The sequence below is a fragment of the Streptomyces sp. NRRL F-525 genome (assembly GCF_000716605.1).
GTDB lineage: Bacteria > Actinomycetota > Actinomycetes > Streptomycetales > Streptomycetaceae > Streptomyces.
The window spans coordinates 57,672-108,224 of sequence record NZ_JNXE01000050.1 but is presented as its reverse complement, the minus strand read 5'-3'; the positions used below and the strand labels follow the sequence as shown (position 1 = coordinate 108,224).

Below are 50,553 nucleotides of genomic sequence, written 5' to 3'. Positions count from 1 at the left end.
GGTGGAGCGCAGCGGAATCGCCGAAGGCGACGCGTAGCGCAGCGGAGCGCCCTTTACTCGGCTCCCGCAATCCCGACACTGACAAGAAGCGGGCGGCCCAACGGCCACACCACAACTCCGGCCCACAGCACCCCCTCGCCCCAACCCACCCCATCCAGCCCACCCGCACTTAAATAATGCAAGCACGCTTGATTGTTTCTAACACCCCTGCCATGCTCCCCCCATGTCCGATCCGACGCGCGTGTTCGACGACCTGCGTGAGGAGAGCGAGGAACTCGACCGGCTCGTGGCCGAGTTGAGGCCGGAGGGCTGGGCGTTCGAGACCCCCGCTGCCCGCTGGACCGTCGCCCACCAGATCGCCCACCTGGCCTGGACCGACCACTCCGCCCTGCTCGCCGTGACGGACGAGGAAGCGTTCCGGGTGCTGGTCGAGAAGGCCCTCGCCACTCCCGAGACATTCGTGGACGAGGGTGCGCAGGAGGGGGCCGCGAAAACCCCCGCTCAGCTCCTCGCCGACTGGCGGGCCGGGCGGACGGCCCTGCTGGCAGCCCTGTACGCCGCACCCACAGGAACCCGCTTCCCCTGGTATGGCCCACCCATGTCGGCCGCCTCCATGGCCACCGGCCGGCTTATGGAGACCTGGGCCCACGGGCAGGATGTCGCTGACGCGGTCGGTGTGGTCCGGCCACCTACCGATCGGCTCAGGCACGTGGTGCGCATCGGTGTGCGCGCACGTGACTTCGCCTTCGGTGCGCATGGACTCACCCCGCCGAGCGAGGAGTTCCGTATCGAACTCCACGCCCCCTCCGGCGAGGGCGAGTTGTGGGTCTACGGCCCCGAAGACGCCCCGCAACGCGTCACCGGCCCCGCCCTCGACTTCTGTCTCCTCGTCACCCAGCGCGCCCACCGTTCCGACCTCGCGGTGGAGGCGGTAGGACCCGAGGCCGATCGATGGCTCGACATCGCCCAGGCCTTCGCGGGACCACCCGGCGCCGGACGCCCGCCGAAGCCGAAGGAAGGAGGCGGACAGTGACCTCCACCGTCGCCCCCCTCCGCATAGGCAACGCCTCCGGCTTCTACGGCGACCGGTTCGACGCCCTCCGAGAGATGCTCACCGGCGGCCAACTCGACGTCCTCACCGGTGACTACCTCGCCGAGCTGACCATGCTCATCCTGGGACGGGACCGGCTGAAGGACCCCGGCGCCGGGTACGCCCGTACCTTCCTCAAGCAGTTGGAGGAGTGTCTCGGGCTCGCCCAGGAGCGCGGGGTGCGGATCGTCACCAACGCCGGGGGGCTGAATCCCGCCGGACTCGCCGATGCCGTAAGGAAGTTGGCCGATCGGCTCGGGATCGTCGTACGGGTCGCGCATGTCGAGGGGGACGATCTCGCCGGGCGGTATCCGGACGCCCTTGCCGCGAACGCGTATCTCGGTGGCTTCGGGATCGCCGCCTGTCTTGATGCGGGGGCCGATGTCGTGGTCACCGGGCGGGTTACCGATGCCGCACTAGTTACTGGGCCCGCGGTCGCTCACTTCGGGTGGGGGGCCGACGACCACGACCGGCTCGCGGGGGCCGTGGTCGCCGGGCATGTGTTGGAGTGCGGGACCCAGGCGACCGGTGGCAACTACGCCTTCTTCACCGAGCACGCGCCCGAGAAGCTCCGCAGGCCCGGGTTTCCGCTCGCCGAGATTCATGAGGACGGGTCCTGCGTCATCACCAAACACCCCGGCACGGGGGGAGTGGTGGACCTCGGTACCGTCACCGCGCAGCTCCTCTACGAGACACACGGCGCCCGGTACGCCGGTCCCGATGTCACCGCCCGCCTCGACACCATCCGGATCGGGGATGAAGGAGAGGACCGGGTTCGGATCGAGGGGGTGCGGGGGGAGGCCCCGCCGCCGAGTCTCAAGGTCGGGCTCAACCGGCTGGGAGGCTTCCGCAACGAGGTCACCTTCGTGCTCACCGGACTCGACATCGAGCGCAAGGCCACCCTCGTCCGGGAGCAGATGGAGGCCGCGTTCGACGAGGGGAACGCCAAGTCCCGGCCGAGTGAACTCCGTTGGGATCTCGCCCGTACCGACCACGCGGACGCCTCCACCGAGGAGACCGCCAGCGCACTGCTGCGACTCGTCGTGCGGGATCCCGACCAGGAGACCGTCGGGCGGGCGTTGAGCGCTGCCGCCGTCGAGCTCGCACTGGCCAGTTACCCCGGCTTCCATGTGCTGACCCCACCTGGAAAAGGAGCGCCCTATGGCGTCTTCGATGATGTGTATGTCCCCCATGGTGACGTCGACCATGTGGCCGTCCTCCACGACGGGCGCCGGGTTGCTGTGGCCCCGGCCCACGACACCCGCGTACTGGAAGACCTTCCGCAGCCGGCCCTCCCCGAGTCTCCGCCGGACGGTCCCACGACGCGGGCGCCCCTTGGTCTGGTCGCCGGGGCCCGTAGCGGTGACAAAGGAGGGAACGCCAACGTGGGGGTGTGGGCGCGTACGGATGAGGCGTGGCGCTGGCTCGCCCATGCGCTGACCGTCGAGCAGTTCAGGCAACTCCTGCCGGAGACCGCCGAGTTGGGCGTCACCCGGCACGTCCTGCCCAACCTCCGCGCCCTCAACTTCGTCGTCGAGGGGATTCTCGGCGAGGGCGTCGCCGCCCAGCATCGTTTCGATCCGCAGGCCAAGGCCCTGGGCGAATGGCTGCGTTCCCGTCGTCTGGACATACCGGAGGTCCTCCTGTGACCGTCCTCCCGACCGCCCTGGACACCAACGGTCCCGACTACACCGCCAACCGCGAGGCCATGCTCGCCAAGCTCGGCGAACTCGACGCCGAGCACGCGAAGGCGCTCGCCGGTGGCGGGCCGAAGTACGTCGAACGACACCGCAAACGCGGCAAGTTGCTCGCCCGTGAGCGCATCGAGCTGCTTCTCGACCCCGACACCCCCTTCCTCGAACTCTCCCCGCTCGCCGCCTGGGGCAGCGACTACGCGGTCGGCGCCTCACTCGTCACCGGCATCGGGGTCGTGGAAGGCGTGGAGTGCCTGATCACCGCCAACGACCCGACCGTGCGCGGCGGAGCCAGCAACCCGTGGAGCGTGAAGAAGGCCCTGCGCGCCAACGACATCGCCCTCGCCAACCGCCTCCCCTGCATCAGCCTCGTCGAGTCCGGAGGCGCCGATCTCCCCTCCCAAAAGGAGATCTTCATCCCCGGCGGCGCCATCTTCCGCGACCTCACCCGCCTCTCGGCCGCCGGCATCCCGACGATCGCCGTCGTCTTCGGCAACTCGACCGCCGGCGGCGCGTACATCCCCGGCATGTCCGACCACGTGATCATGGTCAAGGAGCGCGCGAAAGTGTTCCTCGGCGGGCCGCCTCTCGTGAAGATGGCCACCGGCGAGGAGAGCGACGACGAGTCCCTCGGCGGCGCCGAGATGCACGCCCGTGTCTCGGGCCTCGCGGACCACTTCGCCGTAGACGAGCAGGACGCGTTGCGGCAGGCCCGCCGCGTCGTCGCCCGCCTCAACCACCGCAAGGCGTACGGCGATCCGGCCCCGGCCGCACCCCCCAAATACGACGAGGACGAGCTGCTGGGCATCGTCCCCGGGGACCTCAAAACCCCCTTCGACCCGCGCGAGGTCGTCGCCCGCCTCGTCGACGCCTCCGACTTCGACGAGTTCAAGCCCCTCTACGGCACAAGCCTGGTGACGGGTTGGGCGGCCCTCCACGGCTATCCCGTCGGCATCCTGGCGAACGCCCAAGGCGTCCTCTTCAGCCAGGAGTCCCAAAAGGCAGCCCAGTTCATCCAGTTGGCCAACCAGCGCGACATCCCGCTGCTCTTCCTGCACAACACCACCGGCTACATGGTCGGCAAGGAGTACGAACAGGGCGGCATCATCAAACACGGCGCGATGATGATCAACGCCGTCAGCAACAGCCGCGTACCGCACCTCTCCGTCCTCATGGGCGCCTCGTACGGCGCCGGCCACTACGGCATGTGCGGCCGCGCCTACGACCCCCGCTTCCTCTTCGCCTGGCCCAGCGCCAAGTCCGCCGTCATGGGCCCCCAGCAACTCGCCGGCGTGCTCTCGATCGTCGCCCGGCAGTCGGCCGTAGCGAAGGGGCAGCCCTACGACGAGGACGCGGACGCGGCGCTGCGCGCCATGGTGGAGCAGCAGATCGAGTCCGAGTCCCTGCCGATGTTCCTGTCGGGGCGGCTGTACGACGACGGGGTCATCGACCCGCGCGACACCCGCACCGTCCTCGGCCTGTGCCTGTCCGCCATCCACACCGCGCCCTACGAGGGCGCGCGCGGCGGCTTCGGCGTCTTCCGGATGTGACGGCGATGACTGATGTGAGGGATCACGTGATTTCGACAGTACTGGTCGCCAACCGGGGCGAGATCGCCTGCCGCGTCTTCCGCACGTGCCGCGAACTGGGCATCCGGACGGTCGCCGTCCACTCGGACGCCGACGAGCACGCGCTCCACGTCCGCCTGGCCGACACGACGGTACGGCTGCCGGGGGCGACACCCCAGGAGACCTATCTGCGCGGGGAGTTGATCGTGAAGGCGGCCGTCGCGGCGGGCGCGGACGCCGTCCACCCCGGCTACGGCTTCCTCTCCGAGAACGCCGACTTCGCCCGCGCCGTCCAGGCCGCCGGCCTGCTCTGGATCGGCCCCCCACCCGAGGCGATCGAGGCCATGGCTTCCAAGACCCGCGCCAAGCACCTGATGGGCATCGCCCCCCTGGAACACGTCACCGAGAACGACCTCCCGGTCCTGGTGAAGGCGGCAGCGGGCGGCGGCGGACGCGGCATGCGCGTCGTACGCCAACTCGCGGACCTGGAAGCCGAGTTGACGGCCGCCCGAGCCGAGGCGACGAGCGCCTTCGGCGACGGCGAGGTCTTCGTCGAGCCCTACGTCGAGGGCGGCCGACATGTAGAGGTCCAGATCCTCGCCGACACCCACGGCACGGTCTGGTCCCTCGGCACCCGCGACTGCTCCCTCCAACGCCGCCACCAGAAGGTGATGGAGGAGTCCCCGGCACCGGGCCTGCCTGATCAACTGGCGGAGGAACTAGGCGAGTTGGCCGTACGGGCAGCCCGCGCGGTGAATTACGAGGGCGCCGGAACCGTCGAGTTCCTCATCTCCCCCGACAACAAGGCCCACTTCCTGGAGATGAACACCCGCCTCCAGGTCGAACACCCGCTGACGGAGGCCGTGTTCGGCATCGACCTGGTGGCCCTCCAGCTGAGGATCGCGGAGGGCGAGCCCCTCGAAACCGCCCCCCCGACCGCGCGCGGCCACGCGATAGAGGCCCGCCTCTACGCCGAAGACCCGTCCCGGGACTGGACCCCCCAGGCCGGCACCCTGCACCGCCTGGCCGTCCCGAACGGCGTCCGCCTGGACACGGGTTACACCGACGGCGACGAGATCGGCGTCCACTACGACCCGATGCTCGCCAAGGTCGTGGCCCACGCCCCCACCCGCGCCGAGGCCCTCCGCAAACTGGCGGGCGCCCTGGAACGGACAACGCTCCACGGCCCGATCACCAACCGCGCCCTCCTCGTCAACTCCCTACGCCACAAGGAGTTCACGACGGCCCACATGGACACGGGCTTCTACGACCGCCACCTCCCGGAACTCACCCAACAGGCCCCCGACCCGCACGCCCCCCTCGCGGCGGCCCTGGCGGACACCCACGGCCGCTCCCGCTTCGCACCCGGCTGGCGCAACGTACCGTCCCAGCCCCAGCTGAAGCGCTACACCATGGCGGGCGAGGAGCACGAGGTCCACTACCGCCACACCCGGGACGGCCTGACGGCGGACGGGGTGCGCGTCATCCACGCGGACGCCGGTCTGGTCGTACTCGAAGTGGACGGAGTACGGCGGAAGTTCGAGGTGGCGCGCTACGGCGACGGCGGCCAGCTGTACGTGAACGCGACCACCCTGACAGCCCTACCCCGCTTCCCCGACCCCGCCGCCCAACTGGCCCCCGGCTCCCTCCTCGCCCCCATGCCGGGCACGGTGGTGAGGGTGGCGGAGGGCCTGACCGTAGGAGCCCAAGTAACAGCGGGCGAGCCCCTGTTGTGGCTAGAGGCAATGAAGATGGAACACAAGATCACAGCCCCGGCAACGGGCCAACTCACGGTCCTCCATGCCGGTTTGGGCCACCAGGTACAGGTCGGCGCCCTATTGGCGGTAGTTGAGCCCACCTAAAGGGGCGCGGGGAACTGCGCGACCAGCCACGACGAAGGAGCCACATGCCCATGACCGAAACCGAGGAACACAGGTCCCTACGTTCAGCCGTCTCCGCCCTGGGCAAACGCCACGGCCGCACCTACGACAGGGAGCAACTCTGGTCCGAGGCAGCCAAACTCGGCTACTTGGGCGTCAACCTCCCCGAAGAATACGGAGGCGGAGGCGGCGGCATCTCCGAGCTCTCCATCGTCCTGGAGGAGTTGGGAGCAGCAGGATGCCCCCTCCTGATGATGGTCGTGTCACCAGCAATCTGCGGCACAGTAATCGCCCGCTTCGGCACAGAACCCCAAAAACAAACCTGGCTCCCCGCACTGTCAGACGGCACCCGAACCATGGCCTTCGGCATCACAGAACCAGACGCGGGTTCCAACAGCCACCGCATCACCACCACAGCCCGCAGAGACGGCACGGACTGGCTCCTAACCGGCCGCAAGGTCTTCATCTCCGGCGTGGACCTGGCAGACGCGACCCTCATAGTCGGCCGCACAGAAGACTCCCGAACCGGCCGCCTGAAGCCCTGCCTGTTCATAGTCCCGCGAGACGCACAGGGCTTCACCCGCCGCCAGATAGACATGGAACTCCAGGCGTCGGAGAAGCAGTTCGAGCTGACCCTGGACGACGTACGACTCCCGGCGGACGCCCTGGTCGGAGACGAAGACGCAGGCCTGCTCCAACTCTTCGCCGGCCTCAACCCCGAACGCATCATGACCGCGGCCTTCGCGATCGGCATGGGCCGCTACGCCCTCGCAAGGGCCATCGAGTACGCCCGCGACCGCACCGTATGGGACGCCCCCATCGGCGCCCACCAGGCGATCGCCCACCCCCTCGCCCAGGCCCACATCGACCTCGAACTGGCCCGCCTGATGATGCAGAAGGCGGCGCACCTGTACGACACCGGTGACGACGCAGGTGCGGGCGAGGCCGCCAACATGGCCAAGTACGCGGCCGGCGAGGCCTGCGTACGGGCCGTGGACCAGTCCGTGCACACCCTCGGCGGCAACGGCCTCACGCGGGAATTCGGGCTCGCCTCGTTGATAACTGCCGCGCGCGTGGCTCGTATTGCTCCGGTGAGCCGGGAGATGATTCTCAACTACGTCTCCCACCAGACCCTGGGCCTGCCCAAGTCGTACTGAACAGAAGCCCGCGCCAGTCCGGGCCAGGAGGAACCATGTTCCGCAGCGAGTACGCAGACGTCCCGGCCGTAGAACTCCCCATCCACGACGCGGTGTTGGCCCGGGCGGCCGAGTTCGGTGACGAACCCGCGCTGGTCGACGGCACGGACGGCACCACCCTCACGTACACCCAACTCGACGCGTTCCACCGGCGGATCGCGGCCGGCCTCCCGGACGCGGGCGTGCGCAAGGGGGACGTCCTCGCCCTGCACAGCCCCAACACGGTCGCGTTTCCCCTGGCGTTCTACGCCGCCACGCGCGCGGGCGCCTCCGTCACGACGGTGCACCCGCTCGCCACGCCCGAGGAGTTCGCCAAACAGCTCCGCGACTCCGAGGCCCGCTGGATCGTCACCCTGTCCCCCCTCGTCGACACGGCACGCCGTGCCGCCGAACTCGCGGGCGGCGTAGAGGAGATATTCGTCTGCGACAGCGCGCCCGGCCACCGCTCCCTCGCCGACATGCTCGGCTCCACGGCCCCCGAGCCGACGGTCGACATCGACCCGGTGACGGACGTAGCAGCGCTCCCGTACTCCTCGGGCACGACGGGCACCCCCAAGGGCGTCATGCTCACACACCGTCAAATAGCAACAAACCTGGCCCAGTTGGAGCCCGCGGTCCCCACCGGCCCCGGCGACCGCATCCTCGCCGTCCTCCCCTTCTTCCACATCTACGGCCTCACGGCCCTGATGAACGCCCCGTTGAGGAAGGGCGCGGCGGTCGTGGTCCTGCCCCGCTTCGACCTGGAGACCTTCCTCGCGGCCATCGAGAACCACCGCATAACCGGCCTGTACGTGGCCCCGCCCATAGTCCTGGCCCTCGCCAAGCACCCCGCGGTCGCCCAGTACGACCTCTCGTCCCTCAAATACATCATCAGCGCGGCCGCCCCCCTCGACGCGAACCTCGCCGCCGCCTGCTCCCACCGCCTGGGCCTCCCGCCCGTGGGCCAGGCGTACGGCATGACGGAACTCTCCCCGGGCACCCACGTGGTCCCCGTAAGGGACATGCCCACCGCACCCCCCGGAACCGTCGGCAAACTCATCGCCGGCACCGAGATGCGGGTCGTCTCCCTCGACGACCCGGACAAAGACCTCGGCATCGGCGAGGCGGGCGAACTCCTCATCCGCGGCCCCCAGGTGATGAAGGGCTACCTCGGCCGCCCCGACGACACCGCCGCGATGATCGACCAGGACGGCTGGCTGCGCACCGGGGACGTCGGCTACGTGGACGACGCCGGCTGGACGTTCGTCGTGGACCGCGTGAAGGAACTCATCAAGTACAAGGGCTTCCAGGTGGCCCCCGCCGAACTGGAGGCCCTCCTGCTCACCCACCCCGGCATCGCGGACGCGGCGGTCGTCGGCGAGTACAACGACGACAACAACGAGGTTCCGCACGCGTACGTGGTCCGCCAGCAGTCCGCCCCCGACCTCTCCGAGAGCGAGGTCCTGATGTACGTCGCCGAACGCGTCGCCCCGTACAAACGCGTCCGCGTCGTCACCTTCATCGACGCCGTCCCCCGAGCCGCCTCCGGCAAGATCCTCCGCCGCGAACTGCGAGGCCGGGCATGACCCTGATCGGCCGTACCCGCACGCGTGGCATCGAGACCCTGAGCCTGGACTCACCGGACACGAGGAACGCCCTGTCGGCGTCCCTGGTAAGGGAGTTGGCGGAAGCGCTGACGGACTCGGCGAAGGACACCGACGTACGCGCGATCGTCCTCACCCACACCGGCAACACGTTCTGCGCGGGCGCGGACCTACGGGACCCGCCCCCGCCGGAGTCCCTGGTGGCCGTACTCCGCCAGATCGTGGAACTCCCCAAACCGGTGGTCGCGAGAGTGACGGGCCACGTACGGGCGGGCGGCCTGGGTCTGCTGGCGGCATGCGACATCACCATCGGTTCCGCGTCCGCCACGTTCGCGTTCACGGAGGTACGCATCGGGGTCGCCCCGGCGGTGATCTCCCTCCCCCTCCTGCCCCGCACGGACCCGCGAGCCCTGGCCCGCTACTACCTCACCGGCGAGCGCTTCGACGCGACGGAAGCGACCCGTACGGGCCTGCTCACGGCGGCGGCAGAGGACGTAGACGAGGCACTGACACCGATCCTCGACGGCCTCCGCCGGTCCGCTCCCGAGGCCCTGGCCGAGACGAAACGGCTGCTCACGGCTAGGGTGCTGGAGACCTTCGACCGGGACGCGGCCGACCTGACCGCGCTCTCGGCCCGGCTGTTCGGCTCCGCGCAGGCCCGCGAGGGGATGACAGCATTCCTCGAACGACGGGATCCCGCATGGGTGGTGTGAGCGCGACGACGGCGCCGGGCGCGGTCGACCGCAGACCCAAGCAGGACCGCAGCCGGGCCACCCGCCAACGCCTCCTGGAAGCCGCCGTCTCCTGCCTCGCCGAACACGGCTGGGCAGGCTCCACGGTCTCCGTCGTAGCCGAACGAGCCGGCGTCTCCCGAGGCGCCGCCCAACACCACTTCCCCACCCGCGAGGACCTCTTCACGGCGGCGGTCGAGTATGTGGCGGAGGAACGCTCGACGGCTCTCCGGGCCCTGTTCCCGGAAGGCGCCGCAGACCGCCGCGCAGTGATCGAGGCCCTGGTCGACCTCTACACGGGCCCGCTGTTCCGCGCGGCCCTGCACCTCTGGGTAGCCGCGTCGAACGAGGCCCAACTCCGCCCCCGGGTAACGGAGTTGGAGGCAAAGGTGGGCCGAGAGACGCACCGTATCGCGGTGGAGTTGCTGTCCGCGGACGAGTCCCAACAGGGGGTACGAGAATCAGTCCAGGGCCTCCTGGACATGGCAAGGGGCTTGGGCCTCGCCAACCTGCTCACGGACGACAGGGCAAGGCGGGAGAGGGTGGTAGCCCAATGGACGGCACTCCTGGAACACACCCTGGGGGAACCCACCTAGGGGCGCGGGGAACTGCGCGACCAGCCACATCCGGCCCGCACTCGCCCACGCACCCCAGCCCCCTCCTCAGTGGGCGATATCCGAGTACCCGACGATCGACTCAGGCCCACGAGACTCCGGCCCCACATACCGCGCAGACGGCCGCACAAGCCTCCCCGTCCGCTTCTGCTCAAGAATGTGCGCCGACCACCCAGCCGTACGCGCACACGTGAACATAGACGTGAACATGTGCGCCGGCACCTCAGCGAAGTCCAACACGATCGCCGCCCAGAACTCGACGTTGGTCGCGAGCACCCGATCCGGCCGCCGCGCATGCAACTCGGCAAGCGCAGCCTTCTCCAACGCCTCGGCGATCTCGAACCGAGGCGCCCCCAACTCCCGCGCGGTACGCCGCAACACCCGAGCCCGAGGATCCTCAGCCCGATAAACCCGATGCCCGAACCCCATCAACCGCTCACCCTTGTCGAGCGCCTGCCGGACATACGCCTCCGCGTCCCCCGTCCGCTCGATCTCCTCGATCATCCCGAGCACACGGGACGGCGCCCCACCATGCAGAGGCCCGGACATGGCACCCACGGCCCCGGAAAGCGCGGCGGCAACATCGGCACCGGTAGAGGCGATAACCCGAGCCGTAAAGGTGGACGCGTTCATCCCATGCTCCGCGGCGGAAGTCCAGTACGCATCAACCGCAGCCACATGCTTCGGATCCGGCTCCCCCCGCCACCGAATCATGAACCGCTCGACAACCGACTGCGCCTTGTCGATCTCACGCTGCGGCACCATCGCGTTCCCCTGCCCGCGCGCGGACTGAGCGACGTACGACAGAGCCATCACGGCCGCGCGCGCGAGATCGTCCCGCGCCTGCTCCTCGTCGGTGTCGAGGAGCGGCTTCAGCCCCCACACGGGCGCGAGCATGGCCAGCGCGGACTGCACGTCGACGCGGATGTCCCCGGAGTGAACCGGGATCGGGAACGGCTCGGCGGCCGGCAGCCCGGGGTCGAACGCGCCGTCGACGAGCAGCCCCCACACGTTGCCGAACGAGACGTGACCGACCAGATCCTCGATGTCGACGCCCCGGTACCGCAGGGCGCCGCCCTCCTTGTCCGGTTCGGCGATCTCCGTCTCGAACGCGACGACTCCTTCGAGACCAGGTACAAAGCCGGGGTCGAGGTCGGACATCAGGCGGCTCCTCATGCTGTGGCTCCACGGTCGCGGGGGACTCGCGGGCCGAAGGTAGAGACATCAGCACCATAACGCCGAGTGCCACACAAGGGGAGGGTGTACGGCACTGAGTGCCACCGGAACGGGAGACCGCCCCCGCCCTCCCGACGCCGTACGGCAGGATGACCGCGTGACCGACCGCGATTCCACTGCCGCCGACCGTGATCCCCGCCTCGACCCGGCCGCCATGCGCAAGCAGTACCGCGTCGAGGGCCTCGACGAGACGAACCTGGCCCCCACCCCCATGGCACAGTTCGGCCGCTGGTTCGAGGAGGCGGTCGTCCAGGAGCTCGTCTACGAGCCGAACGCCATGGTCGTCTCCACGGCCGACGCCGACGGCCGCCCCAGCTCCCGCACGGTCCTCCTGAAGCACTACGACGACCAGGGCTTCGTCTTCTACACGAACTACGGCTCCCGCAAGTCCCGCGAACTCGGCGCCAACCCCTACGTCTCGCTGCTCTTCCCCTGGCACCCGATGGCCCGCCAGGTCCTGGTCACCGGCACCGCCCGCCGCACCGGCCGCGACGAGACCGCCGCGTACTTCCGCACCCGCCCGCACGGCTCCCAACTCGGCGCCTGGGCCAGCACCCAGTCCACGGTGATCCCCTCACGGGCCGAACTGGAGTCGTCGTACGAGGAGTTGGCGGCCCGCTACCCCGAAGGCGAACAGGTCCCGGTCCCCCCGCACTGGGGCGGCTTCCGCATCGCCCCCCAGACGGTCGAGTTCTGGCAGGGCCGGGAAAACCGCCTCCACGACCGCCTCCGCTACACCGCCCAGCCGGACGGCACCTGGCACCTGGACCGCCTGAGCCCCTGACCCAGGGGCCCGGGAAAACGCAGCGACCCGCGAGCTCAGGTCCCTCCGCCTCGCGGCGGGGGAGCCGGCCGGACGTACCGGCGAGCTCGCGGGTCGGGTGACTGCTGGAGATTGGGCCGGCTGCACGCATGTCTCACGCGCTGGTCCGGCACCGCACTGGGTGTGGCGACGGGCCGCTAGCCCGCAGTCACCTCACGCGTCCGGTATTCATACATCTGCCGAACCACCTCCTTTCTCGTGTGCACCACACACTAGGAACCGGTCCGCGACGGATCAACCGCTTTTTCGGGATGTTGACGGGGCCGGTTCCGGACGATCGCCGTATCCGTATCCGTCGCCCCGCTGGAGGAGCCGCAGATTGCGGTGAGAGACGTTCACGCGGCCCCTCGGCGTCGCCAGACTGTGCTGGCCTCTGGCCCGGACCGAGATACGGCCGGTCCACGTGCCCGCCCACTTGCCCGAGGGCATCGTGGCCCGCACGAGATCCCCGGTGACGTACCCGAAGTGCTGCTTGGTACGGGCACGGCGCAGCCGGGGGAAGCCGAACCGGTCCGGAGTCGTGCGGGCGTAGGAACCGCGCCCGGTGGCCCTGGCGACGAGCACCCGCTCCGGGTACCGCACGATCGCGTCGCCGCGTTCGTGGTTCAGGCGTCCGACGGACAACGCGTCCAGGGTGTGTGTCTTGGCCAGGCCCATGGCGCTGCGGTTGCCTTTCGTGCGCCTGCCCGACCAGGCGTGCACGGGCCTGCCGAGGGTGCCCAGGGCCTCCGTGAGCTGCCAACGGGTCGCGTTCATGGCGGCGGCGTCGTGGAGCGGCGCCTTGGTCTGTCCGAGGATTCTCGCGAGGCGGTCGGGCCGGTCGGCGAGGAAGGCCTCCACCGGGGTGCTGCCCTTGGCCTCGTTGCAGGGGACGCAGGCGAGGACGAGGTTCGAGACGCGGTCTGACCCTCCGCGGCTGCGGGGTCTGAGGTGCTCGATGTTCAGAGGCACGCCACTCACGTCGCAGTAGGCGCAGGCGTTGTTCCACTTGGCGCGGAGGTGGGTGCGGGCGGTGGCTCCGGCGAGTGGGCCCTGCCCGTAGTCGGCTTCGGACAGAGGCCTTCCCGCACTCATGGAATGGGTGTCGAACGCGGCGCGTTCGACGTGGACTTCACTGACGGGGGCGTAGCGGCACAGGCGCGTCGCGAGGGAGAGAACGGTCTCGACCCGGTGACGCAGGGAGGGCGGTAGCCATCCTGCGGGACGTGGCCGGTTGTGTGAACGAGGCGCCCGGTAGCGGCAGTTGGCCGAGCGGCGCCTGCGCCGGTAACCGGCGCGCTGCCGCATGCACAGGTGGATCTGGTCGCCGCGATGCTGAAGTTCGACCGCGATCAGCCCGCGTCTGACGATGACGGTGGAGCCCTTCCGACGTTCCTCCTTCTTCTCGTCGGTGATGACGAGGCCGGTGCCTTTCGAGCCGGGGTCGATGCGCAACTGCACTCCGCCGACCTCCGAGCCGGCGAGCGCGCGGTCCTTCAGCCGGATGGTGAAGGGCACCTGCCGGGCGACCACGGCCCGCCCCCTTCCCAGGAGTTCGCGGGCGCGGGCCGGATGGCAGGGCATGAGAGGCCGTCCGTCCCTGGCGAGCACGAAGACCCTGCTCGCGCCGACCCCGCCCGTGTACGACCGGTGGTGTTCGGGAGCGTCACCGCTCCGGTTCTCTGCCGCCTCCGCCGCCGTGGCAGCGCTCTTGGCGTGACGCCGACGGGCACCGGTACCGCGTCCGCCGGTCTCCCCTCGCCCATGTTCCCCGCCGGTGTCCCGCGCGGTGGCGGGGAGTCCGTGAGCCGTTTCGTCCCTGCTCCCAGGGGTGTCTGCGCCCACGGATTCCAGAGCGGGCCGCTGAGGAAGCACGGCCTGGTGGGTCTGCTCGCCCACGGGAAACGTAGTCATCGGGGTACCTCCCTGATCTCTGCGATCGCGATGACCGGGGCCGGCCACTCTGCGTCCGTCCGCCGGGGCGGCGCGGACTCCGGTCGACGTTCTCCGGGGAGCGAGTGGCCTCCTTTCCGAAGTGTGCGGCCGACACTAGAGACCGGGATCTGCTCTCGGGGCTTGATCCAACAGAAGTCGCCCGTTCGTGCGAACAGGCCGAATTCGTCGAACGCGTAGCCGATCTAGCTGTTATTCACGCACGGTTATTCACACACGGGGGCCGGTCTGCTCGCCTAGCGTCCTGCCATGACAGAACAGCGTGTGGAGCGGGGAGCGGTGACGGACCTTCGTATCGAACTGGTGGACCCAGCTGCGGAGAGCGCCCTCAAAGACTGGCAGCACGTCCACAACCTCATCGTGCCGCCCGCCGCGATGTCCCTGGACGAGGTCCGCGAGCGGAGCGGTCGGAACCGGCTGGAGAACGCGTACCTGGGGGACGTGCTCGTGGGCTGCTCCACCGTGCGGCCCCCGGAGGGCGAGGACGCGGTGGTGACCGTCATCGCGCGCGTGCTGCCCGGGTTCCGGCGGCGCGGCTACGGAGCCGCGCTCTACGAAAACGGCCTCACGCGCGCGCGTGCGCTCGGCGCCGGCGCGATCGAGACCGTCGTCCTGGCCGCCAACACGGACGGGGTGCGGTTCGCCGAGGCCCGGGGTTTCGTCGAGACCGAGCGCTATGTGCTGGACGGCGAGACCGACGTGTGGATCACGCTCCGCCGTCTCCCGTGACGTGGGTGGGGGACGGTCCGTCACCGTGATCCAGATTGTTTGGAAGGGGAACCCCGTGGTCAGGTTCCAGTCAACGTCGCGTGCGGCGCGATGAGTTGTCAGGCGTTCGTCGAGAGCGGGGTGAGCCGGTGCCGTACAACGATTCCCTCAATCTTGCGGGAACCCGGTGTGTGCTGCGTCACGTTCGAGTTGAATGAGGGGGAGTGAGTGAACCGACGCGTCGTGTCCGCGGACGCAGCCTGCAGGGGGTCCAGGTGAGTGCTTCCCGGCGTAGTGGGACCACCGATGAGTTGGGTCCCGACGAGCCCGAGCGGGACGGTGGGCCCGAAGGTGTCGGCGGATCCGACCTGTTGGCCGCGTTGCTCGACGGGATGGACGCGGCGCTCTGTGCCTTCGACGCCGACGGCGTGCTGACCCACTGGAACCGCGAGGCCGAGCGCATCCTCGGCTGGACCGCCGCCGAGGCCGTGGGACGGCAGGGGCTGGCCGGGTGGGCCGTACGGAGTGCGGACGCCGAGGAGGTCGAGGGGCGGCTCATGTCCGCCATGCAGGCGCCCGGGCGGCAGGTCAACGAGTTCGCCCTCCTTACGAAGGACGGGGGGCGCGTGCTCGTGCGGACCCAGTCCGCCGCCGTGCGCGGGCCTGATGGCAAGCCCGCCGGGATCTACTGCGCCTTCAGTGAGGTGCACGCCCAGATCGACCTCGAGCGGTCGATCGCCCTGAGTGAGGCGTTGTTCGAGGACGCCTCCTGGGGCGTTGTGCTCGTCGATGCCGATCTGCGGCCCGCCGTCGTCAATTCCCATGCCGCGCGGGCACTCGGTACCGGGCGCACCTCCGTGCTCGGGCGGCCTCTCGGCGAACTGCTCGCCCAGGGGGTCGAGGAGCTGGAGGCCGCGCTCACGCACGTGCTCGCCGAGGGTGCGCCGCCGGCGCCCGCGGAGATCTGGGTGAGCGTCCGGACGCCGGAGGGCAATCTACGGCGCTGCTGGCGCAGTGGCTTCCTGCGGCTGGCCTCGCCGCTCACCGAGGAACCGGTGCCGCTCGGCGTCGGCTGGCTCTTCCAGGACGTCACCGAGGCCAAGCAACTGGAGCAGGAGGCCTCGCTGCTGCGCTTCCGGGCCCAGCAGCTGCACCGCGCGGCCCGCGCCGCCGCCGAGTGCGAGGACCCGCGCGACGCCGCGACCGTCCACCTCGACTTCGCCCTCGCCGGCTTCGCCGACCACGCCCTCATCGACCGGGTCGCGGGCGGATCGTTGAACGATGGTGACGGGGTGCGTGCTACGGCCGTACGACTCATCCGGGTCGCCGCTACGCCCACGGGTGCACCGGGGCCGAGTCTCCTCTCCGGCGCCGCCGGGCTGCCCGTGCGCTACGGAGAGGGGCATCCCGCCCTCCAGTGCGTCGAACGCGTCGGCTCCGTGCGGGCCAGCATCGGCACCGTCCCGCCCGAACAGGCCCGCGAGTGGGCCCGGGTCCGGCAGTGGCCCACGGACGCCGTGCACGCCCTGTGCGCGGTCCTGCGCAGCCGGGGGCGGACCCTGGGTGTCGTGACGTTCCTGCGGGGCGCCGGGCGCAGCCAGTTCGAACGGTCCGACTCGATCTACGCCGAGGACGTCGCCGTACGGATCGCGGCCGCCCTGGATCTCGCGGAGGCCGCGGGCGGGAAGTGAGCCATCACCCAGTAGTGAGCCATCACCCAGTAGTGAGCGGCTGCCCCCTAGTGGCTCAGTACTGGTAGAAGATCCGGTCCCGGTACTCCTCGAACACCCGGCCGTTCCACGCGTGGCCGCCGTCCACGTTCCCCGAGCGCAGCAGGGGCGGCTCGATGCCCCGGTCGGCCAGGGTCGCCGCCGCCGTCGCCATGACCGCCTGGAGGAGCGCGGAGGTGACGACCGTGGAGGCGGGGGCGAAGGGGGCCGGGATGGTGTCGAGGGTGAGTTCCGCGTCGCCGATCGCGATCTTCGAGTCGAGGACGACATCGCAGTGGTCCTTCAGATACGTCCCCGAGACGTGCCGTGACGTCGTCTCCGAGGCGTACGCCACCGACGTCACGCCGATGACCCGGACACCCAGGGAACGGGCCTTCATGGCCATCTCCACGGGGAGCGCGTTGCGCCCGGACAGCGAGATGATCACCAGGGCGTCCCCGGAGCGCAGCGGTGACGTCTCCAGGACGACGCTCGCGAGGCCGTCGACGCGCTCCAGGGCGGAGCCCAGCGTGGCCGGCATGACGTCGACGCCGACGACTCCGGGCACGGTGAGCAGGTTCATCAGGGCGAGCCCGCCCGCGCGGTAGACGACGTCCTGGGCCGCGAGGGAGGAGTGCCCGGCACCGAAGGCGAAGAGGCGCCCGCCGTCGGCGACGGTGTCCGCGAGGAGCGTGCCGGCCGCCTGGACGGAGTCGGCCTCTTCGTCGCGGACCCGCTGGAGGAGGGTGATCGCGGCGTCGAAGAACTGGCCGGCCGGCGTACGGTCGCTCATGCGGAAGCCCCTTCGGTACGGTTGCCATGCGGCTGTGTCGCGGATCACCGTGCGGTCTGGACCAGTGCGCTGTCAATACGGCGGGCAAGGCCGTGGAACCCGGGTGGCGGGCCGCCGCACAGGGGCTCACAGGTCGCCGTAACCGGCTGGTTTCAGCGGCGCGGCACGGTTGTCAGTGGTATGCGTCAGAATTGAGTCCAGGGCCAGCGCACGCGCCGCGGAGCCGTCGAGCTTCGGGCAGAGGTAATCGAGGGGCACGTATGTCCGGACTGATCGACACCACGGAGATGTATCTCCGCACCATCCTCGAGCTGGAGGAGGAAGGTGTGGTCCCCATGCGCGCCCGCATCGCCGAGCGGCTCGACCAGAGCGGGCCCACGGTGAGCCAGACGGTGGCGCGCATGGAGCGCGACGGCCTGGTGGCCGTGGCGAGCGACCGCCACCTGGAGCTGACCGACGAGGGCCGTCGGCTCGCCACGCGCGTGATGCGCAAGCACCGGCTCGCCGAGTGTCTGCTCGTCGACGTGATCGGCCTGGAGTGGGAGCAGGTGCACGCCGAGGCCTGCCGCTGGGAGCACGTGATGAGCGAGGCCGTGGAGCGCCGCGTCCTGGAGCTGCTGCGCCACCCCACGGAGTCGCCGTACGGCAATCCCATCCCCGGCCTTGAGGAGCTGGGCGAGAAGGACGGGGCCGACCCGTTCCTGGACGAGGGCATGGTGTCGCTGGCCGACCTCGACCCGGGTGTCGACGGCAAGACCGTCGTCGTACGCCGGATCGGCGAGCCCATCCAGACGGACGCCCAGCTGATGTACACGCTGCGGCGCGCGGGCGTGCAGCCCGGCTCGGTGGTGAGCGTGACGGAGTCGGCGGGCGGGGTGCTGGTGGGCAGCGGCGGGGAGGCGGCCGAGCTGGAGTCGGAGATCGCCTCGCACGTGTTCGTGGCCAAGCGCTGAGCCGGCGGTCAGGGGGCGGGCCCGGCGCTGAGCTGCGGGTCGTTCAACTCGTGGGGCGCGAGGGGTAGTTGTGGCGTCCCGGCGGGGCCTTCGGTGGACTCGGCTCTTCCGAGATTCAGTGCGCTGAATCGCAGCGCTCGGGCGCTGCGCGTGCCAGGCTGTCGCGTAAGGCATATGACCGTGAGGGGGGCGGGAGGATGTGCCGCAGACGTGGAGAGGGCCCCGGCGCCGCACGGCGCCGGGGCCTGTCCTCCCCTGTGCTGACCCGGAGCCCCGAGCTCTCAAGGTCATCCCCTCCGGACCGGTTTCCCCGAGCGGTCCGCCTCCCGCTGAAGGTCTCCCCTCGGCAGCGGCGATCATTCCCCGGGCCGGGTCACTCGAACGAGGGGTGTTGCGGCCGAGGACAGCATTTTCGAATCTGTATTCGATAACCTGTGGGTGATGAAACCCGCGGGGCATGAGCTGTAGGAAGAGACGAGCGAGAGAAGAGACGGAAGCAAGAAGAAACGGCACAGGCGGCAGAGCGTGGTTCACAGGACCGGTGGGCTCGAAGCGGGAGCGAGCGGTCCGTGCGGAGCTAGGGGGGTGCCAGGACCAATGGCGCGGCGCATCGACGTGACCGGAGCAGGCGGCGTACGCCTGGCCGCGTGGGAGTTCGCGGACCCGCCCAAGGCGGGGGAGATCGAGCGGGCACCCGGAGTTCTGTTACTGCACGGCCTGATGGGCCGTGCCTCGCACTGGGCGTCCACCGCCCGTTGGCTCTCCGAGCGGCACCGTGCCGTCGCACTCGACCAGCGCGGCCACGGCCAGAGCGACAAGCCGCCGCAGGCGGCCTTCACCCGCGAGGCCTACGTCGAGGACGCGGAGGCGGCGCTGGAGCAGCTGGGGCTTGCCCCGGTCGTCCTCATCGGCCATGCGATGGGTGCGCTCACGGCGTGGCAGCTGGCGGCGAAACGGCCTGATCTGGTGCGGGGGTTGATCATCTGCGACATGCGGGCGTCCGCGCTGGGGGCGGCCTCGCAGCGGGAGTGGGCCGACTGGTTCGAGTCGTGGCCCGTGCCCTTCGCCACGCTCGCGGATGTCCGTAAGTGGTTCGGGGAGGACGATCCGTGGGTGGAGCGGCCGAATCCGTCCCGGGGGGAGTTCTACGCCGAGGTCATGCACGAGTCTGCCGACGGGTGGCGGCCGGTGTTCGAGCCTGAGCAGATGCTGAAGTCCCGGGAGACGTGGGTGTACGACGCGCACTGGGAGGAGCTGGCTCAGGTGCAGTGTCCTGCGCTGGTGGTGCGGGGGCTGGATGGGGAGTTGGGGCGGGCTGAGGCGCAGGAGATGGTGAGGGTGCTTCCTCGCGGGGAGTATGCGGAGGTCGCTGATGCCGGGCATCTTGTGCACTATGACCAGCCGTCGGCTTGGCGGGCGGCTATCGAGCCGTTTCTTGATGGGGTGCTGGTGTGAGTTGGGCGCCTAGGGGGGTGGGGGGTTCTGTTGTGTGGCGGGTGCTGCGCCGTTGGGGCTGGGCGCGCAGTTCCCCGCGCCCCTAAAAGCACCGCCCGACCCTGAGTTGAAGAGTCACCCTTTGCTCACGGCCGCCAGGATCTCCGGTAGGCGCCGTGCCGTTCCCGGTGCTGCCAGGCGTAGGCCCGCATACGTCAGTGCTGCCCCGTACGCCGCCCCGGCCGGCAGCAGCACCCAGCTCCACTGATCCCCGTCCGCGCTGACGTTTGCCCAGATGGTGAGGGTGATGACGGGGGAGCAGAGGAGGGCCGCGGAGATCATGCCGCCGAAGATGGAGATCCAGGCGAGGCCGGCCTGGCCGGGGGCGACGTTCTTGTGGGTGCCCTGGGGGATGGAGTAGGGGAAGCGGGCCGAGGTCCAGGCGCCGGTCGCGAGCATCGCGCCGAGGAGGGCGAAGGAGAGGCCGAGGACCTCCGGGAGCCGGGACCAGTTGCCGAGCAGTGCCGTCGTCAGGACGGTCACCAGGGTCGCGTACGGCAGGGTGATCACCAGCAACGCCAGGGCACGCGCCCGGAGTTCGGCGTAGGCGTCCTTCGTCGTGGAGATCGTCATCGCGACCATCCAGAACGCGGAGGTGTCCTGGCCGAACTGGTTGTACATCTGGATGCCGAGCATCCCGGCCGCGAAACACGCGAAGTACACCGAGCCCGTGCCCTGCAGCGCGTTGAACACCGGCACGATCAGCCCGATCGCCAGCGAAGTCACCCACGCAGCCTTGGTCTTGGGGTCGCGCCACACATACCGCAGGCTGCGTTCCATGACCGTCCCCGTGCGCCCGGACGGGAGGAAGCGGGCCAGGCCGCCCGTGGACGCCTTCTCCTTCGCCGCCGGTTCCGCGGACTGGAGCGTCGAGCCGTCCGGTGCCGTCATCAGCTTGGTCAGGCTGCGTGACCAGAGGAGTAGCAGGGATCCCAAGGCGCAAGCGGACAGCACGAGTTGAGCTGCCGCCAGGCCGTACGAACCCCTGCTCACCGAGTCGACCGCGCCGACCGCCGACGCGGGCGGCACCCAGCGCAACACCTCGGCCGCCGGGTCGAGTTGGGACAGCCCGGACGAACCCAGGTGCTGCACACCGAAGTTGACCAGCTGCACCCCGACCGCGATCACCAGCCCGCTCAGCACCGCCAGGTCCCGGCCCTTGCGGCTGGTCAGCAGGCGGATGTTGGCCGCGGCGACCGCCCGCGCGAGGGCCACGCAGATCAGTAGCCCGAGGGCGACCGCCACGACCGCAGTGACGTACGCGGCGGCGCCGTGCGCCACCGCGATCACGGACCCCAGCAGCAGCACCAGCGTGAACAGCGGCCCGATGCCGACCAACGAGGCCGCCAGCAGGGCCCGTACCAAAGGCTGGGGCCGAAGGGGCAGCATCACCAGGCGAGTCGGGTCGAGGGTCTCGTCGCCGGACGGGAAGAACAGCGGCATCACCGCCCAGCCCAACCCCAGTACCGCCACGAGGAGTACGACCACGGAGACCGCGTGCGTGTCCCCGCGCAGCGCGATCAGCCCCAGCAGCTGGAGCGCGGCGATCAGCAGCGCCACGACCGCCGACGCGACGTACGCGGCCCGCCGGCCACCGGACTGCCGTAGACCGTTCCGCAGCAGGGACAGCTTCAGGCGTACGACGACGGGGGTGATCGAGGCCGTCGCGGTGTTCTCGCTCATCGGGTGCCGCCGCCCAGCCAGTCGAGGTCGGAGCTGTGGTCGCGGGCGCCCGCGCCGACGAGTTCGAGGAACGCCTGCTGGAGCGTCGGGGATTCGCCGCGGACCTCGGCGAGGGTGCCCTGGGCGCGGATGCGGCCGGCGGCCATCACGGCGACCCAGTCGCAGAGGGACTCGACGAGTTCCATGACGTGGGAGGAGAAGACGACGGTGGCGCCGGAGGCGGTGTAGCGCTCCAGGACGCCCCGGATGGTCTGCGCGGAGACCGGGTCGACGCCCTCGAACGGCTCGTCCAGGAACAGGACTTCGGGGTTGTGGAGGAGAGCGGCGGCGAGCCCGATCTTCTTGCGCATACCGGTCGAGTAGTCGACGACGAGCTTGTGCTGCGCCCCGGCCAGGTCGAGCACGTCGAGGAGTTGAGTGGCCCGCTTGTCGACCTCGGCACCGGGCAGCCCCCGCAACCGCCCGCTGTACCCGAGGAGTTCACGCCCCGACAGCCGCTCGAAGAGCCGAAGCCCTTCCGGCAACACCCCGATCCGCGCCTTCACGGCCACCGGATCCGCCCACACGTCATGCCCGACGACCGAGACACTCCCCTGATCGGGCCGCAACAACCCGGTCACCATGGAGAGGGTCGTGGTCTTCCCGGCCCCATTGGGCCCCACCAGCCCGATGAACTTCCCAGCGGGCAGCTCAAGATCGATCCCAGCAACAGCAACCTGCTGCCCAAACCGCTTCCAGAGCCCACGCACACTCACAGCCGACGTCATGCCTTGCAGCCTACGGTCAGGTGCCCCACCCAAGGGGCGCGGGGAACTGCGCGACCAGCCCCCACCGAACCCGCACTCGCGCGACTACCGATCCCTCCCACACGCATAGGCGAGCGGCGAGATCAACTCCTCCGCATCCGGCAACCACCGATTCGCAGCGGTAGGCCGACAAGCCCACTGCACAGCCCCCCGAGACCCGAACCGCGTAGGCGGCGCAGCCACATACGCACCCTCGCCCAGCACCACCAGATCAAGAGAAGCAGGCGCCCACCCGATCCGCCGCACCAGATCCGGCACCTTCACCGAAGCCCCGGGAAGAACGAAGAACTCCATCCGCCGCGCAGGCGTCAACGTCACAGGCCCCAGCGTCAGTTCCATCCGCTCCATCCGGGCCAGCGCGAGAAACCCCGAACTCTCCGGGACGGAAATCGCGTCGAACGTCCGCCCCGTGGGCAACAGAATCGAAGACGCCGGCTGCTTCTGCCACATCCGTCGCGCGACCGTCGCACTGCCCGTCGCCTGCGTCGCCCAGTCCTCACGCGCCGGGTGTGCGCCGGGTGCGGCGCACGCGGGGTCGCCGCAGGAGCAGTGCTGCACCCCGTCGACGGCTTCCAGCCAGGTGCCGGGGAAGACGTCCCAGTGGCGCTCCTCGGCGTAGCGTACGGCTGTCTCCAGCAGCGATTCCCCGCGCTGCTTCGGAATCTGAGCGGCTTCGGTGCCCGCGATCGTCTCTTCCACGCCCAACACAACTCCCGCACCCACCTGGAGTTACGGGCGTAGCGCGCGCGGGGGAGGGGCATCGATTCCGCAACTGGGGCGCATGGAGGCATGTGCGGGGGCGCGCGGGAGGAACGACGGCGGGAGTTGGGTAGCCACGTGTGGGGCGGGCACCAGCTTTTACCCCGGCATTCCTCGCATGCTTCGCATTTTCGCCATGTTCGCTGGGCATTGATCTTCACGGCCGGATCTTTTCGCTTCAGGGGTTGTTCCCAGGGGGTACGCCATGGCCGCAAGGCCACTTGTCGCGCGGCAGCCGAACGAACGGCTGCAGGCGCTCATCCAGGAGGCGGGGTGCTCGAACGCCGGGCTGGCCCGCCGGGTCAACATGTGCGGCGCCGAGCACGGTCTCGACCTGCGCTACGACAAGACGTCCGTGGCCCGTTGGCTGCGGGGACAGCAGCCGCGCGGGCGGGCTCCGGCGATCATCGCCGAGGCACTGGGCCGCAAGCTGGGCCGTACGGTCACGATCGACGAGATCGGCATGGCCAACGGCAAGAACCTCGCGTCGGGCGTGGGCCTGCAGTTCTCGCCGACCGTCCTCGGGGCCATCGAGCAGGTGTGTGAGCTGTGGCGCAGTGACGTGGGGCGCCGGGACTTCCTGTCCGGTTCGTCGGTCGCCGCGTCCGCGCTGGTGGAGCCGAGCCGTGACTGGCTGATCTCCTCGCCGGACTCGCAGGTCGCCCGCGCGGCGGGACCGCGCGTCGGCCCGTCCGACGTGGCGGCGGTCCGCGCGATGACCCAGGCGCTGAGCGACCTGGACCACCAGTACGGCAGCGGGCATGTGCGCCCGGTCGTCGTGCACTACCTCAACAGCGTCGTCTCCGGACTGCTCGCGGGGTCGTACCGGGAGGCCGTGGGGCGTGAACTCTTCGCCGCCGTCGCCCGGTTGACGGAACTCGCCGGCTACATGGCCGTCGACACCGGTCAACCCGGCCTGGCCCAGCGGTATTACATCCAGGCGCTGCGCCTCGCCCAGGCGGCGGGGGACAGGGGATACGGCGGCTATGTGCTGGCGGCCTCCATGAGTCACCTCGCCGCGCAGCTCGGAAACCCGCGTGAGATCGCCCAGTTGGCGCGGGCGGCGCAGGAGGGGGCGCGTGGGCGCGTGACCCCCCGGGCCGAGGCGATGTTCTACGCGGCGGAGGCGCGCGGGCACGCCCTGATGGGGGACGCGCGGTCGGCGCAGCTCGCGTCGGGGCGCGCGGTGAGCGCGCTGGACGCGGCGGATCCGTCGACCGGGGACGACCCGGCGTGGATCGCGCACTTCGACGAGGCCTACCTCGCCGACGAACTGGCGCACTGCCACCGGGACTTGGGGCAGGCGGAAGCGGCGGCCCGGTCCGCGCAGGAGTCCCTGGACGGACACCCGGAGTCGCGGGCGCGCCGCCGGGCCATCGGATACGTCCTCCTCGCGAGCGCGCAGGTGCAGCAGCGCGAGATCGAGCAGGCCTGCAACACGGGCCTGAAAGCAGTGGAGTTGCTCGGTTCGCTGCGGTCCAACCGGGGCGCCGAGTACCTGGACGACTTCCAGCAGCGCCTGGAGCCGTACCGGGACGAGCCGGTGGTGAGGGAGTTCGGGGCGCGGATGGAGTTGCAGGCCGCCGCATGAACGAGGGGTGAACCAGGCCTCCCTGCTTCGGAAAACGACGGCTCCACCCCTGAAAGGAGGGCGTACAGCGGGACTTGGAGCGGATGAGGGCCCGGGACTGTTACCGGCGTCACAAGAGGGCAGGTCCAGTCCAGTGCTGCGTGGCACCGGGCTCGGGGTACCCGGTAGCGTGAGCCGACGATCCCGAAGGTCCCCCATTCGTAGGAGTCCCGGTGACGCAGAGTGGACAGGGCGAGGAGCCCTCGGCGCGGCCCGCGCGCGAAGGCATCGTGCTGCCCTCCGACGGAGGCGCACCCCTCCTGCCGGGTATGACGGGCGGACGCGGTGACCAGCAGTCGGGCGGGCAGCCCTCGATAGCACCTCCGACCAGTGGCCAGTCCTGGGGCGGGCCGTGGGGCCCGGACCAGCACGACCAGCAGCATCACCACCAGCACCAGAGCCCGGCTCCGCCGCCGGGCCAGGGCTGGGGAGACCAGCAGCAACAGCAGCAGCCGCAGCAGTGGGGTGCTCCCGAGCAGCCCGCCGCGTCCCCGTGGGGCGCCCAGGACGGCGTCCCCGCCCAGCCGGGCGCCCTGCCCCAGGAGAGCGCCCAGCACGCGGCCTACGGCGTGCAGCAGCAGTCGTACGCCCAGGAGTACCCGTCGGGTTACGCCCAGGAGCCCGCCGCCGGGTACGTCGGCGCGGGCTACGCCTCCGACCAGTCGCCCGCGATACCGCAGGGCGCAGCCCAGGGCTACGGGACCGACGCCCAGGCCTATGGATACGGACACGGCGCTTCCGGTTCCGGCGCGCCCCTCCCCGCAGCGGCCCCCGCGTTCCCGAGCGCCCCGCTGCCGCCCGCCGACGAGGGCGCGACGCAATACATCCCGCCGGTGGCCAACATGCCCGGCGACGAGGGTGCCACCCAGTTCCTGCCGCCGGTGCCCGCCGCCCCCATGGACGAGGGCGCGACCCAGTTCATCCCGCCCGTGGGGCCCGGGGCGCTGCCGCCCGAGATGCCCGCGGCCGCGGGCCCGATGCCGCAGGCCGCGCACCCCGACGCGCAGCCCACGCAGTTCCTCCCGCCGGTGCCCGCGCAGGGCGGCGCTCCCGGGTACGGGGCACGGCCGGGCGGGCCGGACGACCGGCAGCCGCCCGCCGAGTTCGACAACCTCTTCCGCAGCGACGCCGGGGGCGAGCAGCCCGCCGCGTCCACCCAGCAGATGCCCCGCTTCCAGCAGCCGCCGCGCGCCGAGCAGCCGGGGCAGCAGGGCTACGGCCAGCCCCAGCCGCCGTACGCGCAGCAGGCGTACGCACAGCCGTCGTACGCCCCGCCCGGGGACGGCGGCGGCCGGCGCGGTGGGCACGACGACGACGGCGGCCGGGGCGGGCGCCGTTCGCGGGTGCCGCTGATCGCCGGGATCGGGGTCGGTATCGCGATCCTCGGGGTCGGTGCCGGGGCCCTGCTCAGCGGGGGCGGCGGCAAGAGCGACGACAACAAGACGGTCGCCGCCACCTCCGCCGCTACGGACGGCTCCTCGTCGGCGGGCACCGATGCCGCGAAGGAACAGGCCGTCGCCCTGGACAAGCTGCTCGCCGACAGCGGCAGCAGCCGCGCCTCGGTGATCAACGCCGTGGGCAATGTGAAGGCCTGCAACAAGCTCGGCGACTCGGCCTCCGACCTGCGGGACGCGGCCAAGCAGCGGGCCGAACTGGTCACCAAGCTCTCGCAGTTGACGGTGGACAAGCTGCCGGACAACGCGGCGCTGACCACCGCCCTCACCAACGCGTGGAAGGCGTCCGCGTCGGCCGACAACCACTACGCGAGCTGGGCCGACCAGGCGGCCGGCAAGAAGGGCTGCAAGAAGGGCCAGGCCCGCACCACCGGCCAGACCGCGGCCGGCAACGCGGCGAGCGGTGTTGCCAGCAACCAGAAGGCCAAGGCCGCCGCCCTCTGGAACACGATCGCGAAGACCTACGGCCTGACCCAGCGCCAGCCGACCCAGCTCTGACCACTCCCGACAGCGCGGATCACGGCTCTCAGCCGAGGTCCGCGCTGTCCAGCGTCTTCGTCATGTCGAAGAAGCCTTTCTTCGCGGACACCAGAACGCCCTTCCGTACGACCTGAAGGGTCACGTTCGCGTTGACCAGCCGGGCCAGGCCGACCGAGGCGAGGTTGTCGTCGCGGGGGCTCCACTGCAGCGTCGGCGTGAGCCCGCCCGTGTTGACCTTCACCCCGTCGTCGAGGGCGCGGCGCACGGTGTCGGCGGTGATGTCGCCGTTGCCGAGCGAGTTCACGACCGTCTTGAACGCGGTGTACGCGATCCAGGTGGTCTGCACCCCCGCGTCCGCCGGGTCGATGCGGTTGTCGCCGAAGGCCACCTCGTTGACGGCCTTCTTCATCGGGTCCCAGCGCGCGTCGCTCGCGACCGGGTACCAGCCCGTGATGTACGACCCCTCGTACGGCCCGGACTGCCCGCCCGTCGAGTTGATCTCGGTCTGGTCGACACTGCCGAGCACGGTCGCGGCGTGCACCGCGGGATAGTCCTGGCGGTCGCGCCGGAAGGAGTCCATGAAGGTGTCGGTACGGTCCCCGAGCGAGGGCACCACACAGCCCTCCTTGCCCGAGCCGCCGCTCGCGCTCTCCAGGGCGCGCGTCGACTGGCTGGAGTACTCGGTGGCGTCGTCGGCCGCGAGCTGGTCGGTGGCCGCCGCGTGGCCGCCCGCGGCGAGCCCGGCGTTCAGCAGCGGGGGCAGGTCGTCGCCGGCGATCGAGTCGGGCCGTACGAGGGTGACCGGGCCGCAGGTCGAGGCGAGTTCCTTGCCGAGGCCCGCCAGGAGCGCGGGCTGGCCGCCGTTGACGGGGTAGGACAGGGCGCGGGTGAACTCCTCGGTCGTCACGCCGTAGCCGCCGATGTACGGGATGCCGGCGCCCTCCAGCGGGGCGAAGTACGAGTCGCTGAACTCGCTGTACGAGCCGACGACCGCGACGACGTTCTCCTGCACGGCCTGCCGGGCGCACTTCGCGGCGGCCACGCTGGTGTTGTGGTCGTTGCAGGTCAGTACCTTGAGCTTGCGGCCGTTGATCCCGCCGTGCTTGTTGATCCACTTCGCGTACGCCGTCGCCATGGCGGGCATGCCCGGCTTGTTGGTCGCGTTGGTGTCCCACGGCGCCCACGTCATGACGGTGATCGAGCCGTCCCCGGAGCCCCCCGCGGTACCGGGGATGACTCCGCAGCCGGCCACGAGCGACGCGCATGCCCCCAGGGCGGCCGCCGACAGCACGGTCGCTCTGACGGGCCGGGTGAAGGTGGGGAGGAAGGTGCTGCGGTTGCGTCGCCTGCCTGTCATGGACAGACACGCTTCCGTCACGCCACTAACCCGGGTGTGACTCGGGGTCAACAAGTGGTGACGTGGAGGTGAATTACGGGGGGCGTTCCTGTGTGTGTGACGAGGAACGTACGATCGATGACCGTGCAAGGTTCGGAGAACTCTTCCCGTCGCCCCCGTCGCTCCTCCACCATGGGCGGCATGCCACTGAACGACATGCCCTGGTGGCGCTGGCGCAGCAACGTGCGTTCCGCGCTGCACATGCTCTCCGATCCGGCGTTCCAGCAGAACGTCTGGCTGTCGGGTGCCGAGGGGTACGGCGACGTCACCGACGCCGTCTACCGCCTCGTCGAGGACACCTGGCTCGACAACTGGTCCGCCGAGAAGTACGTCGGCACGATCTTCCGCGACTCCCAGGAGGCGGCGCTCGTCGACACCGCGGTCCTGCGCGTCCTGCGGATCATGCACCAGGTCGGCCCGGACGCCCATGTCTCCGTGTACGTCGATCACGAGGCGTGGCCGGACGCGGTGCGGGCGGCGCGGGACGCGCATGTGCGGATGGCGGTGAGCGACGGGGACGATCCGGAGGCGGCGCCGCGGACGCTTGAGGTGTTGCAGATCATTACGCGGTCTGCGTAGGGGTGGGTTGCGGGGGGCGTCGGCGGGTGCGGGTGGGTGGGGGGCTGGTCGCGCAGTTCCCCGCGCCCCTGAGGGGGGTTCGGATTCGTCGTCGGCTGCGGGTTCGTCGTGGTTGCTCGCGCCGTTCCTCGCGCCCCTTCGTGACGCGTCGTGCGTTTGGTCTGCGCGGGTGGGTCCGGGTGGCGGACGGCTGTGCCTCTGCTCAGGGGGATATGCGAACCTGTCCTGCATGAACGCGCAGTCCACCCGAGCCGCGGCACTCGCCGACCAGTACGTCCTGACGCTGTCGTGTCCCGACAAGCAGGGCATCGTGCACGCCGTGTCGAGCTACCTCTTCATGACCGGCTGCAACATCGAGGACAGCCAGCAGTTCGGTGACCACGACACGGGACTGTTCTTCATGCGCGTCCACTTCTCGGCGGAGTCGCCGGTGACGGTGGAGAAGCTGCGGGCGAGCTTCGCGGCGATCGGTGACTCGTTCCACATGGACTGGCAGATCAACCGGGCCGCGGACCGGATGCGGGTCGTGCTGATGGTCAGCAAGTTCGGGCACTGCCTCAACGACCTGCTCTTCCGGGCCCGGATCGGGGCGTTGCCGGTGGAGATCGCGGCGGTGGTGTCCAACCACACGGACTTCGCCGAGCTCGTGGAGTCGTACCACATTCCCTTCCACCACATCCCGGTGACGAAGGACAACAAGGCCGAGGCCGAGGCGCGGGTTCTGGACCTGGTCCGCGAGGAGAACGTCGAACTCGTCGTCCTCGCCCGGTACATGCAGGTCCTCTCCGACGACCTCTGCAAGGCGCTCAGCGGGCGGATCATCAACATCCACCACTCGTTCCTGCCGAGCTTCAAGGGCGCGAAGCCGTATCACCAGGCTCACCTGCGGGGCGTGAAGCTGATCGGGGCGACCGCGCACTATGTCACCGCCGACCTCGACGAGGGCCCGATCATCGAGCAGGAGGTCGAGCGGGTGGGGCATGACGTGACGCCGGACCAGTTGGTGGCGATCGGGCGCGACGTGGAGTGCCAGGCGCTGGCGCGAGCTGTTAAATGGCACGCCGAGCGCCGGATTCTGCTCAACGGGCGCCGGACTGTCGTGTTCGCCTAGGAGCGCGGGGCTGCTGGATCGGGGGCGGCTGCGGGCGCGTCGTGGCTGGTCGCGCAGTTCCCCGCGCCCCTGAGGGGTTCGGTTTCAGAGTCGGCTGCGGGTGCGTGGGGGCTGGTCGCGCCGTTCCCCGCGCCCCTTGGGTGGGACCACTGCACGTACTTTCAGGGCACGGGGAACTGGGCTCCTTCGAATCCCGGGCCCAGTTTTCAGGGGCGCGAGGAACTGCGCGAGCAACCACGACGCACCCGCAGCCGACGACGAACCCGACCCCCCTCAGGGGCGCGAGGAACTGCGCGACCAGCCCCCACTCACCCGCAGCCAAAATCGAAACCGAATGGCCCCTACATCCGGCTCAAGCTCGCCGTGGCGAACAGCACATCCCGGATAGCCTCCCGGTCACCGAGCTGCCCCGCGGCCGCCTCCTCCGGCGGCACATGCCCCGCGGCCAGATGGCAGAACTCCACACCGTCCAGGGCGATATGGGCAACCTCCCGCTCGGCCGACCCCACCGCCCCGGGCGAGTCGAGGGAGATCAACCACTCACCCCCGCCATGCCCCTCGATCTCCAGCCGCAGACTACGACCAGGCTCACCCGCCCCCACCAGATGCCGCCCACTCCCCGGCGAAGCCAACCCATGCCGCCGCCGCTCGGCCAGCACCACGGGAAGCATGCGCGCAGCGAGGTCGATCATCCGGTTCAGGTAGCGAGGGGACGGCGGATCGTACGGGTAGTCCACCGCCTCCGCGATATCCCCCGCGTGCACCCAGCACTCGAAGGCCCGGTCGAGCATCGCATCGTGCAACGGAAGCTCGAAGTCGCCGTAGGAGACGGCCAGTTTGCCGGTGCTGCCGCCCGTGAACGACACCGTGCGCACGATGTTGTGGCTCTGCTCGCGCCACGGCGAGCGGATGGACCGGGTCGGCGGGAAGTGCGACGACCTCCAGTACGCCTCGGTACGCGAAGCCGGCGTCATGGCCTTGGCGGCACTCTCCCCGGTCAGCGGGTCGTCGAGGCCGAGCGCCGCCGCGACCAGGCCGTCGACGGTCAGCAGATGCGCGATGACCCCGGCGACAGTCGTACGACGGCTCGTCGGCCCGTCGCCCTCGAACCACCGCAACCGCACGGGCGCGTGCCACTCGGCGTCACCTATGTCCTGGAGCAGCGCGTCCAGCCGCGCCGTCTCCGCGTCGTACGGCGTCGCCCACACCGGCACCGGAATCCGCGGCGGCCGCCGGTCGAAGGAACCGGTCAGCACCCGCGTACGCAGCCCGGGATCGAGGTCGAGCGGCTCGACGGGATGCAGCAGCCCCACCGCACCGCGCAACCGCAACGCCTCCTCCGCACACGCCCCGCACTCCCCGAGGTGCTCCTCCACGGCCACCGTCTCCGCCGCCGAACACGCGGCCAGCGCCCACGCCCCGAGCAGCGCCTTCAGCACCCGGTGCTCCAGAACCAACGGCACGCCCCGCGACTCGACCGCATCCAGCTCGGGCAACGGCCGCCCACTGTCCTCAACAGAGGCCCGCGGCATGGGAATGCGAGGCGGCTCCCCCTCGCCGCCCACAGAACCCCGGTCCACGGAACCACCGTCCCCGGAACCGCCCCGCATGCCGTCGTCGTCGCCGTCGTCGTTCACCGAACCGCCGTTCCCGGAGCCGTCGTTCACAGAGCGACCGTCCTCGGAGCCACCAGGCCCACCAGGACCCCCGCCCGCCCCACCCTGCGCCGGCACGACCTCCTCACCTTCCCCGGCCCCTTCGCCGTACCCCTCGTACCTCTCGAACCCCTCCCGCCACGCATCGCTCACGCCGGACCCCCCGCCCCCGGCGGTGCGCCGGCGTCGTGGGCGGTGGACAGGAGCTGGAGGCCGAGGCGGAGGCGGCGGCGGGCCTCGTCCTCGGTGACGCCGAGGTCGACGGCGGTCTGGCGGTAGTCACGGCGCTGGAAGTAGGCCAGCTCCAGGGCGGCCCGCAGCGGGGCGGGCATGGACGTGACGATGTAGTCGGCGCGGGCGGCGACGGAGGCACGGCGGACCTTGCGCTCCAGCTCCTCCGTGGAACCCTGGCCGCCCTGCGCGAGGGCGGCGGTCTCGGTCGCGCGCAGCCGCTGCACCGCGAGCCGGTGCGTCAGCGCGGCCACCCAGGAGCGCAGCGGGCCCTGCTTGGGGTCGTAGGCGTCGGGGTGCTCCCAGACGTGCGCGAAGACCTCGCGGGTGATGCCGTCGGCGGCGCGCTCGTCGCCCAGGACGCGGTGGGCGAGGGAGTGCACGAGGGAGGCGAAGCGGTCGTAGAGCTCACCGAGGGCCGCCGCCTCGCCGCGGGCCAGCCGCTGCTGCATCTTGCGGTCCCAACGGGGCGGTGCGTCCTTCGTCGCCATGCGGCCCCCTCACCGAGTCCGTGCCCAAGTCAAGCGTGCGCTCACCGTCTCTTCGAATGTAGTGGGCACGTCTGACAGCGCACCCCCCATTCTGCAATTGCACGCCCCCGAAGGGCCGCGGGTGGTAACGGATCTGCGCCTACCCCACCCACATCTGATCGAACAGGATCGAAGGCGACTAAAACAAGCCTCTTCCGGCCGGTTTCCGTTTCTGCCCCCGTGTTTCAGGGAACGGCCGCTGGGCAGCCGCGCTGCAAGGAAGCGTAGGTACGGCTTCCGTTTCCGGACGGTCTCCGGGAGTTCCGGCTAGCGAAAGGCGCGATGGTGGCCTTCAAAGTGAACGACGGTGAGCGCGGCGGCTGGTCCGTGCTCCTCGTGTCCGGCGAACTGGACCTGGTGACCTCACCGGTGCTGCGCCAGCGGGTGCACGACGTGGTGGCGGAGGGGCAGCACAGCCTGGTCCTCGACCTCTCCGAGGTGCTGTTCTGCGACTCCAGCGGCGTGGGCGTGCTGATCGCCGCCCGCCGTCTGATCCGCTCCTGCCAGGGGCATCTGCGGGTGGTCCTGCCCGCCCAGGGCGCGGTCGACGGCTCGCACGTCAACCGGGTCCTCGGCGCCCTGGGAGTACGCCGTCTCTTCGACGTCTACCCCGATGTGATGACCGCCACAGAGGACGAGCCCGAGGACGAGGCGGACCCCCTCTCGGCGTGAGACGAGGCGAACCCTCTCCGCGTGACGCGTCGGTTTCCGGCGTGACGTCGTTGTTTCGGAATTTCCCCGGTCTTGGTACAAGCGTCGTTTTCCGCTCCCGGACCCGCCCCGGCGTCGTACGCTCCGTCCCAAGCGCACCCCACATGAGTAAGGCGGCCCGAAAGACATGGTCAGCACCGAGTACGAGCGACGGATCGCGGCCCGTTTCGCCACCTTCGACCAGGACGGCAACGGGTTCATCGACCGGGAGGACTTCAACTCGGCGGCCAAGGCGCTGCTCGCGGAGTTCGGTACGGCGGCCCGCTCCGACAAGGGCCAGGCCCTGTACATCGGCGCGGAGGCGTTCTGGCAGGGCATGGCCGGCATCGCGGACCGTGACGGCGACCAGCGCGTCAGCCGCGAGGAGTTCGTCAACGGCGCGGTCAAGCGGCTGCGCGACAACCCGGAGCGCTTCGCCGAGATCGGCCGCCCCTTCCTGCACGCGGCCCTCGACGTCGCCGACCCGGACGGCGACGGCTCGGCCACGATCGCGGACACCGTGCGCGTCCTCAAGGCCCTCGGCGTCCCCGACGAGATCGCCGCGATGGCCGCCGACGCCCTCGACACGGACAGCGACGGCAAGGTCGGCGAGGCGGAGATCATCTCCTCCTTCGCCCGCTACTTCACCGTCCCCGAATAGCGTTCCCGCAGCTTGTACTTGAGCACCTTCCGCAAGGTCTCGTTGCGCGGAAGGGCGTCCACGATCTCCAGCTGCTCCGGCAGCTTGTGCACGGACAGCCCTTCCGCGCGCAGGTAGTCCGTCACGGCGGGCAAGGTCAACTCACCTGCCCCCGGCGCCTGTTCGACCACCGCACACACCCGCTCCCCCCGCTCCGCATCCGGCAGCCCCACGACGGCCACGTCCCCGACGTCCGGATGCGCGGCCAGCAGATCCTCGATCTCCTTCGCCGAGATGTTCTCCCCCTTGCGGATGATCACGTCCTTCAGCCGCCCGGTGAGGATGAGATGCCCGCTGTCCGTCAGGAGACCAAGGTCCCCGGTCCGCAGGAACCCGTCCCCGTCGAACGCCTCCGCCGTCTGCGCGGGGTCCAAGTACCCCTGACACACGGCCTCCCCGCGCAACCGCACCTCCCCGCCCTCCGCGATCCGTATCTCCATCCCGTCCGGCGGCCGCCCCTCGGTCGTCGCCAGATTCTCTACGGTGTCGTCGGGCGCCCCCATCGTGATCATCGGCACCTCGGTCATGCCGTACCCGTGGGTGAGCTGGACCCCCATCTCGCGTACGACGGAGTGGTAGACCTCCGGCGGCTTGGGAGCGCCGCCGCCCGCGAGCAGCCGTAGCGAGGGAATGACCTTCTCGCCCGGCTGCTTGCGCTGCTCGCCAAGGAACATGGAATAGAAGGCGGTTGAGCCACCGGCCACCGTCACCCCGTGCTTGCGGTACCCCTCCAGCGCGTCCGGCAGCGCGAACTGCTCGAACATCACCGCAGGGAAGCCGTACAGCAGCAGCATCACCGTGTAGTCGGGCCCGGCGATGTGCGCGTACGGGAAGGCCATCGAGCCCACGTCGTCCGCCGTCAGGTGGAGCGCGTGGGCGAGGCAGGAGCCGCCCGCGATCAGCGAACGGTCCGTGTGCAGCACGCCCTTGGGGTCGGAGGTGGTGCCGGAGGTCCAGTAGATCCAGCGGACGGAGGTGCCGTCGGTGGGCGGGGCGGGGAGTAAGGCCGGGTCGCCGTCCGGGAGTTGGGCGCTGTCGTACGCCTCGAAGATCCCCCGAGCTCCCAGCCGCCGGGCCATCTCCCTGTAGTCGAAGCCGCGCCAGACGCCCGGCACGGCGAAGTACTCCGCCTTCGACTCCCGTAGCGCGAAGCCGACTTCGCGGTCGCGGTAGAAGGGGATCACCGGGGTCTGTACGGCGCCCAGGCGGGCCAGCGCGAAGGAGAGCAGGGCCGTCTCGATGCGGGTGGGCAGCTGCCAGGCGACCACCGTGCCGGGGCGGACGCCCATGCCGTAGAGGCCGGCCGCCACGCGCTCGGAGCGGTCGCGCAACTCCCCGAAGCTCAGGGCCCGGTCGTCCTGGAGGAGGACCGGGCGGTCGGGGGTGAGGTCGGCGCGGCGGGCGACCAGGTCCCACAGGGTGCGGGAGGAACTCAGGGAGTACGCCGTCTCGTTCATGGTCCCCCTCCTTGGCTGACGACTGACGACTTGGCTGACGACTCGTCAGGTGACATGCTATCTGACGGGTCATCAGATAAGTACCGTCCCGGCGGAGGGGAACCCATGGCCACCGAACTGCCCCGCATCATCAGCGTCGACGACCACGTCATCGAACCCGCGCACCTCTTCGAGACCTGGCTGCCGAAGAAGTACCGCGACCGCGGCCCCCAGCCGCTCACCGCCGGAATCGGCGAACTCGCCTACGTGGCAGGCAAATACCAGATCACGATGGACCCGGACGGCCCGCCCACCGACTGGTGGATCTACGAGGATCTCAAGTTCCCGTACAAGCGCAACATCGCCGCCGTCGGTTTCGACCGCGACGAGATGACCCTGGAGGGCATCACCCGCGAGCAGATGCGGCCCGGCTGCTGGGACCCGGCCGAGCGGCTCAAGGACATGGACCTCAACCACGTCGAGGGCTCGCTCTGCTTCCCGACCTTCCCGCGCTTCTGCGGCCAGACCTTCGCCGAGGCCCACGACAAGGAGGTCGCGCTCGCCTGTGTCCGCGCCTACAACGACTGGATGGTCGAGGAGTGGTGCGGCGACAGCGGCGGCCGGCTCATCCCGCTGTGCCTGATCCCTTTGTGGGACGTCGAGTTGGCCGTGGCGGAGATCCGCCGGAACGCGGCCCGCGGTGTGCGCGCGATGACCTTCTCCGAGATCCCCACCTACCTCGGGCTGCCGTCCATCCACTCCGGCTACTGGGACCCGTTCTTCGCGGTCTGCCAGGAGACGGGCACGGTCGTCAACATGCACATCGGCAGCAGTTCCCAGATGCCCGCCGCCTCCCCGGACGCGCCCCCCGCCGTCCAGGCCTCGCTCTCCTTCAACAACGCGATGGCCTCGATGATGGACTTCCTCTTCAGCGGGGTCCTGGTGAAGTTCCCGACCCTCAAACTCGCCTACTCCGAAGGGCAGATGGGCTGGATCCCGTACGCCCTGGAACGCGCCGACGACGTGTGGGAGGAGCACCGCGCGTGGGGCGGGGTGCGGGATCTCATCCCCGAGCCGCCGTCGACGTACTACTACCGGCAGATGTTCTGCTGCTTCTTCCGCGACAAGCACGGGGTCGCTTCGCTGGATGTGGTGGGCCGGGACAACGCCACGTTCGAGACCGACTACCCGCACGTCGACTCAACCTTCCCGCATACCAAGGAAGTTGCCCTCGACCATGTGAAGGGCCTCGACGACGAGACGGTCTACAAGCTGATGCGGGGCAACGCGATCCGCATGCTGGGCCTGGATCTTGATCAGTAATGGACCTCTCGTACACGGCCGAGGAGGACGAGTTCCGGGCGCGGCTGAGGGAGTGGCTGGCCAAGGTGCTGCCCACCCTCCCCGCGAAGCCGTCGCCGGACGACTGGCCCGGCCGTCGTGCCTACGACTGCGGCTGGCAGCGGATGTTGTACGACGCCGGCTACGGCCATGTGCACTGGGACGCGTCCCCGACCACCCGGCTCATCTTCCTGGAGGAGACCGAGAAGGCGGGCGCGCCCTACGTAGGGGCCAATTTCGTCGGGCTGTTGCACGCGGGGCCGACGATCGCCGCGGAGGGGACTCCCGAGCAGCGGGAGCGGTGGCTGCCGCCGGTGCTGCGGGGTGACGAGGTGTGGTGCCAGGGGTTCAGTGAGCCCGATGCCGGGTCCGACCTGGCGTCGTTGCGTACGCGTGCGTGGCGGGACGGCGACGACTACGTGGTGAGCGGGTCGAAGATCTGGACCTCGCACGCCGAAGTCGCCGACTGGTGTGAGTTGTTGGTGCGGACGGATGCGGAGGCGCCCAAGCATCGGGGGATCAGCTGGCTTGCGATGCCGATGTCCGCGGCGGGGATCACCGTGCGGCCGTTGCGGACGCTCGCCGGGTCTGCGGAGTTCGCCGAGGTGTTTCTTGATGAGGTGCGGGTGCCTGTCGGGAATCGGGTGGGGGACGAGAACGACGGGTGGCGGGTGACGATGGTGACCCTTTCCTTTGAGCGCGGCACGGCTTTCGTGGGTGAAGTCGTCGCCTGTCGGCGGGTGTTGGGGGAGCTGGCGGTCGAAGCGCGGCGGAATGGGCGTTGGGATGATCCGGGGATCAGGCGTCAACTGGGGCGGCTTAACGCTGAGTTCAGGGCGTTGTGGCGGCTTACTCAGTGGAATGTGAGTGAGTCGGAGGCGAGTGGGGGCGTTCCTGGGGTTGGGGGGTCGGTTTTCAAGTTGCGGTATTCGCATGCGCGGCAGGAGTTGTACGACGTGGCGGCGGACGTTCTTGGGCCCGACTCCCTTGACCTGGAACGGGCTTGGGTGTTGGACCGGCTGTCGTCGCTGTCCTACACGATCGCTGCGGGTACGTCGCAGATTCAGCAGAACATCGTGGCTGAGCGGATTCTGGGGTTGCCGAAGGGGCGCTGACATGCGGTTTCAACTTACCGATGATCAGAGGGTGTTGCGGGATGCAGTTCGGGGTGTGATCGGTCGGTGGTCGGGTGCGGGCCGGTGGGGGCTGGTCGCGCAGTTCCCCGCGCCCCTAAAAGCTCCTCGGCTGGATCGGGGTTTGTGGAGGGCCCTTGGCGACCTTGGGGTGTTCTCTCTGCGGGTGGCTGAAGCTGAGGGAGGGGCTGGACTTGGGCTTCCCGAAGCTGTGTTGGTGTTTGAGGAGCTTGGGTGGGGGTTGGTGCCGGGGCCGTTGGTGGCTACGCATCTTGCTGCTGGGGTGGTGCCGGGCGCGGCTACCGGAGAGACGGTTGTCGCCGCTGCCGACGGGAGCCTCGTGGAGTGGCTGGACGAGGCTGATGTCGTGTTGCCGGGGGCCGAGGGGGCCGTAGCGCTGCGGTCTGTCGATCCGTTGACGCCGTTGCATCGGGTGCCGGCTCCCGCGCGTACCGAACCTGTTGCTGTTCTTCTCACTGCCGCCGAGCAGCTTGGGACCGCCGGGCGTGTGTGTGGGCTTGCGGTGCAACACGCCCGGACTCGGGAGCAGTTCGGGCAGGCGATCGGGGGGTTTCAGGCCGTCAAGCATTTGTGTGCGCAGTCGTTGGTGCGGGTGGAGGTGGCTCGGGCCGCCGTGTACGCGGCGGCTGTTACCGGGGATGCGGTGGACATCGCCGCGGCTCGGTTGCTCGCCGATGAGGCTGCCGTGCGGGGGGCGCGGGACTGTCTGCAGGTGCATGGCGGGATGGGGTTCACCTGGGAGTCCGAGGTTCATCTGCATCTGAAACGGGCGTGGGTGCGCGCTCGGCGTGGTGGTGGGGACACGGAGAGTGAGGAGGTGCTCGCGGCGGATCTGCTGGCCCAGGCGGGCTAGCGGGGCGGCTGCCTGCGGGGACCGGGACGGCGGCGACAACGGTGTCGCGGATCGTGGCATACCGGAATCACGGAGCGTTGATATCGGGTTGTGTCCTACGCGTGACTTGTCACGGCCTGGAGTCGTCTATGGGCTCCGGTACCTTGTGTGGGATGCGAGTGGTTCAAGGTACGAGCCATGCCGGTGTTGCCTGTGAGGCGGCTCCGGATCGGGCGATGCGCACCCCCGCTCGCACGGCAGAACAGGCTTTCACCCCGGCCTGTTCGACTGCCCGCGGCGAGCGTCGCACAGTATCCCGCACTCGTACTCCTTCGCGCTGGAATATGCCCGAAGCGCTTGTTGGGGTGACTGAACGTCAACCATGCTGTCTCGCAAGGGATTCACGGTCCGTGACCCTGGTTCTGGCCGTTGTTCTGGTCATGCAGGAAATGGCTACGATCGTGGCCCTCGTGAGGCGCGAGGCTAAGTGTCCGCCGGTTCGGATGGTGTGAGCGGTGCAGGTGCTTCAAGTGCAGCTGGAGATCCGGCCCGACCCCGCTGAGGTGGGGCGAGCCCGGCGGTGGGCGCGTTCGCGGCTCGCGGGGTCTGGGATAGAGGCCGACGAACCGCTCGCGGAGACGCTGATCCTGCTCGTCTCCGAGCTGGTCACCAACGCCGTCGTGCACACCGGCTGTCCGGCCGTGCTGCGGCTCTCCCTGCCGGACGTGGTGACCGAGTCGGCGACCGTACGGCTGGAGGTCGCCGACACCAGCTGCAAGGCGCCCGTGCCGCGCTGCGCGGACGGCGACGAGACCGGCGGCCGCGGCCTGGCCCTGGTGGACGGCCTAGCCGACCGCTGGGGCTGGAGCGCCGAGGGCACCGGCAAGCGCATCTGGTGCGAGATCGACCGGGACAGCGAACCCCGGGAGATCGCGTGCGCGGGCGGTGCCGCGGCGTACGAGGGCTTCGCGTACGAGGCCGTGTAGGTGCTGCCTGCAAGTGCCGGGCGGAGATGCGCCGGGCTGTGCTTCCGTGCGCGCCCTGCGATAAAAGGGGCTTACGCCACAAATCCCCGGATGGGCGTTGACGCGACGTGACCATGTGGTCACGCTTGTGGGCAGCGATTCGCCGCGAGGGGACGGCGAGGGCTTCGGTGACGGGAGCCCTCGGCGAGTGTGGGTCGTGTTCGGCGTGGGCCCCCTCGGGGCCGGGGGTCAGGACGGGGCGCCGGAGTCGGATGGCGGCACGCGGTGCCGTGCTCGGGGCGGGCAGCAGCGCGCCGCCATCCGACCGTAAGTCCGGCCCTCGTCATAACCGGACTGTCCTAGAGGATGGCGATCGGGGCCACCGGGGTTCCCGTCGCGCCCACGAAAGGTTCGGGCATCGCGGAGAGGAAGAACGCGTAGCGGTTTTCTTGTCCACAGGCTGTGGACAACTCTTCGAGATTCCAGTTCTGGCCCTGCAGCATGCCCATCTCGACCAGGTCGAGCGCGTGCACCGGCAGCCACAAGTCGTCTATTTCCGGCGGAAATATCTCAAAGGTCAGGGTGTCGTTGGCGACCGCCGCGACATCCCGCGCGTGGAACCACTCCGGCGTACGGACCGACAGCCCGGGTGACGGATAGCCGTACCCGTGCTTGTCGCCCGCCAGATACACCTGCACCCGCCCGGTCCGTACGAGCACGATGTCGCCCGCGCGGACCCGCGTACCGGCGAACTCCTCGGCGGCTTCCAGGTCTTCAGGGGTGACCGCGTGACCTCCTTCGAGGCGATCGACGCCCCGCGCGCGTGCCACGTCGAGCAGGATCCCGCGCGAGACGATGTGCCGGGCCTTGTCGATTCCGCTGAACTCGGCGCCGCCGTGCGGGGTCACGGTGCCGGCCGGGCGGCCGTTGTAGAGCTTCCCGGAGTGCGAGACGTGGGTGAGCGCGTCCCAGTGGGTGCCGGCCTGTAGTCCCATGGTCACGGCGTCGTCGCTGCACGCGACGGTTCCCGGGCCGAAGAGTTCCTGGTTGATCTGCACCATCGCGTGCAGGGGGTTGATCCGGCCGGGGATCATCCCCGTCTGGACGCCGTCCTGTTGGAGGGGGAGCGCGAGCGGAACGCGGCGGCCGGTGCGGATCTCGGCGGCGGCCGCCCGGATCACCTCGTCGGTGATCAGGTTCAGCGTGCCGATCTCGTCGTCCGAGCCCCAACGGCCCCAGTTGTTCACGCGCTTGGCGATGTCGTGGAACTCGGGACCAAGTGACGGCGGTGACGTCTGCGGTGACGGCTGCGGTGACATCGGGGCCTCCCCGGGGCTTGTCCTCAGGTATCTGACGGGTCGTAGAATCTGAGTCGAATCTAACGGACCGTCAGAAACCGTGGGAGGGGCCGGACATGGGGAACTTCTTGGCTGGCAAGGTCATCGCTGTCACGGGGGCGGGGCGGGGGATCGGACGGGCTGTTGCGCTTGCCGCTGCGGGGGAGGGGGCGCGGGTTGTCGTCAACGACTACGGGGTCTCCATGGACGGGGTCTCGCCTACGAGTGAGATCGCGGAGAGGGTCGTCAAGGAGATCTTGGCTGCGGGTGGGGAGGCTGTTGCTGTTGCCGATGACATCTCGACGATGGCTGGGGGGCAGCGGGTTGTCGATGTCGCGGTGTCTTCGTTCGGGCGGATCGATGGGGTGGTGTGCGTTGCGGGGATTCTTCGGGAGCGGATGCTTTTCAATATGTCCGAGGAGGAGTGGGATCCGGTTCTCGCCACTCATTTGAAGGGGACTTTCACTGTGTTTCGGGCGGCTTCCGCTGTTATGCGGAAGCAGCGGGCGGGGACGTTGATCGGGTTCACCAGTGGGAATCATCAAGGGTCGGTTTCTCAGGCCAATTACAGTGCGGCCAAGGGTGGGATTATTTCGCTTGTGCGGAGCGCCGCGTTGGGATTGAACAAGTATGGGGTCACTGCCAACGCGGTCGCGCCTGTTGCTCGTACGCGGATGTCTGCGAACGTTCCTATGGAGTTGGCGGAGATCGGGTCGCCGGAGGATGTGGCGGCCCTTGTTGTTTATCTGTTGTCCGAGCGGGCTCGGGAGGCTGGGATCACCGGGCAGGTTTATACCGTTGCCGGGGAGAAGATCGCGGTGTGGGCGCAGCCTCGGGAGTTGCGGGCGGCGTATGCGGCCGGAGGGTGGACGGCGGAGAAGATCGCGGAGTTTTTGCCGGGGTCTGTCGGGGTGGATCCGATGCCGATGCTTTCTCGGTTGCAGGAGATGGAGCGGGCTGCGCGGGGTGGGGAGCGGCCTAACGCCTAGGGGGGTGGGGGGTTGTGTTGTGTGGCGTGTGCGGGTGCGTGGGGGCTGGTCGCGCAGTTCCCCGCGCCCCTGGGTTAGTTGAGCCGGCCTGTGCTGGAAGGGGACCCGCTGTGGAATTTGGATTCGCTGACGCAGATGAAGACTTTCGGGTGGAGGTTCGGGCGTGGCTCTCTGAGCATGTTGATTCTGATCAGGATCGGCGGGCTTGGGAACGGACGCTTGGTAAGAGTGGGTGGATCGGGCTGGGTTGGCCGGAGTCCGGGTATGGGAATCGGACGGGGAGCCTTACCCAACAGGTCGCCTGGGCCGAGGAATACGCGCGGTCGGACGCGCCGCCTCGGTCCGGGCATATTGGGGAGAACCTTCTTGCCCCTACCCTCATCGCGCATGGAAGCGACGAGCAGAAGGCGCGTTTCCTGCCGGCTGTCGCCGCGGGGGACGAGCTGTGGTGTCAGGGGTACAGCGAACCGGGGGCCGGGTCGGATCTCGCGGGGGTGCGGACTGTTGCCGTGCGGGACGGTGGGGAGTATCGGGTCACCGGGCAGAAGATCTGGACCTCGCTCGCTCATGAGGCCGACTGGTGTTTTGTGTTGGCGCGGACCGAGGTGGGGTCGCGGCGGCATCGGGGGTTGAGTTTTCTGCTCGTGCCCATGGATCAGCCGGGGTGTGTCGAGGTGCGGCCCATACGGCAGTTGACCGGGACGAGTGAGTTCAACGAGGTGTTTTTTGAGGGGGCACGTGCGCGTGCCGAGCATCTTGTGGGTGGGGAGGGCGAGGGGTGGGCCGTTGCCATGAGCCTGCTCGGGTTCGAGCGGGGGGTGTCGACCCTGGCCCAACAGATCGGGTTCGCGCGGGAGTTGGGGCGGGTTGTCGAAACCGCCGTTGCCTCGGGGGCCGTTGGTGATCCCGTCCTGCGTGATCGACTCGTGCGGCAGTGGGCCGAGTTGAAGGCCATGCGGTGGAACGCGCTGCGGACCCTCGGGCGCGCCGGGGACGCCGGGGCGCCCAGTGTGGCCAAGCTGTTGTGGGGCGGGTGGCATCAGCGGCTCGGGGAGTTGGCGATGCAGGTGCGGGGGGCCGCAGCGACGGTCGGGCCGGTGGACTGGACGCCGTCACTGTCGTACGAACTCGACCTGTTCCAGCACCAGTTCCTCTTTTCGCGGGCCGACACGATCTACGGCGGCTCGGACCAGGTTCAGCGCACGATCATCGCCGAGCGGGTGCTCGGTCTGCCCAGGGAACCCAAGGGGGTCGTCTGATGCGCGGTGTGGTCTTCGACGGCAAGCAGATCCAGGTCGTGGACGATCTGGAGGTACGGGAGCCGGGGCCCGGGGAAGTGCTGGTCGCGATCTCGGCGGCCGGGTTGTGCCACAGCGATCTGTCCGTGGTGGACGGGACCATACCTTTTCCCGTTCCTGTGGTGTTGGGGCATGAGGGTGCCGGGGTGGTCGAGGCCGTGGGTGTGGGCGTCACCCATGTCGCGCCCGGGGATCATGTCGCTCTGTCCACGCTCGCCAACTGCGGTACCTGCGCCGAGTGTGACCGGGGGCGGCCGACCATGTGCCGGCAGGCCATCGGGCGGCCGGGGAAGCCGTTCACGCGGGGCGGGAAGGCTGTCTATCAGTTCGCCTCCAACTCCGCCTTCGCCGAGCGGACCGTGGTGAAAGCCGTGCAGGCCGTGCGGATACCGGAGGACATTCCGCTGCCGTCAGCCGCGCTCATCGGGTGCGGGGTGCTGACCGGGGTCGGTGCCGTTCTCAATCGGGCGCGGGTTGGGCTGGGGGAGAGCGTTGTCGTCATCGGGACGGGTGGGATCGGGCTCAATGTTCTTCAAGGGGCCCGGATCGCGGGGGCGTTGACGATCGTCGCGGTGGACGCGAATCCCGGGAAGGAGGCTGTGGCTCGGGAGTTCGGGGCCACGCACTTCCTGACGTCGGCGGAAGGTGTGCGGGAGATTCTGCCCAACGGGGCCGACCACGCGTTCGAGTGCGTGGGGCGGGTGGAGTTGATTCGGCAGGCCGTGGATCTGCTGGATCGGCATGGGCAGGCGGTGTTGCTCGGGGTGCCGCCGGCTGCCGCCGAGGCGTCCTTCCTCGTCTCGTCCATGTATTTGGACAAGTCGATTCTCGGGTGCCGGTACGGGTCCTCGCGGCCGCAGCGGGACATCGCGCTGTACGCCCAGCTGTATCGCGAAGGGCGGTTGCTGCTCGATGAGTTGGTGACCGAGACGTATCCCGTCGAGGACTTCGAGAAGGCGGCGGAGGACGCGGAGGCGGGGCGGGTGGCGCGTGGGGTTCTGACGTTCTGACGTTCTGACGGTCCCTGTTGAGCGGATGGGCTCAGCGGGTGGTGGCTGGAGTTATCCACAGGCCGGGGAAATTCCTGGGGCGCTGTCGGTCCCGGGCCTTAGCGTTTTGGCATGACTTACCGCGATGTGGTCTCCCGCCAGGTTCTGACCTGGGCCTGCACCGCCCTGGGCGCCCGGATGCCGGTGGCCATGGCGCCGCTGGCCCTGGTCTTCCTGGTGCGCGAGCGGCCGGGGGGTTACTCGCTGGGCGCGATACTCGCGGGGGCCTATGTCCTGGGGGAGATCGGCGGGGCGCCGGTGCTCGGGATGCGGTTGCGGCCTGAGCGGGCCCGGGTTCAGCTGGCGGTCGGGCTCGCGGTCGGGACGGTCGGGTTTCTGGGGCTCGGGGTGTTTCCGGGGGCGCATCCTGCCGTGCTCGCCGGGTTCGCGTTCGTCGCCGGGGGTGCGCCGGCCGCCGCCACCGGTGGACTGCGCACGCTGCTGGGGGAGTTGGTGCCCGCGCGGTCCGTGGCGCAGGCCTTGTCCGTCGAGTCGATACTCATGGCCGGGGTGTGGGCCGTGTCTCCGGCGGCGGTGGCCGGGCTGGCGCTCGGTGTGGCGCCGAGAGGCCCGCTGTTGCTCGCGGCCGGGTTGATGGCGTGGTCGGTTGCGGGGCTGTGGTTGCTGCCGGACCGGTGGGGCGGGGGTGACCCGGGCGGTGCGGTCGGGGACGGTCCTCCGCTGCTCCGGGTGCTGGTCGGAGCCTGGCCGGTGTATGTCGTGGGCGCGGCCAGCCTTGCCCTGCTCGGACTGTCGGAGCTCGTCCTTCCGGCGCTGCTCGAACAGCGTGGCATCGGGGTCGGCTGGTCGGGGCCGCTGCTGACCGGGATGGCGGTGGGGGGTGGGTTGGGCGCGTTCGTCTACGGCTTGCGCGGCTGGCCAGGGCTGTTGCGCACCCGGAGTGTGGTGCTGATGGCCGGTACCTCGGTGTGTGTGGCGCTGGCCGCGCTGATACCGGCCACGGCGGGGATCGCCGTCGCGTTGGTCATGGGCGGCACGCTTCAGTCGGGGGCGATGCTCACCCGGAATCTCTCGCTGCGGGAGGTGCTGCCGCCGGGGGCGTTGGCCGCGGGGTACTCCGTGATGTACGCGGCGTCGGGGGCGGGGTATGCGGCGACGGGGTCGTTGGCCGGTGCGTTGTTGAAGGTGGCTGCGCCTTCGACGGCGATTCTCGCGGGGGTGTGTCTGACCCTGGTGATGACTGGCGTGGGGTGGTGGGGAGAGGTACGGCGGGCGAGACGGGTTCAGTGTGCGGAGGGGAGTGGTGGAGGCGCCGTAGAACCAGGGGGTGTTGGAGCTGGGGTGGGTGCTGAGGGCGCCAAGTGAGCTGGGGCGCCAGGTCAGTTGAGGGCGCCGACCGGGCCGTGGTGATCGGAGTCGGCGGTGGCGCGGTCGGGTTCGGAGCCGCCGTTGGACCCTGTTGCCGCCGTTGCTCCTCCCGTGCGGAAGGTGCGGCGGTAGCCGGTCGGGGTGACGCCCAGGGCCGTCTGCAGATGCTGGCGCATCGACTGGGCCGTGCCGAAGCCGGCGTCCGTGGCGACCTGGTCCATGGAGAGGTCGGTGGATTCGAGGAGGTGGCGGGCTCGTTCGACGCGTTGCTGGGTGAGCCACTGGCCGGGGCTGATGCCGACCTCCTCGCGGAAGCGGCGGGTGAAGGTGCGCACGGACATCGCCTCCTGCTCGGCCATGTCCCGGAGTTGGAGGGGTTCGTGGAGGCGGGCCAGGGCCCAGGTGCGGGCGGCGGTCGTGGTCGCCACCTGCGGGTCCGGCACCGGGCGGTGGATGTACTGCGCCTGGCCGCCGTCGCGGTGGGGCGGTACGACGGTGCGGCGGGCGACGTCGTTGGCGACGGCGGTGCCGTGGTCGCGGCGGACCATGTGCAGGCACAGGTCGATACCGGCGGCGACACCGGCGGAGGTGAGGACGTCGCCGTCGTCGATGAAGAGGACGTCCGCGTCGACCTCGATCTGGGGGAACAGTTCCTGGAAGCGTTCGGCGTCGGCCCAGTGCGTGGTGGCGGGGCGGCCGTCGAGGAGACCGGCGGCGGCGAGGACGTAGACGCCGGTGCAGATGGAGGCGAGGCGGGTGCCGGGGCGGATGTGGGCGAGGGCGGCGGCGAGTTCGGGGGTGAGGACGCCCTCCTCGAAGACCGGGCCGAGTTCGTACGACGCCGGGACGATCACGGTGTCGGCGGTGGCGAGGGCCTCCGGGCCGTTCGGGACGTGGATGGCGAAGTCGGCGTCGGTGTCGACCGGGCCGGGCGGGCGGACCGAGCAGGTGACGACCTCGTACAGCAGCCGCCCCTCGGCGTCCCGGGGGCGGCCGAAGATGCGGTGCGGGATGCCCAGCTCGAAGGGGAGGAGGCCGTCGAGGGCGAGGACGACGACGCGGTGCGGGCGGAACTCCGGCTCGGGCTCTCGGCTCATGGCCCGATTCTACCGAATGCTGTCCTTCGGGCCAGTGGCCCGGGAGGGGCGGGATGCCGGAAGCTCATTGACGTGACGCAGACAACCGATGCCACGCCCGGTCCCGGCACCGCCGAGGAGCCCGGCCCCGAGCCCAGCGGCCGTAGCCGTCGTAGTCGTAGCCGTACCCGGATCAACCGCGCCTGGTTCGTCGCCGCCGTCACGTTCGTGACGATCATCGGGGCGGCGGCGTTCCGTTCGCTGCCGGGGCTGCTGATCGATCCGTTGCACCAGGAGTTCGGGTGGTCGCGGGGCACGATCGGGGCGGCGGCCTCCATCAACCTCGCGTTGTACGGGCTGACGGCCCCCTTCGCGGCGGCGCTGATGGACCGCTTCGGCATCCGGCGGGTGGTCGCGGTCGCGTTGACCGTGATCGCGCTCGGGTCGGGTCTGACGGTGTGGATGACGGCGCCGTGGCAACTGCTGCTGTGCTGGGGCCTGTTGGTGGGGTTGGGCAGCGGTTCGATGGCGCTCGCGTTCGCGGCGACGGTCACCAACCGCTGGTTCGTCGCGCGGAAGGGCCTGGTCACCGGCATCCTGACGGCGGCCTCGGCATCCGGCCAGCTGATCTTCCTGCCGCTGCTGTCCTGGATAGTCGAGGAGCACAATTGGCGCCCGGCGGCGGTGACCGTGTCCCTCGCGGCCCTGGCCGTCGTCCCCTTCGTGTGGCTGCTGCTGCGGGACCACCCGGCGGACGTGGGCGCGAAGCCGTACGGGGCGACCGAGTTCGTGCCGAAGCCGGAACCGGTGACGGGTGCGGCCCGCCGCACGGTGTCGGTGCTGTTCAAGGCGGTGCGCACGGGCCCGTTCTGGCTGCTGGCCGGGACCTTCGCGATCTGCGGCGCGTCCACGAACGGGCTGATCCAGACCCACTTCGTGCCCGCCGCCCACGACCACGGCATGCCCATCACGGCGGCGGCCTCGCTGCTCGCGGTGATCGGCGTCTTCGACGTGGTCGGCACGATCGCCTCCGGCTGGTTCACCGACCGCTTCGAACCGCGCCGCCTGCTCGCCGTGTACTACGCCCTGCGCGGCATCTCGCTCCTCTTCCTCCCCATGTTGCTGGCCCCCACCGTCCACCCGCCGATGCTCTTCTTCATCGTCTTCTACGGCCTCGACTGGGTCGCCACGGTCCCCCCGACCCTCGCCCTGTGCCGCGAGCAGTACGGCGAGGACAGCGCGATCGTCTTCGGCTGGGTCCTCGCCTCCCACCAGATCGGCGCGGCGCTCGTCGCCTTCCTGGGCGGGGTGGCGCGGGACGCGTTCGGGTCGTACGACATGGTCTGGTACGTGGCGGGGGCGCTGTGCGCGGTGGCGGCGCTGATGGCGCTGGTGATCCGGCGGCGGCCGGTCGTGGGGATGGCCCCGGTCGCGGTGGCGTGACGGCTACGGCGCGGAGGTGATGTTCCCCTTCGCGTCCACGGTGTGGGTCTGCCAGTACGTGTCCCACTTGTCGTCGACGTGCTTCGGCACCTTCCCCTTCGGGTACCGGGCATAGCCGCTCGGCGGGTTGTCGCCGTTCTTCACGCAGGCGCCGCCCGCGGTGCTGCCCACGGCCAGGACCGGGTACTCGCCCCCGCCGCACATGGCGTCCGCGGTGGAGAACGAGCAGGCGGACAGCAGCCCGGCGGCGGATATCAGGACGGACGTGAGAACGGCGACTCGTGTGCGCTTGCTCATGGTTGGGTCCCCCGGTCGGAAGCTCGAATGCTCGAATCGGTCTGAGAGCAAGGCTGCCGGAGGTGGGGCGGACCTTCATGAGTACGCGGGCTCAGAAGCGCGGCCCGGGTTACTCGGTCGTCGTCCGCACGGGCGCGCTGCTGCGGCCGCGGTCCCGGCCGCTGAGTTCGGCGTCGAAGGTCTCCTGGGCGACGCGCATGACCTCGGCGTACGCGGGTTGCCGCAGCCGGTCCCACATCTCGTCCTCGGGGACGTCCTCCACGTGGGCGACCACCCACCAGATGTTGCCGAAGGGGTCCTTGATCCGGCCGCCGCGCTGTCCGAAGGCGTCGTTCGCCAGGGGCGTGACGACGCGGCTCCCGGCGTCGACGGCCCGGGCGAACGCCTGGTCCGCGTCCGGCACGAACACGCGCAGCAGGCTCGGCATGACGGGCCAGTCCGGGGCGCGGTCGAAGGCCAGCACGACCGTGTCGCCGACCCGGATCTCACCGTGCCCGATCGCCCCGCCCTCGGTCACCACCCGCCCGAGTTCCTTCCCGCCGAACGCCGCGGCGACGAAGTCGAGAAAGGCACCCGTGTCGTCGGTCATGACCCAGGGAGCGACGGTGGTGTAGCCGTCCGGGGCCGAATTGGTGTGGTGGGGCATCGTCGGGGTCCCTTCGTCGCTGCCGAGTTTCGGGGGCGACGATAGGGGCGGGGTAGGACAGATCCTGTCCTACTGACGCGCACCGATGCCGATGCCGACGGTCAGAGGAAGCGGCCTCGGTGGAACAACAGGGGTGCTCCCTCGCCCTCGTCGGTCCCCAGCCCGTCCACCCGGCCCACCACGATCAGATGGTCGCCCCCGGTGTGCACGGCGTGGATCGTGCAGTCGATCCAGGCGGCGGCGTCGGTGAGGCGGGGGGAGCCGGAGACCGGGGAGGCGTCGTACGGGACGCCGGCGAACTTGTCCGTGCCGCTCGCCGCGAAGCCGCGGCACAACTCGCCCTGGTGGGCGGCGAGTACGTTGACGCAGAAGACACCGGCGCGGGCGATGCGCGGCCAGGTCGTAGACGTACGGCCGACCATGAAGACGACGAGGGGCGGGTCGAGGGAGAGGGCGGAGAAGGACTGGCAGGCGAACCCGGCGGGGCCGGGTTCGCCGGTGGCCGCGGGGGCGGTGATCACGGTCACGCCGGTCGCGAACGAGCCCAGTACGCGCCGGAATTGACCCTGGTCGACCGGTGCCCGCTCGTCGTCCGTGACACACCGAAGCTCCGGCCGCGGCAGCGCCTCGACAGGCTGCGCGGCCGGAGCGCTTCCGGCCGACCTGAGGTACCGGACGGCGGCCGCGGCCGCCCCTGCGTGTCCCATCACATCACCCATTGAAGCTGACGGCTCATCAGATAGGAAGGGGTGCGGGCCTGTCGGCGTCCGGTCTCGCGGAGAGGCCTGAATCGCCTCTGTGCTGGGCCAATTCACAGACTGCCGGTCAGATCATGGGTGTTACGTCGCCCCACGGACCCCTCCGGGTCACCCGACGCACGCCCACCCCCGGCAGTGTTGCGGAACGACCGCCACCGGTATGTCACTGATGGCAGCCGTGACTTGAGGAGCACCCACACGATGAACCGTCTCACCGCACGCGGCGGAGCCGTGGCCGCCGTCGCCGGCCTCGCCCTGACGCTCGCCGCCGCCCTGCCCGCGCAGGCCGCCGACTCGACCGTGACCGAGTCCCAGTGGCTGACCGACGTCGCCGCCGTCACCGGCCCCGCGCAGACCTACATCGACTCCCGTGCCGCCGCCAACACCTCCGGTGCCAAGCAGGCGATCGTGCTCGACATCGACAACACCTCGCTGGAGACCTACTTCGAGGGCGGCATCACGGTCCCGGCCACCCCGCCGGTCCTCGCTCTGGCCCAGGACGCGCACGCCAAGGGCATCAGCGTCTTCTTCGTCAGCGCCCGCAGCAACCTCTTCAACGCGGTCACCAAGTCCAACCTCACGTCGGTCGGTTACACGGTCGACGGCCTCTACGCCCGCACGGTCGCCCAGCTCCTGACCGAGTCCATCGCCGACTTCAAGACCTCCCAGCGCAAGGCGATCGAGGCGAACGGCTACGACATCATCGCCAACATCGGCAACAACACGACCGACCTGTCGGGCGGTTACGCCGACACGACGTACAAACTCCCGGACTACGACGGCCTGTTGGACTGACGAGTGCTCCGGGCGCCCCGGGTCACCGTCCCCGGTACCCGGGGCTCCTGCGCTCCACGAAACTCGCCACGCCCTCCCGCGCGTCCTCCGTCGTCATGTT

General features: G+C 70.0%; 45 protein-coding genes (1 of these 45 cut by a window edge). 29 read left to right on the top strand and 16 right to left on the bottom strand.

Annotation, left to right across the window (positions count from 1 at the left end; genetic code table 11):
• Window positions 1–223 precede the first annotated feature (223 nt).
• The 8 genes from OO69_RS43730 to OO69_RS43695 are packed head-to-tail and all read left to right on the top strand — an operon-like array spanning window position 224 to window position 10,338.
• Window positions 224–1,033: a TIGR03084 family metal-binding protein gene (locus tag OO69_RS43730; protein WP_033286555.1), complete on the top strand. Its 810-nt coding sequence runs from the start codon at window positions 224–226 to the stop codon at window positions 1,031–1,033.
• Window positions 1,030–2,739: an acyclic terpene utilization AtuA family protein gene (locus OO69_RS43725; protein ID WP_033286554.1), complete on the top strand. Its 1,710-nt coding sequence runs from the start codon at window positions 1,030–1,032 to the stop codon at window positions 2,737–2,739. The genes OO69_RS43730 and OO69_RS43725 overlap by 4 nt, the downstream gene beginning before the upstream one ends.
• Complete coding sequence (locus OO69_RS43720) at window positions 2,736–4,334, top strand: acyl-CoA carboxylase subunit beta (protein ID WP_033286553.1); 1,599 nt, start codon at window positions 2,736–2,738, stop codon at window positions 4,332–4,334. Before OO69_RS43725 ends, OO69_RS43720 begins: the two co-directional genes overlap by 4 nt.
• A 26-nt stretch (window positions 4,335–4,360) precedes the next feature.
• Window positions 4,361–6,214: an acetyl/propionyl/methylcrotonyl-CoA carboxylase subunit alpha gene (locus OO69_RS43715; RefSeq protein ID WP_033286552.1), complete on the top strand. Its 1,854-nt coding sequence runs from the start codon at window positions 4,361–4,363 to the stop codon at window positions 6,212–6,214.
• A 44-nt stretch (window positions 6,215–6,258) separates the two neighbouring features.
• Window positions 6,259–7,389 (top strand): acyl-CoA dehydrogenase family protein, encoded by a 1,131-nt coding sequence (locus OO69_RS43710; protein ID WP_033286551.1) that lies wholly within the window; start codon window positions 6,259–6,261, stop codon window positions 7,387–7,389.
• A 35-nt stretch (window positions 7,390–7,424) separates the two neighbouring features.
• Window positions 7,425–8,993 (top strand): 4-coumarate--CoA ligase family protein, encoded by a 1,569-nt coding sequence (locus tag OO69_RS43705; protein ID WP_033286550.1) that lies wholly within the window; start codon window positions 7,425–7,427, stop codon window positions 8,991–8,993.
• Window positions 8,990–9,724, top strand: a complete 735-nt coding sequence (locus OO69_RS43700) for an enoyl-CoA hydratase family protein (protein WP_033286549.1) — start codon at window positions 8,990–8,992, stop codon at window positions 9,722–9,724. The genes OO69_RS43705 and OO69_RS43700 overlap by 4 nt, the downstream gene beginning before the upstream one ends.
• Complete coding sequence (locus tag OO69_RS43695; protein WP_033286548.1) at window positions 9,712–10,338, top strand: TetR/AcrR family transcriptional regulator; 627 nt, start codon at window positions 9,712–9,714, stop codon at window positions 10,336–10,338. Before OO69_RS43700 ends, OO69_RS43695 begins: the two co-directional genes overlap by 13 nt.
• A 66-nt stretch (window positions 10,339–10,404) precedes the next feature.
• Here OO69_RS43695 and OO69_RS43690 read toward each other — a convergent pair whose 3' ends face one another.
• Window positions 10,405–11,517 (bottom strand): citrate synthase 2, encoded by a 1,113-nt coding sequence (locus tag OO69_RS43690; protein ID WP_033286547.1) that lies wholly within the window; start codon window positions 11,515–11,517, stop codon window positions 10,405–10,407.
• Window positions 11,518–11,689: 172 nt separating this feature from the next.
• Between OO69_RS43690 and pdxH the strand changes: the two genes are divergently transcribed.
• Window positions 11,690–12,376: a pyridoxamine 5'-phosphate oxidase gene (pdxH, locus tag OO69_RS43685; RefSeq protein ID WP_033286546.1), complete on the top strand. Its 687-nt coding sequence runs from the start codon at window positions 11,690–11,692 to the stop codon at window positions 12,374–12,376.
• Window positions 12,377–12,649: 273 nt separating this feature from the next.
• Here pdxH and iscB read toward each other — a convergent pair whose 3' ends face one another.
• Window positions 12,650–14,308, bottom strand: coding sequence for an RNA-guided endonuclease IscB (gene iscB, locus OO69_RS43680; RefSeq protein ID WP_078652844.1), 1,659 nt, complete (start codon window positions 14,306–14,308; stop codon window positions 12,650–12,652).
• Between the two features lie 288 nt (window positions 14,309–14,596).
• Between iscB and OO69_RS43675 the strand changes: the two genes are divergently transcribed.
• Both OO69_RS43675 and OO69_RS43670 read left to right on the top strand, forming a co-directional pair.
• Window positions 14,597–15,076, top strand: coding sequence for a GNAT family N-acetyltransferase (locus tag OO69_RS43675; RefSeq protein ID WP_033286545.1), 480 nt, complete (start codon window positions 14,597–14,599; stop codon window positions 15,074–15,076).
• A gap of 254 nt (window positions 15,077–15,330) precedes the next feature.
• A complete protein-coding gene (locus OO69_RS43670) occupies window positions 15,331–16,746 on the top strand; it encodes a PAS domain-containing protein (protein WP_033286569.1) in 1,416 nt (471 codons plus the stop codon).
• A 55-nt stretch (window positions 16,747–16,801) separates the two neighbouring features.
• Here the strand turns inward: OO69_RS43670 and OO69_RS43665 are convergent, their stop codons facing one another.
• On the bottom strand, window positions 16,802–17,557 hold the full coding sequence (locus OO69_RS43665) for an SIS domain-containing protein (RefSeq protein WP_033286544.1): 756 nt from the start codon (window positions 17,555–17,557) through the stop codon (window positions 16,802–16,804).
• Between the two features lie 260 nt (window positions 17,558–17,817).
• On the opposite strand from OO69_RS43665, the gene OO69_RS43660 reads away from it, so the two are divergent.
• Complete coding sequence (locus OO69_RS43660) at window positions 17,818–18,510, top strand: metal-dependent transcriptional regulator (protein WP_019057324.1); 693 nt, start codon at window positions 17,818–17,820, stop codon at window positions 18,508–18,510.
• Window positions 18,511–19,107: 597 nt separating this feature from the next.
• Window positions 19,108–19,965 carry an alpha/beta fold hydrolase gene (locus OO69_RS43655; RefSeq protein WP_033286543.1) on the top strand — a complete coding sequence of 286 codons (858 nt, stop codon included), beginning with the start codon at window positions 19,108–19,110 and terminating at the stop codon, window positions 19,963–19,965.
• A gap of 114 nt (window positions 19,966–20,079) precedes the next feature.
• On the opposite strand, the gene OO69_RS43650 is transcribed toward OO69_RS43655, so the two are convergent.
• From OO69_RS43650 to OO69_RS43640, 3 genes are all read right to left on the bottom strand, one after another.
• Window positions 20,080–21,687: a hypothetical protein gene (locus OO69_RS43650; RefSeq protein WP_033286542.1), complete on the bottom strand. Its 1,608-nt coding sequence runs from the start codon at window positions 21,685–21,687 to the stop codon at window positions 20,080–20,082.
• Complete coding sequence (locus tag OO69_RS43645) at window positions 21,684–22,454, bottom strand: ABC transporter ATP-binding protein (RefSeq protein ID WP_078652842.1); 771 nt, start codon at window positions 22,452–22,454, stop codon at window positions 21,684–21,686. Before OO69_RS43645 ends, OO69_RS43650 begins: the two co-directional genes overlap by 4 nt.
• Before the next feature lie 84 nt (window positions 22,455–22,538).
• A complete protein-coding gene (locus OO69_RS43640; RefSeq protein ID WP_033286568.1) occupies window positions 22,539–23,192 on the bottom strand; it encodes a bifunctional DNA primase/polymerase in 654 nt (217 codons plus the stop codon).
• 265 nt (window positions 23,193–23,457) lie between these two features.
• Here OO69_RS43640 and OO69_RS43635 point away from each other — a divergent pair, with 265 nt between their 5' ends.
• The gene (locus OO69_RS43635; protein ID WP_033286540.1) at window positions 23,458–24,843 is read left to right on the top strand and encodes a hypothetical protein; all 1,386 of its coding nucleotides are present in this window, start codon (window positions 23,458–23,460) and stop codon (window positions 24,841–24,843) included.
• 212 nt (window positions 24,844–25,055) lie between these two features.
• Window positions 25,056–26,834 carry a hypothetical protein gene (locus OO69_RS43630; RefSeq protein WP_033286539.1) on the top strand — a complete coding sequence of 593 codons (1,779 nt, stop codon included), beginning with the start codon at window positions 25,056–25,058 and terminating at the stop codon, window positions 26,832–26,834.
• A gap of 28 nt (window positions 26,835–26,862) precedes the next feature.
• On the opposite strand, the gene OO69_RS43625 is transcribed toward OO69_RS43630, so the two are convergent.
• A complete protein-coding gene (locus OO69_RS43625; protein ID WP_033286538.1) occupies window positions 26,863–28,173 on the bottom strand; it encodes an ABC transporter substrate-binding protein in 1,311 nt (436 codons plus the stop codon).
• A gap of 117 nt (window positions 28,174–28,290) precedes the next feature.
• On the opposite strand from OO69_RS43625, the gene OO69_RS43620 reads away from it, so the two are divergent.
• Both OO69_RS43620 and purU read left to right on the top strand, forming a co-directional pair.
• Complete coding sequence (locus OO69_RS43620) at window positions 28,291–28,791, top strand: SCO4402 family protein (RefSeq protein ID WP_033286537.1); 501 nt, start codon at window positions 28,291–28,293, stop codon at window positions 28,789–28,791.
• A gap of 229 nt (window positions 28,792–29,020) precedes the next feature.
• A complete protein-coding gene (gene purU, locus OO69_RS43615; protein ID WP_033286536.1) occupies window positions 29,021–29,902 on the top strand; it encodes a formyltetrahydrofolate deformylase in 882 nt (293 codons plus the stop codon).
• Between the two features lie 341 nt (window positions 29,903–30,243).
• On the opposite strand, the gene OO69_RS43610 is transcribed toward purU, so the two are convergent.
• Both OO69_RS43610 and OO69_RS43605 read right to left on the bottom strand, forming a co-directional pair.
• Window positions 30,244–31,512: a zf-HC2 domain-containing protein gene (locus tag OO69_RS43610; protein ID WP_234444683.1), complete on the bottom strand. Its 1,269-nt coding sequence runs from the start codon at window positions 31,510–31,512 to the stop codon at window positions 30,244–30,246.
• A 194-nt stretch (window positions 31,513–31,706) separates the two neighbouring features.
• Complete coding sequence (locus OO69_RS43605; protein ID WP_033286535.1) at window positions 31,707–32,279, bottom strand: sigma-70 family RNA polymerase sigma factor; 573 nt, start codon at window positions 32,277–32,279, stop codon at window positions 31,707–31,709.
• Window positions 32,280–32,600: 321 nt separating this feature from the next.
• On the opposite strand from OO69_RS43605, the gene OO69_RS43600 reads away from it, so the two are divergent.
• Both OO69_RS43600 and OO69_RS43595 read left to right on the top strand, forming a co-directional pair.
• The gene (locus OO69_RS43600) at window positions 32,601–32,990 is read left to right on the top strand and encodes an STAS domain-containing protein (protein WP_033286534.1); all 390 of its coding nucleotides are present in this window, start codon (window positions 32,601–32,603) and stop codon (window positions 32,988–32,990) included.
• A 166-nt stretch (window positions 32,991–33,156) separates the two neighbouring features.
• A complete protein-coding gene (locus tag OO69_RS43595) occupies window positions 33,157–33,669 on the top strand; it encodes an EF-hand domain-containing protein (protein ID WP_019057337.1) in 513 nt (170 codons plus the stop codon).
• On the opposite strand, the gene OO69_RS43590 is transcribed toward OO69_RS43595, so the two are convergent.
• Entirely contained in the window at window positions 33,648–35,165 is a 1,518-nt protein-coding gene (locus OO69_RS43590; RefSeq protein ID WP_033286533.1) for a class I adenylate-forming enzyme family protein, read from the bottom strand. The genes OO69_RS43595 and OO69_RS43590 overlap by 22 nt on opposite strands.
• Before the next feature lie 105 nt (window positions 35,166–35,270).
• On the opposite strand from OO69_RS43590, the gene OO69_RS43585 reads away from it, so the two are divergent.
• The 4 genes from OO69_RS43585 (at window position 35,271) to OO69_RS43570 (ending at window position 39,457) form a co-directional block, all read left to right on the top strand.
• Window positions 35,271–36,467, top strand: coding sequence for an amidohydrolase family protein (locus OO69_RS43585; protein WP_033286532.1), 1,197 nt, complete (start codon window positions 35,271–35,273; stop codon window positions 36,465–36,467).
• Window positions 36,467–37,600: an acyl-CoA dehydrogenase family protein gene (locus OO69_RS43580; protein ID WP_033286531.1), complete on the top strand. Its 1,134-nt coding sequence runs from the start codon at window positions 36,467–36,469 to the stop codon at window positions 37,598–37,600. Before OO69_RS43585 ends, OO69_RS43580 begins: the two co-directional genes overlap by 1 nt.
• Window position 37,601: 1 nt before the next feature.
• Window positions 37,602–38,492 (top strand): acyl-CoA dehydrogenase, encoded by an 891-nt coding sequence (locus OO69_RS43575; RefSeq protein ID WP_033286530.1) that lies wholly within the window; start codon window positions 37,602–37,604, stop codon window positions 38,490–38,492.
• 494 nt (window positions 38,493–38,986) lie between these two features.
• Window positions 38,987–39,457: an ATP-binding protein gene (locus tag OO69_RS43570; protein WP_106971221.1), complete on the top strand. Its 471-nt coding sequence runs from the start codon at window positions 38,987–38,989 to the stop codon at window positions 39,455–39,457.
• A 338-nt stretch (window positions 39,458–39,795) separates the two neighbouring features.
• Here the strand turns inward: OO69_RS43570 and OO69_RS43565 are convergent, their stop codons facing one another.
• Complete coding sequence (locus tag OO69_RS43565) at window positions 39,796–40,755, bottom strand: cyclase family protein (RefSeq protein ID WP_051801677.1); 960 nt, start codon at window positions 40,753–40,755, stop codon at window positions 39,796–39,798.
• Between the two features lie 95 nt (window positions 40,756–40,850).
• On the opposite strand from OO69_RS43565, the gene OO69_RS43560 reads away from it, so the two are divergent.
• From OO69_RS43560 to OO69_RS43545, 4 genes are all read left to right on the top strand, one after another.
• On the top strand, window positions 40,851–41,762 hold the full coding sequence (locus tag OO69_RS43560; protein WP_033286528.1) for an SDR family oxidoreductase: 912 nt from the start codon (window positions 40,851–40,853) through the stop codon (window positions 41,760–41,762).
• Between the two features lie 110 nt (window positions 41,763–41,872).
• Entirely contained in the window at window positions 41,873–43,021 is a 1,149-nt protein-coding gene (locus tag OO69_RS43555; RefSeq protein ID WP_033286527.1) for an acyl-CoA dehydrogenase family protein, read from the top strand.
• On the top strand, window positions 43,021–44,070 hold the full coding sequence (locus OO69_RS43550; protein ID WP_033286526.1) for a Zn-dependent alcohol dehydrogenase: 1,050 nt from the start codon (window positions 43,021–43,023) through the stop codon (window positions 44,068–44,070). Before OO69_RS43555 ends, OO69_RS43550 begins: the two co-directional genes overlap by 1 nt.
• Window positions 44,071–44,181: 111 nt before the next feature.
• On the top strand, window positions 44,182–45,435 hold the full coding sequence (locus tag OO69_RS43545) for a hypothetical protein (protein WP_051801675.1): 1,254 nt from the start codon (window positions 44,182–44,184) through the stop codon (window positions 45,433–45,435).
• Window positions 45,436–45,449: 14 nt separating this feature from the next.
• On the opposite strand, the gene OO69_RS43540 is transcribed toward OO69_RS43545, so the two are convergent.
• Window positions 45,450–46,535: a GlxA family transcriptional regulator gene (locus tag OO69_RS43540; RefSeq protein ID WP_234444681.1), complete on the bottom strand. Its 1,086-nt coding sequence runs from the start codon at window positions 46,533–46,535 to the stop codon at window positions 45,450–45,452.
• A 72-nt stretch (window positions 46,536–46,607) separates the two neighbouring features.
• Here OO69_RS43540 and OO69_RS43535 point away from each other — a divergent pair, with 72 nt between their 5' ends.
• Complete coding sequence (locus tag OO69_RS43535; RefSeq protein ID WP_033286525.1) at window positions 46,608–47,957, top strand: MFS transporter; 1,350 nt, start codon at window positions 46,608–46,610, stop codon at window positions 47,955–47,957.
• Window positions 47,958–47,960: 3 nt separating this feature from the next.
• On the opposite strand, the gene OO69_RS43530 is transcribed toward OO69_RS43535, so the two are convergent.
• The 3 genes from OO69_RS43530 to OO69_RS43520 all read right to left on the bottom strand — a co-directional run bounded on the left by OO69_RS43530 (window position 47,961) and on the right by OO69_RS43520 (window position 49,607).
• Window positions 47,961–48,254 carry an SCO0607 family lipoprotein gene (locus OO69_RS43530; RefSeq protein WP_051801673.1) on the bottom strand — a complete coding sequence of 98 codons (294 nt, stop codon included), beginning with the start codon at window positions 48,252–48,254 and terminating at the stop codon, window positions 47,961–47,963.
• A gap of 109 nt (window positions 48,255–48,363) precedes the next feature.
• Entirely contained in the window at window positions 48,364–48,900 is a 537-nt protein-coding gene (locus tag OO69_RS43525; protein WP_033286523.1) for a VOC family protein, read from the bottom strand.
• A gap of 101 nt (window positions 48,901–49,001) precedes the next feature.
• Window positions 49,002–49,607 carry a flavin reductase family protein gene (locus tag OO69_RS43520; protein ID WP_033286522.1) on the bottom strand — a complete coding sequence of 202 codons (606 nt, stop codon included), beginning with the start codon at window positions 49,605–49,607 and terminating at the stop codon, window positions 49,002–49,004.
• Window positions 49,608–49,859: 252 nt separating this feature from the next.
• Here OO69_RS43520 and OO69_RS43515 point away from each other — a divergent pair, with 252 nt between their 5' ends.
• Entirely contained in the window at window positions 49,860–50,453 is a 594-nt protein-coding gene (locus OO69_RS43515; protein ID WP_033286521.1) for an HAD family acid phosphatase, read from the top strand.
• 22 nt (window positions 50,454–50,475) lie between these two features.
• On the opposite strand, the gene OO69_RS43510 is transcribed toward OO69_RS43515, so the two are convergent.
• Window positions 50,476–50,553, bottom strand: partial view of an enoyl-CoA hydratase/isomerase family protein gene (locus OO69_RS43510; protein WP_033286520.1) — the 3' end only. 720 nt of this gene lie beyond the right edge of the window; 78 of the gene's 798 nt are visible here — the last part of the coding sequence; its start codon lies off the right edge, out of view; the stop codon is at window positions 50,476–50,478.

Excerpts from the sequence above, each read along its gene's own strand:
- OO69_RS43730 (WP_033286555.1), top strand. The coding sequence starts at position 224 with ATGTCCGATCCGACGCGCGTGTTCGACGACCTGCGTGAGGAGAGCGAG.
- OO69_RS43710 (WP_033286551.1), top strand. The coding sequence starts at position 6,259 with ATGCCCATGACCGAAACCGAGGAACACAGGTCCCTACGTTCAGCCGTC.
- OO69_RS43705 (WP_033286550.1), top strand. The coding sequence starts at position 7,425 with ATGTTCCGCAGCGAGTACGCAGACGTCCCGGCCGTAGAACTCCCCATC.
- OO69_RS43700 (WP_033286549.1), top strand. The coding sequence starts at position 8,990 with ATGACCCTGATCGGCCGTACCCGCACGCGTGGCATCGAGACCCTGAGC.
- OO69_RS43695 (WP_033286548.1), top strand. The coding sequence starts at position 9,712 with ATGGGTGGTGTGAGCGCGACGACGGCGCCGGGCGCGGTCGACCGCAGA.
- OO69_RS43690 (WP_033286547.1), bottom strand. The coding sequence starts at position 11,517 with ATGTCCGACCTCGACCCCGGCTTTGTACCTGGTCTCGAAGGAGTCGTC.
- iscB (WP_078652844.1), bottom strand. The coding sequence starts at position 14,308 with ATGACTACGTTTCCCGTGGGCGAGCAGACCCACCAGGCCGTGCTTCCT.
- OO69_RS43675 (WP_033286545.1), top strand. The coding sequence starts at position 14,597 with ATGACAGAACAGCGTGTGGAGCGGGGAGCGGTGACGGACCTTCGTATC.
- OO69_RS43665 (WP_033286544.1), bottom strand. The coding sequence starts at position 17,557 with ATGAGCGACCGTACGCCGGCCGGCCAGTTCTTCGACGCCGCGATCACC.
- OO69_RS43660 (WP_019057324.1), top strand. The coding sequence starts at position 17,818 with ATGTCCGGACTGATCGACACCACGGAGATGTATCTCCGCACCATCCTC.
- OO69_RS43655 (WP_033286543.1), top strand. The coding sequence starts at position 19,108 with ATGGCGCGGCGCATCGACGTGACCGGAGCAGGCGGCGTACGCCTGGCC.
- OO69_RS43650 (WP_033286542.1), bottom strand. The coding sequence starts at position 21,687 with ATGAGCGAGAACACCGCGACGGCCTCGATCACCCCCGTCGTCGTACGC.
- OO69_RS43645 (WP_078652842.1), bottom strand. The coding sequence starts at position 22,454 with ATGACGTCGGCTGTGAGTGTGCGTGGGCTCTGGAAGCGGTTTGGGCAG.
- OO69_RS43635 (WP_033286540.1), top strand. The coding sequence starts at position 23,458 with ATGGCCGCAAGGCCACTTGTCGCGCGGCAGCCGAACGAACGGCTGCAG.
- OO69_RS43625 (WP_033286538.1), bottom strand. The coding sequence starts at position 28,173 with ATGACAGGCAGGCGACGCAACCGCAGCACCTTCCTCCCCACCTTCACC.
- OO69_RS43620 (WP_033286537.1), top strand. The coding sequence starts at position 28,291 with ATGACCGTGCAAGGTTCGGAGAACTCTTCCCGTCGCCCCCGTCGCTCC.
- purU (WP_033286536.1), top strand. The coding sequence starts at position 29,021 with ATGAACGCGCAGTCCACCCGAGCCGCGGCACTCGCCGACCAGTACGTC.
- OO69_RS43610 (WP_234444683.1), bottom strand. The coding sequence starts at position 31,512 with ATGCGGGGCGGTTCCGGGGACGGTGGTTCCGTGGACCGGGGTTCTGTG.
- OO69_RS43605 (WP_033286535.1), bottom strand. The coding sequence starts at position 32,279 with ATGGCGACGAAGGACGCACCGCCCCGTTGGGACCGCAAGATGCAGCAG.
- OO69_RS43600 (WP_033286534.1), top strand. The coding sequence starts at position 32,601 with ATGGTGGCCTTCAAAGTGAACGACGGTGAGCGCGGCGGCTGGTCCGTG.
- OO69_RS43595 (WP_019057337.1), top strand. The coding sequence starts at position 33,157 with ATGGTCAGCACCGAGTACGAGCGACGGATCGCGGCCCGTTTCGCCACC.
- OO69_RS43590 (WP_033286533.1), bottom strand. The coding sequence starts at position 35,165 with ATGAACGAGACGGCGTACTCCCTGAGTTCCTCCCGCACCCTGTGGGAC.
- OO69_RS43585 (WP_033286532.1), top strand. The coding sequence starts at position 35,271 with ATGGCCACCGAACTGCCCCGCATCATCAGCGTCGACGACCACGTCATC.
- OO69_RS43580 (WP_033286531.1), top strand. The coding sequence starts at position 36,467 with ATGGACCTCTCGTACACGGCCGAGGAGGACGAGTTCCGGGCGCGGCTG.
- OO69_RS43575 (WP_033286530.1), top strand. The coding sequence starts at position 37,602 with ATGCGGTTTCAACTTACCGATGATCAGAGGGTGTTGCGGGATGCAGTT.
- OO69_RS43565 (WP_051801677.1), bottom strand. The coding sequence starts at position 40,755 with ATGTCACCGCAGCCGTCACCGCAGACGTCACCGCCGTCACTTGGTCCC.
- OO69_RS43560 (WP_033286528.1), top strand. The coding sequence starts at position 40,851 with ATGGGGAACTTCTTGGCTGGCAAGGTCATCGCTGTCACGGGGGCGGGG.
- OO69_RS43550 (WP_033286526.1), top strand. The coding sequence starts at position 43,021 with ATGCGCGGTGTGGTCTTCGACGGCAAGCAGATCCAGGTCGTGGACGAT.
- OO69_RS43545 (WP_051801675.1), top strand. The coding sequence starts at position 44,182 with ATGACTTACCGCGATGTGGTCTCCCGCCAGGTTCTGACCTGGGCCTGC.
- OO69_RS43540 (WP_234444681.1), bottom strand. The coding sequence starts at position 46,535 with ATGAGCCGAGAGCCCGAGCCGGAGTTCCGCCCGCACCGCGTCGTCGTC.
- OO69_RS43530 (WP_051801673.1), bottom strand. The coding sequence starts at position 48,254 with ATGAGCAAGCGCACACGAGTCGCCGTTCTCACGTCCGTCCTGATATCC.
- OO69_RS43525 (WP_033286523.1), bottom strand. The coding sequence starts at position 48,900 with ATGCCCCACCACACCAATTCGGCCCCGGACGGCTACACCACCGTCGCT.
- OO69_RS43520 (WP_033286522.1), bottom strand. The coding sequence starts at position 49,607 with ATGGGACACGCAGGGGCGGCCGCGGCCGCCGTCCGGTACCTCAGGTCG.
- OO69_RS43515 (WP_033286521.1), top strand. The coding sequence starts at position 49,860 with ATGAACCGTCTCACCGCACGCGGCGGAGCCGTGGCCGCCGTCGCCGGC.